Annotated in this window: 49 protein-coding genes (2 of these 49 only partly in view); 21 read left to right on the top strand and 28 right to left on the bottom strand. The window is 70.5% G+C overall.

Annotated features, from left to right (window positions below):
* Positions 1 to 576: the 3' portion of an alpha/beta hydrolase gene (locus tag ACQEUX_RS04915; protein WP_433041761.1), read on the top strand. Its footprint begins 411 nt before the window's first position; the window shows 576 of its 987 coding nt (coding positions 412-987); the start codon falls outside the window, past its left edge; it ends in the stop codon at positions 574 to 576.
* A gap of 67 nt (positions 577 to 643) precedes the next feature.
* Here the strand turns inward: ACQEUX_RS04915 and ACQEUX_RS04920 are convergent, their stop codons facing one another.
* The gene (locus ACQEUX_RS04920) at positions 644 to 1747 is read right to left on the bottom strand and encodes an aldo/keto reductase (protein WP_433041764.1); all 1104 of its coding nucleotides are present in this window, start codon (positions 1745 to 1747) and stop codon (positions 644 to 646) included.
* A 132-nt stretch (positions 1748 to 1879) separates the two neighbouring features.
* Between ACQEUX_RS04920 and ACQEUX_RS04925 the strand changes: the two genes are divergently transcribed.
* The gene (locus ACQEUX_RS04925) at positions 1880 to 2485 is read left to right on the top strand and encodes a TetR/AcrR family transcriptional regulator (protein WP_433041767.1); all 606 of its coding nucleotides are present in this window, start codon (positions 1880 to 1882) and stop codon (positions 2483 to 2485) included.
* A 56-nt stretch (positions 2486 to 2541) separates the two neighbouring features.
* On the opposite strand, the gene ACQEUX_RS04930 is transcribed toward ACQEUX_RS04925, so the two are convergent.
* Positions 2542 to 4134, bottom strand: a complete 1593-nt coding sequence (locus ACQEUX_RS04930; protein ID WP_433041770.1) for a tannase/feruloyl esterase family alpha/beta hydrolase — start codon at positions 4132 to 4134, stop codon at positions 2542 to 2544.
* Between the two features lie 160 nt (positions 4135 to 4294).
* Between ACQEUX_RS04930 and ACQEUX_RS04935 the strand changes: the two genes are divergently transcribed.
* The 3 genes from ACQEUX_RS04935 (at position 4295) to ACQEUX_RS04945 (ending at position 7903) form a co-directional block, all read left to right on the top strand.
* Entirely contained in the window at positions 4295 to 5023 is a 729-nt protein-coding gene (locus tag ACQEUX_RS04935; RefSeq protein ID WP_433041773.1) for a GNAT family N-acetyltransferase, read from the top strand.
* A gap of 396 nt (positions 5024 to 5419) precedes the next feature.
* On the top strand, positions 5420 to 7054 hold the full coding sequence (locus ACQEUX_RS04940) for an ABC-F family ATP-binding cassette domain-containing protein (protein ID WP_433041776.1): 1635 nt from the start codon (positions 5420 to 5422) through the stop codon (positions 7052 to 7054).
* 165 nt (positions 7055 to 7219) lie between these two features.
* The gene (locus ACQEUX_RS04945; RefSeq protein ID WP_433041779.1) at positions 7220 to 7903 is read left to right on the top strand and encodes an alpha/beta hydrolase; all 684 of its coding nucleotides are present in this window, start codon (positions 7220 to 7222) and stop codon (positions 7901 to 7903) included.
* Positions 7904 to 7978: 75 nt separating this feature from the next.
* On the opposite strand, the gene ACQEUX_RS04950 is transcribed toward ACQEUX_RS04945, so the two are convergent.
* The 3 genes from ACQEUX_RS04950 to ACQEUX_RS04960 all read right to left on the bottom strand — a co-directional run bounded on the left by ACQEUX_RS04950 (position 7979) and on the right by ACQEUX_RS04960 (position 10485).
* Entirely contained in the window at positions 7979 to 8614 is a 636-nt protein-coding gene (locus ACQEUX_RS04950) for a DUF305 domain-containing protein (RefSeq protein ID WP_433041782.1), read from the bottom strand.
* 71 nt (positions 8615 to 8685) lie between these two features.
* Positions 8686 to 9579 carry a DUF1996 domain-containing protein gene (locus ACQEUX_RS04955; protein WP_433041784.1) on the bottom strand — a complete coding sequence of 298 codons (894 nt, stop codon included), beginning with the start codon at positions 9577 to 9579 and terminating at the stop codon, positions 8686 to 8688.
* A 246-nt stretch (positions 9580 to 9825) separates the two neighbouring features.
* Positions 9826 to 10485, bottom strand: coding sequence for a C39 family peptidase (locus ACQEUX_RS04960; protein WP_433041787.1), 660 nt, complete (start codon positions 10483 to 10485; stop codon positions 9826 to 9828).
* A 454-nt stretch (positions 10486 to 10939) separates the two neighbouring features.
* Between ACQEUX_RS04960 and ACQEUX_RS04965 the strand changes: the two genes are divergently transcribed.
* A complete protein-coding gene (locus ACQEUX_RS04965; protein ID WP_433041790.1) occupies positions 10940 to 11872 on the top strand; it encodes a diacylglycerol/lipid kinase family protein in 933 nt (310 codons plus the stop codon).
* Between the two features lie 16 nt (positions 11873 to 11888).
* Here the strand turns inward: ACQEUX_RS04965 and ACQEUX_RS04970 are convergent, their stop codons facing one another.
* Both ACQEUX_RS04970 and ACQEUX_RS04975 read right to left on the bottom strand, forming a co-directional pair.
* On the bottom strand, positions 11889 to 12317 hold the full coding sequence (locus ACQEUX_RS04970) for a hypothetical protein (protein ID WP_433041793.1): 429 nt from the start codon (positions 12315 to 12317) through the stop codon (positions 11889 to 11891).
* A 202-nt stretch (positions 12318 to 12519) separates the two neighbouring features.
* Positions 12520 to 14403, bottom strand: coding sequence for a Xaa-Pro dipeptidyl-peptidase (locus tag ACQEUX_RS04975; RefSeq protein ID WP_433041796.1), 1884 nt, complete (start codon positions 14401 to 14403; stop codon positions 12520 to 12522).
* Positions 14404 to 14734: 331 nt separating this feature from the next.
* On the opposite strand from ACQEUX_RS04975, the gene ACQEUX_RS04980 reads away from it, so the two are divergent.
* From ACQEUX_RS04980 to tnpB, 4 genes are all read left to right on the top strand, one after another.
* Positions 14735 to 18088 (top strand): S8 family peptidase, encoded by a 3354-nt coding sequence (locus ACQEUX_RS04980; RefSeq protein ID WP_433041799.1) that lies wholly within the window; start codon positions 14735 to 14737, stop codon positions 18086 to 18088.
* Positions 18089 to 18240: 152 nt separating this feature from the next.
* Entirely contained in the window at positions 18241 to 18897 is a 657-nt protein-coding gene (locus tag ACQEUX_RS04985; RefSeq protein WP_433041802.1) for a DUF998 domain-containing protein, read from the top strand.
* Between the two features lie 41 nt (positions 18898 to 18938).
* A complete protein-coding gene (locus ACQEUX_RS04990) occupies positions 18939 to 19319 on the top strand; it encodes a DUF1801 domain-containing protein (RefSeq protein WP_433041805.1) in 381 nt (126 codons plus the stop codon).
* Positions 19316 to 20695, top strand: coding sequence for an IS607 family element RNA-guided endonuclease TnpB (gene tnpB, locus ACQEUX_RS04995; protein WP_433041808.1), 1380 nt, complete (start codon positions 19316 to 19318; stop codon positions 20693 to 20695). Before ACQEUX_RS04990 ends, tnpB begins: the two co-directional genes overlap by 4 nt.
* 129 nt (positions 20696 to 20824) lie before the next feature.
* Here tnpB and ACQEUX_RS05000 read toward each other — a convergent pair whose 3' ends face one another.
* The 7 genes from ACQEUX_RS05000 to ACQEUX_RS05030 all read right to left on the bottom strand — a co-directional run bounded on the left by ACQEUX_RS05000 (position 20825) and on the right by ACQEUX_RS05030 (position 29782).
* The gene (locus ACQEUX_RS05000) at positions 20825 to 21325 is read right to left on the bottom strand and encodes a DUF2231 domain-containing protein (RefSeq protein WP_433041811.1); all 501 of its coding nucleotides are present in this window, start codon (positions 21323 to 21325) and stop codon (positions 20825 to 20827) included.
* 151 nt (positions 21326 to 21476) lie between these two features.
* On the bottom strand, positions 21477 to 22718 hold the full coding sequence (locus tag ACQEUX_RS05005; protein WP_433041814.1) for an SGNH/GDSL hydrolase family protein: 1242 nt from the start codon (positions 22716 to 22718) through the stop codon (positions 21477 to 21479).
* A complete protein-coding gene (locus ACQEUX_RS05010) occupies positions 22718 to 25132 on the bottom strand; it encodes a glycosyl hydrolase family 95 catalytic domain-containing protein (protein ID WP_433041817.1) in 2415 nt (804 codons plus the stop codon). Before ACQEUX_RS05010 ends, ACQEUX_RS05005 begins: the two co-directional genes overlap by 1 nt.
* Before the next feature lie 80 nt (positions 25133 to 25212).
* A complete protein-coding gene (locus ACQEUX_RS05015; protein ID WP_433041820.1) occupies positions 25213 to 27060 on the bottom strand; it encodes an alpha-galactosidase D in 1848 nt (615 codons plus the stop codon).
* Between the two features lie 77 nt (positions 27061 to 27137).
* Positions 27138 to 28304 carry an ROK family protein gene (locus ACQEUX_RS05020; protein WP_433041823.1) on the bottom strand — a complete coding sequence of 389 codons (1167 nt, stop codon included), beginning with the start codon at positions 28302 to 28304 and terminating at the stop codon, positions 27138 to 27140.
* 93 nt (positions 28305 to 28397) lie between these two features.
* On the bottom strand, positions 28398 to 29033 hold the full coding sequence (locus ACQEUX_RS05025; protein ID WP_433041826.1) for a LysE family translocator: 636 nt from the start codon (positions 29031 to 29033) through the stop codon (positions 28398 to 28400).
* A gap of 2 nt (positions 29034 to 29035) precedes the next feature.
* Entirely contained in the window at positions 29036 to 29782 is a 747-nt protein-coding gene (locus ACQEUX_RS05030) for a metallophosphoesterase (protein WP_433041829.1), read from the bottom strand.
* A gap of 92 nt (positions 29783 to 29874) precedes the next feature.
* Here ACQEUX_RS05030 and ACQEUX_RS05035 point away from each other — a divergent pair, with 92 nt between their 5' ends.
* Positions 29875 to 30480, top strand: coding sequence for a CGNR zinc finger domain-containing protein (locus tag ACQEUX_RS05035; protein ID WP_433041832.1), 606 nt, complete (start codon positions 29875 to 29877; stop codon positions 30478 to 30480).
* 9 nt (positions 30481 to 30489) lie between these two features.
* On the opposite strand, the gene ACQEUX_RS05040 is transcribed toward ACQEUX_RS05035, so the two are convergent.
* Entirely contained in the window at positions 30490 to 31536 is a 1047-nt protein-coding gene (locus ACQEUX_RS05040) for an SEC-C metal-binding domain-containing protein (RefSeq protein ID WP_433041835.1), read from the bottom strand.
* Positions 31537 to 31714: 178 nt separating this feature from the next.
* Entirely contained in the window at positions 31715 to 33643 is a 1929-nt protein-coding gene (locus tag ACQEUX_RS05045; RefSeq protein WP_433041838.1) for a LamG-like jellyroll fold domain-containing protein, read from the bottom strand.
* A 193-nt stretch (positions 33644 to 33836) separates the two neighbouring features.
* On the opposite strand from ACQEUX_RS05045, the gene ACQEUX_RS05050 reads away from it, so the two are divergent.
* The 7 genes from ACQEUX_RS05050 to ACQEUX_RS05080 all read left to right on the top strand — a co-directional run bounded on the left by ACQEUX_RS05050 (position 33837) and on the right by ACQEUX_RS05080 (position 43670).
* Positions 33837 to 35921, top strand: a complete 2085-nt coding sequence (locus ACQEUX_RS05050; protein ID WP_433041841.1) for a phosphocholine-specific phospholipase C — start codon at positions 33837 to 33839, stop codon at positions 35919 to 35921.
* 694 nt (positions 35922 to 36615) lie between these two features.
* Entirely contained in the window at positions 36616 to 37629 is a 1014-nt protein-coding gene (locus ACQEUX_RS05055) for an ABC transporter permease (protein ID WP_433041844.1), read from the top strand.
* Positions 37630 to 37709: 80 nt separating this feature from the next.
* Complete coding sequence (locus ACQEUX_RS05060) at positions 37710 to 39449, top strand: ABC transporter substrate-binding protein (protein ID WP_433041847.1); 1740 nt, start codon at positions 37710 to 37712, stop codon at positions 39447 to 39449.
* Between the two features lie 124 nt (positions 39450 to 39573).
* On the top strand, positions 39574 to 40551 hold the full coding sequence (locus ACQEUX_RS05065; RefSeq protein ID WP_433041850.1) for an ABC transporter permease: 978 nt from the start codon (positions 39574 to 39576) through the stop codon (positions 40549 to 40551).
* Complete coding sequence (locus ACQEUX_RS05070; RefSeq protein WP_433041853.1) at positions 40548 to 41651, top strand: ABC transporter ATP-binding protein; 1104 nt, start codon at positions 40548 to 40550, stop codon at positions 41649 to 41651. The genes ACQEUX_RS05065 and ACQEUX_RS05070 overlap by 4 nt, the downstream gene beginning before the upstream one ends.
* A gap of 104 nt (positions 41652 to 41755) precedes the next feature.
* Positions 41756 to 42709, top strand: coding sequence for an ABC transporter ATP-binding protein (locus ACQEUX_RS05075; RefSeq protein WP_433049605.1), 954 nt, complete (start codon positions 41756 to 41758; stop codon positions 42707 to 42709).
* 142 nt (positions 42710 to 42851) lie between these two features.
* A complete protein-coding gene (locus ACQEUX_RS05080; protein ID WP_433041856.1) occupies positions 42852 to 43670 on the top strand; it encodes an alpha/beta fold hydrolase in 819 nt (272 codons plus the stop codon).
* A gap of 35 nt (positions 43671 to 43705) precedes the next feature.
* Here the strand turns inward: ACQEUX_RS05080 and ACQEUX_RS05085 are convergent, their stop codons facing one another.
* The 5 genes from ACQEUX_RS05085 to ACQEUX_RS05105 form a co-directional block, all read right to left on the bottom strand.
* Positions 43706 to 45010 (bottom strand): hypothetical protein, encoded by a 1305-nt coding sequence (locus tag ACQEUX_RS05085; RefSeq protein ID WP_433041859.1) that lies wholly within the window; start codon positions 45008 to 45010, stop codon positions 43706 to 43708.
* Positions 45011 to 45068: 58 nt separating this feature from the next.
* Positions 45069 to 45905, bottom strand: a complete 837-nt coding sequence (locus ACQEUX_RS05090; protein ID WP_433041862.1) for an aldo/keto reductase — start codon at positions 45903 to 45905, stop codon at positions 45069 to 45071.
* Between the two features lie 72 nt (positions 45906 to 45977).
* Positions 45978 to 47831: a DNA/RNA helicase domain-containing protein gene (locus tag ACQEUX_RS05095; RefSeq protein WP_433041865.1), complete on the bottom strand. Its 1854-nt coding sequence runs from the start codon at positions 47829 to 47831 to the stop codon at positions 45978 to 45980.
* Between the two features lie 194 nt (positions 47832 to 48025).
* Positions 48026 to 48361, bottom strand: a complete 336-nt coding sequence (locus ACQEUX_RS05100) for a nucleotide pyrophosphohydrolase (RefSeq protein WP_433041868.1) — start codon at positions 48359 to 48361, stop codon at positions 48026 to 48028.
* Between the two features lie 125 nt (positions 48362 to 48486).
* Entirely contained in the window at positions 48487 to 48903 is a 417-nt protein-coding gene (locus ACQEUX_RS05105; protein ID WP_433041871.1) for a MerR family transcriptional regulator, read from the bottom strand.
* A gap of 90 nt (positions 48904 to 48993) precedes the next feature.
* Here ACQEUX_RS05105 and ACQEUX_RS05110 point away from each other — a divergent pair, with 90 nt between their 5' ends.
* Positions 48994 to 49899, top strand: coding sequence for an MBL fold metallo-hydrolase (locus tag ACQEUX_RS05110; protein ID WP_433041874.1), 906 nt, complete (start codon positions 48994 to 48996; stop codon positions 49897 to 49899).
* Between the two features lie 38 nt (positions 49900 to 49937).
* Here ACQEUX_RS05110 and ACQEUX_RS05115 read toward each other — a convergent pair whose 3' ends face one another.
* Together ACQEUX_RS05115 and ACQEUX_RS05120 are read right to left on the bottom strand one after the other, a co-directional pair.
* The gene (locus ACQEUX_RS05115) at positions 49938 to 50141 is read right to left on the bottom strand and encodes a DUF397 domain-containing protein (RefSeq protein WP_433041877.1); all 204 of its coding nucleotides are present in this window, start codon (positions 50139 to 50141) and stop codon (positions 49938 to 49940) included.
* Entirely contained in the window at positions 50134 to 51021 is an 888-nt protein-coding gene (locus ACQEUX_RS05120) for a helix-turn-helix domain-containing protein (RefSeq protein ID WP_433041880.1), read from the bottom strand. The genes ACQEUX_RS05115 and ACQEUX_RS05120 overlap by 8 nt, the downstream gene beginning before the upstream one ends.
* A gap of 248 nt (positions 51022 to 51269) precedes the next feature.
* Between ACQEUX_RS05120 and ACQEUX_RS05125 the strand changes: the two genes are divergently transcribed.
* On the top strand, positions 51270 to 51572 hold the full coding sequence (locus ACQEUX_RS05125) for a DivIVA domain-containing protein (RefSeq protein WP_433041883.1): 303 nt from the start codon (positions 51270 to 51272) through the stop codon (positions 51570 to 51572).
* On the top strand, positions 51569 to 51820 hold the full coding sequence (locus tag ACQEUX_RS05130; protein ID WP_433041886.1) for a hypothetical protein: 252 nt from the start codon (positions 51569 to 51571) through the stop codon (positions 51818 to 51820). The genes ACQEUX_RS05125 and ACQEUX_RS05130 overlap by 4 nt, the downstream gene beginning before the upstream one ends.
* Before the next feature lie 85 nt (positions 51821 to 51905).
* Here ACQEUX_RS05130 and ACQEUX_RS05135 read toward each other — a convergent pair whose 3' ends face one another.
* The 5 genes from ACQEUX_RS05135 to ACQEUX_RS05155 all read right to left on the bottom strand — a co-directional run.
* Positions 51906 to 54254: a WD40/YVTN/BNR-like repeat-containing protein gene (locus tag ACQEUX_RS05135; RefSeq protein ID WP_433041889.1), complete on the bottom strand. Its 2349-nt coding sequence runs from the start codon at positions 54252 to 54254 to the stop codon at positions 51906 to 51908.
* A gap of 184 nt (positions 54255 to 54438) precedes the next feature.
* Positions 54439 to 54906, bottom strand: coding sequence for a hypothetical protein (locus ACQEUX_RS05140; RefSeq protein ID WP_433041892.1), 468 nt, complete (start codon positions 54904 to 54906; stop codon positions 54439 to 54441).
* Positions 54907 to 54924: 18 nt separating this feature from the next.
* Positions 54925 to 55806, bottom strand: a complete 882-nt coding sequence (locus ACQEUX_RS05145) for a carbohydrate ABC transporter permease (protein ID WP_433041895.1) — start codon at positions 55804 to 55806, stop codon at positions 54925 to 54927.
* Positions 55803 to 56813, bottom strand: coding sequence for an ABC transporter ATP-binding protein (locus ACQEUX_RS05150; protein ID WP_433041898.1), 1011 nt, complete (start codon positions 56811 to 56813; stop codon positions 55803 to 55805). The genes ACQEUX_RS05145 and ACQEUX_RS05150 overlap by 4 nt, the downstream gene beginning before the upstream one ends.
* Positions 56806 to 57239, bottom strand: partial view of an ABC transporter substrate-binding protein gene (locus ACQEUX_RS05155; RefSeq protein ID WP_433041901.1) — the final stretch only. It continues 868 nt past the right edge of the window; 434 of the gene's 1302 nt are visible here — the last part of the coding sequence; the start codon falls outside the window, past its right edge; its stop codon occupies positions 56806 to 56808. Before ACQEUX_RS05155 ends, ACQEUX_RS05150 begins: the two co-directional genes overlap by 8 nt.

A 57239-nucleotide genomic window follows, 5' to 3' on the forward strand; every position in this document is an offset into this window, starting at 1 on the left:
CAGGCGTTGGCCGTCGCGGCCGGCCTGGGAGACGAGGTGGGCGTCGTGGGCATCTCCGGCGGCGCGGTGCTGGCCGCGTGGCTGGCCCAGGTGCCGGGCGACGTCGTACGGCACCTGCTGTTGCTGTCGCCGTTCTTCGGCCCGGACCCTCGGCAGGCGCCGGCCTTCGCGGTCAAACCGCTCATCGTGCTGTACGGCCGCCGTATCCTGCCGGACCGCGTCAACTCCCGCGGCTACTCGTTCTCGGCTGTCACCCAGTACCTGACGATCGCGCGGAATCTGCCGAACCCGCCCCGGCGGACCGGCCTACGGACCGCGGCGGTCGCGATCAGCCCGCTCGACGGGGTGGTGGACCCCACTGCTGCGGTGACCGTGCCGCGCCGGATCGCCGACGCGAACGCCATCCCGCTCCAGGTCTGCACGCTGCCGGAGGCGTTGGGTGTCGGCCACAACGTCCTCGACCTCGCCGCGCTCGGCGCCGAGGGCTCCGAGCTGCGCCGGCTGTACGTCGCGCTCTACGAGGGTGAGACGGCGCCGACGTCCGGACTCGTCCGGACGACCACCACCGGCGAGTGACCGTCGACGGCGGCGTGGTGGCAGGAACGAACCAGGGAATCGTTGCTCTGTGCCATGTCAGGTTCCTCTACCTGGTGGGCTCGGCGGCGCCGTTGAACACCGGCGGGGCGTAGCCGGCCGGCTTGTCGCCGATGCCGAGGCCGGGGCTGACCACCCAGGACTGGTACTGCGGGGTGAACATGCCGTACGGCAACCCGAGGTTCGGGGCGCTGGCCTCATCGAGTCGGCGACGGGCATCGGCCGGGATCTCGAAGTCGAGCGCGCCGAAGTTGCTGGCGAGCTGCTCGGGGCTGCTCGCCCCGATGATCACCGACCCGACGGCGGGCTGGGTGGCCACCCAGTTGATCGCGACCTGTGCCATGCTGCGGCCCAGGTCGGCGGCCACGCTCTCCAGGGCCCCGATGACCTGCCAGTCGCTGGGGCTGATCGCCCGACCTGCGGCGTCGGGGTTGGTCAACCGGCCGGTCCCGCTCAGGCTCTCGCCGGTCCGTCGGTACTTGCCGCTGAGCAGGCCGCCGCCGATGGGGCTCCAGGCGGTGAGCCCCATGCCCAGGGTCTGGGACATCGACACGAACTCCGCCTCGATGTGCCGGCTGACCAGGGAGTACGGAAGCTGCACGTTGACCATCGGGGCCAACCCGTGTGCCTCGGCGTAGCTCTGCGCCCGGGCCGCGTACCAGGCCGGTACGTCGGAGAGCCCGGCGTATCGGATCTTGCCGGCGCGCACCAGGTCGTCGAGGGTGTGCACGACCTCCTCGACCGGGGTGATCCGGTCCCAGGTGTGCAGCAGGTACAGGTCGATGTAGTCGGTGCCGAGCCGGCTCAGCGACGCCTCCACAGCCCGCATGATGTGCTTGCGGCCGTTGCCGCTGGCGTTCGGGTCGGTCGGGTCGACGGTGTTGGTGAACTTGCTGGTGAGCACGAGCCGTTCGCGGACGCCCGCCCGGTCGATCAGGCGGCCGAGGATCTTCTCGCTCTCCCCGGCGGTGTAGAAGTCCGCCGTGTCGATGAAGTTCCCGCCCGCCTCCAGGTACTGACGGAAGATCGGCTCGGCCTCCTCCTCGGTCTTGCCGTACGCGGCGTGGAAACCGTCAACACCGAAGTTCATGGTGCCCAGCGCCAGCCGGCTCACCCGCAGACCGGACCGTCCGAGCAGGTAGTAGTGGTTCATCGTGGTGCCCTCCTGGTCGTGATGTCGGCCCGGAGCGGACCGCGCGTTCCAGACCTTTGCTCGCCAAAAATGGACCTGCAAGTCCAAAAGCCGAGGTAGGGTTGGACCCGCAGGTCCAGAGCAGGAGGTCTCATGACACGGGCGTTGACCCGCAAGGGTGAGGCGACCCGGGCGCGGATCGTCGCCGGCGCCGCCGCCGAGATCCGCGAGCGCGGCGTCGACGAGGTACGCCTCGAGGACGTGATGGCCCGCACCGGCACCAGCAAGGGCCAGCTCTTCCACTACTTCCCCGACGGCAAGGAGGAGTTGCTGCTCGCGGTGGCCCAGCACGAGGCCGACCAGGTGCTTCTCGACCAGGAGCCGATGCTCAGCAACCTGACGTCGTGGCCGGCCTGGCTGGCGTGGCGCGACCGGCTCATCGAGCGCTACCTGGCGCAGGGCGTGAAATGCCCGCTCAACGGTCTGCTCGGTCAGGCCGGCCGGCGTGCACCAGGCGCTCAGGCGGTCGTGACCGGGCTCATGTGGCGTTGGCAGGCGGCGATCACCGAGGGCATCCGGCACATGCAGTCGACCGGGGACATCGCCCCCGAGGTGGACGCCGACCGTGCCGCGGCGGCGCTGCTGGCCGGCATCCAGGGTGGCGTGCTGTTGTTGCTGTCCACCGGGAAGATCGATCACCTCGAGGCCGCCCTCGACCTCACCATCGACTCCCTCCGGGCAGGTGCCCGCACCGCCTGACGGCCCGGGCGGCGGCCCGGAGCGGATCACTCCGGGCCGCCGCCTCGGGTGCGCCCTCAGGCGGTGACGCAGCGGTAGTTCACGGCCGCCCTCGGGTCGCCGTGGCCGGTGTAGCGGGCCACCTGCGGGTACCGACAGGCGTTGCGGGTGACACTGCCGTCACTGCTCAAGGTGGCGAGGGTGGCCGGAGACTGTCCCTTCTCCACCCAGTTGACCAGTGCGTCCAGCTCACCGGTCGGCTGTGGGCCGGGGCCGCCGCCGCAGTGGGCCACCCCGGGCAGCAGGAAAAGCCGGTAGAAGTCGTCAACCCGGCGGTTGCCGCCGAACATCTGGTTGACCCGCTCGCGGTAGTCGACGGTGCCCTGGGTGGGCACCAGTTGATCGGCCTGACCGTGCCAACTGAGCAGCTTGCCGCCGGCCCTGGCGAACGCGGACAGGTCGGGATCGTCGGTGCCGATGACATCGTTGTACCGCTGCTGGGACTCGCGGAAGATCTGCGCGAACCGCTCGTAGGTCAGCTTCGTCGTGTCGAACGAGGGATCCCGCTGTACGAAGTACCTGACCCAGGTGTCGGCGACGGTGAAGGGCTCACCCGCCTTCGCCAGCCAGTCGAAGGTCGCGCCCTTGTTCGTGCCGTACCAGAGCTTCTTGTCGGTGGGGGAGACCGGTCCGGCCCAGATCTTGCGGACCGCGTCGGCGGTGGCGGCGGAGATCGTGATCTCCCTGCCCTCGCAGACGACCGTGGTGCCGATCAGCCGCCGGGCGTCCCAGTGGCAGTCCTGCGGGTTGTCGATGATGCCGTCGGCGACCCCGTCGAGATTGTCGCAGGCCTTGGTCGCCGCGGCGTTGAACGCCTCCAGCTCACACTGGGTGGGCTGGACCTTCTCCTCGTTGAACACGACCTGCGGCCACAGCGTGGCGACCGCGAACCGGTCCCAGTTGACCGCCGGAGCGTCGGCCAGGATGCCCTGGAAGTCGGTCGGGTGGTCCTGGGCTTCCAGGTAGCCCTGGCGGCCACCGGTCGAGCAGCCGTTCCAGTACGCGTAGCGCACCGGGGTGCGGTAGAACTTCTTGGCCACGTCCTTGCCGACGACAGCCATGTCGTGCAGTGAGCGGGAGGCGAAGTTCTTCAGCAGGGGCGTGTTGACCGTGCCGGCCGGAGTGAGCGCCCAGCCGCTGACGTCGACCGGGTTCTGGCCGACACCGGCGTCGGTGGCAGCGGCGACGTAGCCGTTCTTCACCGCGCTGATCAGCGGGGCGCCGAAGTCACCGGCGAGGTAGGCACTGCCGCCGGTGGCCTGGAACCGGCCGGTCCACTTCTGCGGGTCCTGCGGCAGCGAGACCTTGACCTGGACGTGGTCGTCGGCGCCGGGGTGGGTCAGGGTGACCGTGATGTCACACCAGGCTGGCACATCGGTGATCGGCGGCGGCGCGTCGAGCGGGGGTGTGGCGGGGAACGTGACCGTTCCGCCAGCATGCGCGACCGCCGTCACCGACTCGACGCTGGCGCCGACGGGCGGGGCGACGGACATGGCGGCACACGTCGTCGCGGCAACGGTTCCGCTGTCACGCGCATCGGCGGCCATGGGCAGCAGTACGGCCGAGAGCGGCACCGCAGCCGCCATCAGCATGATCAGTCGTCTTCTCATGCCGTCACCCTCGTCTGGGGTGAACGATCCTCACCCCAGGGAAACCCCCTGGGGCGCACCCTGGCCGTGTCCCCTCGGGCATGGAACCGCTCACACCAGCGACGGACTGCGGAGCCGTGCCGAGTAACTTGGGCCACGCCGTCTCAGCGAAGGGAACAACGTGACGACCCTTGACGTCGCCGTGCTGGACAACCCCGCGTGGACCTCGCTGACCGGCCCGCACGCGCGCTTCGCCGAGGTACGCGGGCAGGCTGCGCGGTATCCGTCCGAGGTGTCGCCGTTCCACGCGCTGGCCGATCCCGCCGACCGGTCGGCGTGGGCGGATCTGGCGGCACTGGTCGGGCCGGGCGCGTCGGTCATGATGCCGGGCGGCCCGGACACCGCGCCGCCCGGGTGGGAGATGACTGGCGTGATTCCCGGTGTCCAGCTCGTGGCCGCCGGCCTGCGCGCGGAACCGGACCCGGAGGCGCTGGTCCTGACCCGCGCGGACGTACCGGAGATGCTGGACCTCGTCCGCCGGACCGAGCCGGGGCCGTTCCTGACCCGCACCATCGAACTCGGCCCCTACCTGGGTATCCGGCGGGACGGTGCGCTCGTCGCCATGGCGGGGGAGCGCATGCATCCGCCGGGGTGGACCGAGATCAGCGCGGTCTGCACGGATCCGGCGTACCGGGGTCACGGCCTCGCGACCCGGCTGATCCGCGCCGTCGCAGTTGGTGTCCAGGCGCGCGGCGCGACACCCTTCCTCCACGCGGCCACGACCAACACGAGCGCGATCCGACTGTACGAGGCCATGGGCTTCACTCTCCGCCGCCACCTCACCTTCGGGTGGTACCGGGAGGGCGGGACCGGCGACAGTGGGATCCGGTACGGCGCGAGCTTGCGGTGATCGACCCGAGCCGGCAGCTCCTCGCCCTCGACCTGCCCGGTCGCGGCGACTCACCGCGGTCGTGGTGACCGTGCTGCCCCGGTAGCCACTTCCCGCACCTGGCCGAGCCGGCGACCGTCGCCCGGCTGCTGGCGACCAGCTGATCGCCGGCGGTCGAGCAGGTCGGCGGGAACAACGGCAGCGGAAGCTGAACCCCGGCCGGCGAGTTATTCTTGCGCTCGAGTTGCCGGAGATCGGAGCAGGCGTGGCAGGTGACGACGACATCTCCGGGTGAGTACCCGGACCAGCCGCCGACGGGCGCGTGATCGCGCCGTAGTCGCCGCGGCTCTGTCGTCATGCCCTGCTCCCGCCGGGCCACCTGTTGTGCGCCCGGATCTTCGTACTCCGAGGTTCCCCATGTCTGTTCGACCCGCGCTCATCGCGCATGACCTTCTCCGTATCCGGGGCGCGCGCCGGGTGCTCGACGGTGTCTCCCTGACCGCCGCGCCCGGCGACCGGATCGGCCTGATCGGTGAGAACGGCACCGGCAAGACGACCCTGCTGCGGGTCCTGGCCGGCGTCGACGAACCCGACTCCGGCACCGTCGCGCGTCCACCGGATCTCGGTTTCCTGCACCAGGAGATGCCCTACGCCGCGTCCGCGACGGTCGCCACGGTGCTGGACGACGCGCTGCGCGAGGCCCGGGCGGACCTCGCCGAGCTGGACCGGCTCGGCGCCGCGCTGGCCGACGCGCCGGAGGGCGCCGAGCGGCATGCCGAGCTGCTGGCGGCGTACGGCGAGGCCCTGGAGCGGGCGCAGGACCGGGACGCCTGGGACGCCGACCGGCGCGCCATGACCGTGCTCGCCGGCCTCGGCCTCGGCGGGATCGCGCACGATCGGCGGCTCGCCGAGCTGTCCGGCGGGCAGCGGGGCCGCCTCGCCCTCGCGGCGATGCTGATCCGCCGGCCGGACGCGCTGCTGCTCGACGAGCCCACCAACCATCTCGACGACGCGGCGGCGGCGTTCTGCGAGGAACAGCTCCGTGCGATGCCCGGGGTGGTCGTGGTGGCCAGCCATGACCGGGCCTTCCTGGACGCGGTGTGCACCGACGTCATCGACCTGGACCCGGCGGTCGACGGGCCGGTTCGCCACGGCGGCGGCTACACCGAGTACCTGGCGGCCAAGCGCGCCGAGGCCGACCGTTGGCGCCGGCGCTACGACGACGAGCAGGCGCTCCTCGCCGACCTGCGCGAGGCCGCCGCGGTGACCGGGCACCAGGTCGCCCACGGCCGTGGCCCCCGCGACAGCGAAAAGATGGGGTACGGGCACACCGCCGGCCGGGTGCAGAACCAGATCTCCCGTCGTGTCCGCGACGCCACCCGCCGACTGGAGACACTGGAGCGTCACCAGGTCGCCGCGCCGCCGGAGCCGTTGCGCTTCCGGGCACCCGTTCTCGCTACCGGCGCAGGCGATGACGCCGTCGCCACGATGCGCCAGGTGCGGATACCCGGCCGGCTGTGGATGGCGCACCTCGAGGTCACCGCCAGCGACCGGCTGTTGGTGAGCGGCCCGAACGGTGCGGGCAAGTCCACGCTGCTCGCCGTCCTCGCCGGCCGCGTCAGCGGCACCGGAGCCGTCTGGCGGCGGCCGGACCTGCGCGTCGGTCTGCTGACCCAGGACACCGCCTTCGAGGATCCACTGCGGACCGCTCGTGACGTCTACGGCAGCGCCATCGGTGCGGAGCGCGCCGGAGCGGTGCCGCTGTCGTCGCTCGGACTGCTCGCGCCCGCGGACCTCGACCGACCGGCGGCGGAGCTGTCGGTCGGCCAGCGCCGTCGGCTCGCCCTCGCGGTGCTCGTCGCCGACCCGCCGGACCTGCTCCTGCTGGATGAGCCGACCAACCATCTCTCGCCCCGGCTCTGCGACGAGCTGGAGGACGCCCTGGGTACCGGTCCAGGCGCCGTCATCGTCGCCAGCCACGACCGACGACTCCGCTCCCGGTGGCCGGGCCGCGAGATCACCCTCACCGTGGGGCCTGCGCCGGTTTCGTGAGATGGCGGCCGTTGTTCCCCGCGAGAGGTCAACAGTCCGGTGGCGATGATCACCAGTTCGGCGACATCGCCGTGCCCCCCGACAAGGCGTGGGCGTGGCAGATCCGGCTATCGTTGTCGCCGGACATTGTGTCCGACAATGCGTCCGGCCGAAGAGAGAGAAGACATGACCTCCACCCGCCCCACCCTGTTGCTCGTCCACGGCGCCTGGCACCGACCGGCCGTCTGGAACCGACTCCGGGCTGAACTGGACGTCCTCGGCTACCAGACCCGGGCCGTCGACCTGCCCACCTCGGGACCGGACGCCCGGGGCGGCATGCAGGACGACGCTGCCGCCATCCGCAAGGAGATCGCTGCGATCGGCAGCCCGGTCGTCGTGGTGGCCCACTCGTACGCCGGCATCCCGGTCAGCGAGGCCGCCACCGGCCTCTCTGAGGTCGAGCACCTCGTCTACCTGGCGGCATACCAGCTGGACCGTGGTGAGTCGATGTTCAGCTTCCACGGCGCGCCGGACCCGGCGGAGACCGAGGGGATGTTCCCGCTCATCGCGGACCCGCGGAACTCGCTCTACGCCGACCTGTCGGACGCCGACGCCGAAGCCGCCATCAGCCAGCTCGTCGACCAGCGCCTACAGTCGTTCGCGGACCGGGTGGCCGAGCCGGCCTGGCGTTCGATCCAGTCGACCTACATCATCTGCGCGAACGACCAGGCCATCCCGGTGCCGCTGCAGGAGAAGATGGCCGGCCGGGCCACCAGCGTCCGGCGCATCGAGTCCAGCCACTCGCCGTTCCTGTCCCGTCCGGCTGAGCTCGCCGCACTGCTCGACGAGATCGTCACCAACCAGGGCTGAGTGTTCGCGGTTCCCGCCCCGGCGCGGCTGGCTCACGTCACCTCGGCTCCGTCGAGCCGGCCGGCGGCGTTCACGTCACCGGCCGGGGATCGGTGGCCGGTCCATCCGTTCGAGCCGGGTGAGCTCCACGTTGCCCGCCCGGACCACCGCCCTGGCGAACGCGGTTGTCGCGGGGTGGAGCCCGGCTCGCTGCTCCGCGGTGCCGATCCGTACCGACTGTGCCAGGTGCGCGCGCAGGTGCTGGCCTGCCAGCCGGTGGAACGCGAGCCCGCTGGACGACCGCAGCACGGCCAGTTCCTCGTCAGTGACCATGCCCGGCATGTCGTGGCCCTCGTGCGGGTTGGTCGCCGGGGCACCGGACTCGGTGAGCAGCCGACGGGCCCGGCTCAGGTCCTCGCGGTGTGCCGCGCCGACCCGGGCGGCCAACCGTCGCCAGGCCGGGTCGGTGGTCCGGCTCGGCACCATGTCGAGCACCGGCAGCAGGCGTTCGGTCATCGCCACCGTCAGCTGAAGCCATGCGACGTCGGTGGCGCTGAACTGGTTGGTAGGGCCGGCCGTTCCGATAGCCGGGACCGGGCCGGGTGGTGCGGCTGCCGCAGGCGCGGCGGGCGGTGGCGTGGTTCGGGCGGGAACCGGCGATCCGGTGGCGCAGCCGGTGACGAGCGCCGCCACGAGGAGCAGGGGCATGGGTACGGTCACGGGGGCCCGCATCCGGCCTCCTTTCGCCCCGGACGGCGGGCCCGGCATGGCCGGACCCGCCTCCGCGGTGTGTACGTGTCGGCTCAGATCGGTCGACCGTCGTGACCGCACTTGATGACGGGGCGGATGCAGTCCTGGACCCGGCGAGCCATCTCCGCCACCGGCCAGGCGTTGAAGAAGTCGCCGTGCATGGTGTAGCCCGGACCGGAGGCCAGCCGGAACTGCGCCGGGTCCCCGGTGACCGGGTACCGCAGCACCTGCCGCAACTTCGGCACGTGCACCGGGTGGGTGCTCGGGCAGGCCTGGTTCACCGGGTAGGCCAGGTGGCTCTTGTGGTCCGGGGAGTCGAGGTCTCGGCCGTTCCAGCACTGGGGGAAGTCCAGGTATGACTCCAGCATCGTGCCGGCGGGGCAGTTGACGAAGTCCTTCGACGGCGGGACGTGCCCGGCGTGCAGGCACGACCAGCGGGCGATGCTGTCGTTCGGACCGGTGGCTCGCGCGTTGCCGGCGACGAGTCGCAGCCCCAGGGGGAACGGCTGGGTGTTCGCGACGACGTCGGCGCGCACCCCCTCGCCCAGGTAGTAGAACGTGGCGATGGCCGGCTCCACCGGCACGTTGTCCCGGTACAGGGTCGGCACCCAGTAGGACGAGACATCCACCCGCGGGTTGCAGGTGGTGGGGGAGTTGACCAGGTCGGGAAGGGTGGTGTGGGCGTTCGTCACCGTGCTGCCGAAGAAGCTGTGCATGTGCGAGGCCCCGGGCAGCCCGGGGAAGATGATCGGGTCGTCCGGCAGCCGGTGGCTGTAGGTGCAGTCGGCGGGGAACTCGGCGACCCGGATGGCGTTGATGCCCGGGGCGGCGTCGGCCCGGTTGGTGGTGGAAGCGATGTACGTGCCGAGTAGCACCAGCACGGCGCCGATCGCTGCGGCGAAGCGCAACCGGCGGTGGATGCCGGAGAGGGGTGCGGCCCTGTCCATCTCGTGACTCCTGTCGGGGGGACGGGTCAGGGAGAGCTCCGGCGCCGCCGCCGAAGACATCGGAGATTGCCCTGGCCAGACTGGTGGTGGTCTGTTGAGCCCGGGTGCGAGAGAGCGCTCTCACTGACCCCAGCCTCGCCCCGATGTCGAAACTTGTCAATACGTGCCGCAGTTGGTGGTAATGACGACGACGAAGGGCCGGGCCCCGTGGTGGGGTCCGGCCCTTCGGTGGTGTGGTGGTGCGGGTCAGCTGGTGGCGTAGCCGCGGGTGGCGATCCAGTCGGCGAGGTGTTCGACGGTGACCTCGTAGGAGGCGGTGTTCGGGTCGGCGGAGTCGGCGATCTTCACCACGTTCCCGTTGTCGCGGTACCCGACGACGCTGATGTAGTGCCCACCCTCGTAGGAGTGCACCCCACCGTCAACATCGGTGGTGGTGCCGGCGATGTTCGCGACCACGGCCCGACCGTCGTCGACGGTGCGCACGATGTCGCCGCGCAGGGTGTCGGTCTGCTTGTCGTCGGCGCTCGGGTTGCTGATCTCCACGCTGTGGTAGGCGTCGTTCTTACCGGTTTCCTTGTTCAGGACCGGGGTGATGTCGTTGATGGAGTTGGTGCCGGCTTCGGTGGTGCCCATTTCCTTGGCCATGGCGTCGACGCTGATGTCCTTGCCCTGTACGGACAGGGCGTTGCGGGCGGCGGCGGGGCCGCAGTAGTAGAAGTTCGGCTGGGCCTCGTAGCGCACACCGAGCTGACGCTCACCCGAGGGCTTGCGGTCGGTTTGGGTCTGGGTGGTCGGCTTGGCGTCCGACGCGGCGTACGCGGCGGTGACGGGGCCGGCGATGGCGCCGCCGGTGAAGGCGAGCCCGGCAGCGGTCAGGGCGGTCTTACGGATCAGATCGGTACGCATGATGGCGTGCTCCTCTGCGATGGGGGATACACACGACGCCACGGGGGACGGCGACCGTGCGGGGAAGTTCAGAAAAAGGGGGGATCTGCCCGGCGGCTCGGGGGGCCTGCTCGGGTGTCCGGGGGATGTAACCGTGCCGGCCCGGCCGGTGTTCCCGGCGGCTGGCGGTTACGGGGGATGTAACCGTGGCGGCCGGTCGGGTGTTCCCGGTTGGGGCGCCGCACGCCAGAGCCCGGGGGCTACGGCGGCATGCCAGGTATAACGACCCCGCCCGGGCCCCGATTCCGCCGTCAGGGTGGCCCCGCCCACTCGACATCCGGTGCGCCATCGGACACCACGCCCAGCACCGTTGTCCACCAACCGGACATTCGCCCCAGACCCACCCTGACTGGGGCACGCATCAGGTGAGTCACCGGGGCGTAGCGAATCCGCCGGTTGGGTAACAGCGGCGACCATGAGCCCGAGCATCGCCGCCCCCGCCACGCCCGTGACCGCCAACCGGCTGGGCACGGTCGCGGTGGTCGCTCACCGCCGCAAGAGTCTCGGTGGCGGCCTCGACGAGCTGCGGACGACCCTCGCCGGCGCTGGCGTCGACGACCCGCTCTGGTACGAGGTGCCGAAGAGCCGCAAGGCACCGAAGAAGGTCCGCAAGGCGCTGAAGAAGGGTGCCGGGTTGGTCTTCGTGTGGGGTGGGGACGGCATGGTGCAGCGCTGCGCGGACACGCTCTCCGGCTCGGGCACACCGATGGCCATCCTGCCCGCCGGCACCGCGAACCTCTTCGCCACCAATCTCGGCATTCCGGGGGACCTGGCGGAGGCGGTGCGCATCGGCCTGCACGGCCGGCGGCGCCAGCTGGACCTGGGCCGCCTCAACGGCGAGCACTTCGCGGTGATGGCCGGCGCCGGGTTCGACGGCGATCTGATCCGTGCGGCGGACCGGGACCTCAAGAGCCGGCTCGGTCGGCTGGCATACGTCTGGACGGGGCTGCGGCACGTTCGGGGGGAGCTGGTGCACACGCGGATCCGGGTGGACGGGGTCACCTGGTTCGACGGCGAGGCGAGCTGCGTGCTCTTCGGCAACGTCGGCACGATCACCGGTGGCATCCCGGCCTTCGACGACGCCCGTCCGGACGACGGCTTCCTGGAGGTGGGCGTGTCGACCGCGAGCGGGACAGTCGACTGGGCCCGCACCCTCGGCCGGATGGCCGCCGGCCGCTCGACGGACTCGCCCTTCGTCCGGATCACCCGGGGCCGCCGGGTGCGGGTCCGCTTCGCCACGCCCCGGATGTACGAGCTCGACGGTGGCGCGCGCACCGCGGTCAGGAAGCTCAAGGTGCGCTCGGTGCCGGGCGCGCTCACCGTCTGCTGCCCGGACCCGCCCGCCTGACCGACGGTGGGCGGTATCAGGACTTCCGGGCCGTACGCCGGTTGCCGAACGACTCCATCGTGGTCGCCTTCTTGGCGGGCGCCCTGGTGGCGGACGTGGTGCGGGCGCGGGTCGGCGTGGCCTTCTTCGCGGACGCCTTCTTGGCGGCAGCCCTCGTCGCCGGCGCCTTCTTCGGCGGAGCGTTCTTGGCGGCGGCCGCCTTCGCCGTCGGCCTGCGGGTGGGTGTGGCCGTGGTGGCGGAGGTGTCCTTCTTCCGCGCGACGCGGGGCGTGGTCGGCGTGGGCTTCTCGCCGGCCGCCTTGGCCGTGCTGGCACCGGTGGCCCGCTTCGTGGCGGTAGCGACCTTCTTCGCCGCGACCTTCCGGCTCGGCGGCATCTTCTTCGCCTCGGTGGCCTTGGCCGGCCCGGCTGACCTGCGCGCCGGGGTGATCGTCTTGCGTGTCATCCTCGCTCCTCCTCGGGTAACGCCGGCGTCGGCAGCACTGCCGGGCGACAGGTGTCGGCAGGCCACCCGGCCCGATCGGCGCGGTCTTCCCGCGCTCCAGCCCGCCAAACGCCGGACCGACGGGGGAAGTGCCGGTAGCGGCCGGAACGTACCGGTGGGGCGGCCCGAAACGTCGGACCGCCCCACCGTGGGGAGGAGTGGGTCAGAACCCGAGTACGGCCCGACCCCCGACCACCGGAAGCCGCAGCTCACTGTCGTTCGGCGCGACCCGCAGCTCGGTGCCGCCCAACGGCAGCAGGGTGTACTCCTGGTCGCTGGAGAAAACGACCACGCCGATCCGGTGGCCCGCCGGGAAGATGTAGTCCTTCGGCTCCATGGTCCACCGATAGTCGTACAGCTTGCCCTGCTTGACCGGCTCGGTGCGCGCGGCGCTCCTGCGGTTCTGCGGGTCCATCCAGCCGCGGGTCACCACGGTCGGCGCGGCGGTCGACCCGGCCGGGCCGTAGTCGACCAGGTACGCGGTGAGGTTCGCGTCCGGCTTGTTGTCGATCGCCATCCGCAGCCGCATCTCCGGACGGCCGGAGATGCGGACGGCCTGGGTCAGGACGGGGGAGCGGTAGGCGAGTCGGTTCGGGCTGGCCGTGTCAGGGTTGGCGACCAGGGTGTCCGGGTGGATGGTCCGGCCCTCGTCGACGAAGCTCTGCTCGACCTTGGCCTTCGGCGGCTTGCCCGTGGTGAGCGCGCCCGGGGCGGTGGTGTCGGTCGCGGCGAACCGCAGCCCGACCTCACGTGCGGCCGGGTCGGGCCAGTTGGCGTACGTGGTGTAGGCCCGGTCCTCGCGCTGAAGCACCGCCGTCGGCTCGTCCATGATGCCGTTGCGTACGTTCCACAGCCAGAAGTCGAACCAGCGGTTCTCGGTCTGCTTGTACGTCCACGTGCGACCGTCCGGCAGGGTCACCGACGCGCTGCTGCCCGGGCCGCCGTGCCCGCCCTGGTGCAGCCAGATCTTGCGCGGTACGTCGCGCTTGGTGAGCTGGTCCCACCAACCGGCGAAGTGCTCGGTCTTCACGTTCCAGTCGTTGAGGCCGTGGACGACGAAGACGCTCGCCTCGACGTCCCGGGCGTCGAGGTAGTCGCGATCCCGCCAGAACGCCGAGTAGTCGCCGGTGACCCGGTCCTGCTCCTCGGTGATCTTCGCGAGCTCGTCGGCGCAGGGCCCCTCGGCCCGTGCCTGCCCGGCGGTGTACTGGGCCAGGATGTCGAGGTCCTCGCCCTGGTAGGTGCCGGGTGCAACGACGAGACCGTTGGCCCGGTAGTAGTCGTACCAGCTGCTGATCGCGGAGACCGGCACGATGGTCTTGAGTCCCTTGACCCCCGTGGTGGCCACCTGGTTGGGCAGCGTCCCGTTGTAGGAGACACCGGTCATGCCGACCGCGCCGGTGGTCCAGCCGGCGGTGACCGGGGCGCCGTTCGCGTCGTACCCCTTCGCCCGGCCGTTCAGCCAGTCGATGACCGCCTTGGTGCCGAGCGTCTCGGCCTGGTCGCCGCTGGTCGGGCAGCCGTCCGAGTCGCCGGTGCCGACGCTCTGTCCGAGCACCACCGCGTACCCGCGCGGCACGTAGTAGTCGTCCAGCGAGCCGGGCAGGTTGGCCTTCGCCTGGGCCCGCTGGGCCTCCGCGTCGAGCGCCCGACGCCCGGAACGGTCGGTCAAACCGTTCTGCGGCAGGTCGTCGACCAGCACGCTCGGGTACGGCACGTCGCCCCAGGTGCCCTTGCGGTACGGGCTGTGCTCGAAGATGACCGGCACCTTGAAGCCCTGCGTGGCGGTCTCCCGGGGGCGGGAGATGTCGATCGCGACCCGGTCGGGTCGGCCGTCGTGGTCGGTGTCCACCGGGGTCTGGACGAACACCCGCTCCTCGATCGCGTCGGCGAGCGAGAACACCGGTTGGGTCATGCCGTCGCTGACCACGATGCCGGTGGGCGTGGTCGGCGACGGCGGGGCTGCCGTCGCTGTCGGGGCTGCGCTGAGCACCAGGGCGCCGGACACACCGACGCTCAGTAGTGCCAGATGGCGGGGTCGACGCATTCGCGTCCCTTCGGTCGGGCTGGTTGCCGGGGGGTCGGCAGAGACGAATCTCGAAGATCCAATCGTCGATATGCTAGGACCCGGGCCGGCGTCTCGTCGATCCCTTCGAGGGGGGATGCCTCCTTCGTCTCCACTGTGCTGTTACCGGGTCGGCGGGCGGAAATCGAAACGACATCGAACCGACCCCAGTGCCGAAACACTTCCGAAACCCACGCCGACCGAGTGGGAAAACCCCTGGTCGAAGATCTCCGGCGATCGCGCGCCTGTGCATATGATCTTGCAGGAACTCGCCCGAAGAGGGCACGTTCGTCCACATAAGACGAGGAGCACCATGCTCAGGAAAACGCGCTGGCTGTTGGCCGTCGCCGTCACGGCCACGGCGCTGACCGCCGTACCGGTCGGCTCGGCCACCGCCGGGCCAAGCGGCATCGGTCTGACCAGCACACCCGATGCCCCCACCGACGAGAAGACGCGCACCGTCACCCTGCTGACCGGGGACGTGGTGACCGTACGGAGCACCGGATCGGGATGCCCGCAGGCCACCGTGCGGCCGGCCGACCCGAACACCGTGATCCGCCAAACCTGCGGACCGGACGGCCACCTGCACGTCATTCCCGCCCGCGTCGCGTCCCAGATCGGATCGGTCCTCGACCCCGACCTCTTCGACGTCACCGCGCTGATCTCGGACGGGTACGACGACGAGAACACCTCGGAGTTGCCGGTCATCGTGCAGCCCGCCACCGCGTCCGCCCGGGTGGCCGCACTCGGCGACGTGCTGCCGCTGCCCAGCATCGGCGCGGTCGCCGGCCACGTACCCAAGAGGAGCCCGGCCACCGCGAAGCTGGCGACCAACTCGGTGCTCGCCGGTGCGAAGAAGGTCTGGCTCGACCGCAAGGTCCGCGCCACCGCGCTGACCGGCGGCGGCCAGCACGCCGACCTCGACCGTAACCTGGAGCAGATCGCCGCGCCCGACGCCTGGAAGGCCGGCTACACCGGCAAGGGGATCACCGTCGCGGTACTCGACTCCGGTGCCGACTTCACCCACCCGGACCTGGTCGGCCGGGTCGCCGACCGGGCCGACTTCACCGCCGAGGGCGGTGACGCCGTCGATCACAACGGCCACGGTACGCACGTCGCCTCGACCATCGCCGGCACCGGCGCGGCCGCAGACGGCCAGCGTCGCGGCGTGGCACCGGACGCCAAGCTGATGATCGGCAAGGTCCTCGACGACCACGGCTCCGGCGAGGACTCCGGGATCATCGCCGGCATGGAGTGGGCCGCCGCCCGGGCCGACGTCATCAACATGAGCCTCGGCGGCAGCGACCCGGACGACGGCAACGATCCGCTCTCGCTCGCCGTCGACGGTCTGAGCAAGCAGACCGGCGCCCTCTTCGTCATCGCCGCCGGCAACAGCGGCGGCGCGATCTCCTCGCCCGGCTCCGCCGCCAGTGCGCTGACCGTCGGCGCCGTCGACCGTGACGACGAACTCGCCCCCTTCTCCAGCCGGGGACCGCTGGTCACCAGCAACGTGGCGAAGCCGGAACTGGTCGCGCCCGGTGTCGACATCGTCGCCGCCCGCGCCGCCGGCACCAACCTGCAGGACCCGATCGACAAGCACTACGAGGCGATCAGCGGCACCTCGATGGCCAGCCCGCACGTGGCGGGCGCCGCCGCGCTACTCGCCCAGCGGCACCCGGGCTGGACCGGTGAGCAGCTCAAGGCCGCCCTCGTCGGTGCCGCCGACCCGCTGACCGGGGTCGACGCGTACGCCGTCGGAGCCGGCCGGCTCAACGCGGCCCGGGCCCTCGGCGGCCCGACCAGCGAACAGCCGGTGGTCAACCTCGGCACGTTCGCGTACCCGCAGTCCGGGACCAGCGAGGCGAAGCTGAGCTGGACCGGTGCGACAACCCCGGCGACGACGAACCTCGACCTCGACGTGTCGATCGTCAACCACGACGGCCAGCCGGTGTCGCGCTCGGCGGCGTCGCTCTCGACGAGCCGGCTGACGCTCAAGCGCGGTTCCACCGCCGGCGCGACCCTCCGGATCAACCGCGCGGCGCTGGCCGCCCGGCCGGGCTTCTACCTGGCCACCGTCACCGCCCGCGGCCCCGGCCGCAAGCTGGTCTCGACCACCCCGGTGAGCTTCTACGTCGAGCAGCCCAGCTACGACCTGACCATCCAGACGAAGCCGTTGCCGGGCCTGCAGGACGGCGCGGAAACCTGGCTCGACGTCCTGATCACCAACCTCGCCGATCCGGTGATCTACTACGGCGGCGTGGGGGGTGCGCCCGGAGACACCTTCACCACGCGGCTGCCGGCCGGCCGGTACGCGCTCCTCGGCTCCTCCGTCGCCTACTACGTCGACAGCGACGTGCTGGAGACGACGCTCGTCGGTGAGACCGACCTGAGCGTCACCGGCAACCGGAGCGTGACCCTCGACCCGGCGCGAGCCGAGCCGGTGACGGCCACGGTCGACGGAGTCGCCACCACGCCCACCCTGATCGAACTCACCAGCCTCCAGACCGCGCCGAACGGCCTGTCCTGGCGCAACCGGATCACCGGGTACGGCGCCGCGACGACCGTCCGCACCACGGCGCTGCCGAAGCCCGGCGTCGGATCCCGGCGCACTTGGGCGGCCGTCAACCTCAACTCGCCGGCCGGCACGGCCAAGACGTACCGCTACAACCTCATCCACGAGTACCCGAACGGCGTACCCGCCGATCCCGCGTACCGGGTGACCGCGGCCGAGCAGGCCAAGCTTGCCCGGATCGAGGAGCGGTTCCACCAGCCGGACTCGGAGGGGATGGTCACCCAGCTGATCCGCACCGGCCTCACCCCCGACGGGCTGGAGCTCACCCAGACCCACGAGGGGAACCTGCCCCCGGACCGCACCGACTACCTCTCGCCCGGGTTCCTCTGGGCGGACGAGGGTGTCTACGGTGGCCTGTCGGCCCAGGAGGCGCCCCGCACCTACCAGCCGGGCAGCCGGCAGACCAAGGTCTGGGCGCGGCAGCCGCTGCACTCAGGCTTCTACGACGACCCGGCCGGCGCCACGTGGAGTTGTGCCACCGCACCGTCGCGGACCCGGGGCAACCTGCACATCGACCTGGTGTCCCTGACGGACCAGCATCAGCGGGCCGACTGCCTCCAGGGCACTTCGATCGGCGTGAACCGCAAGCTGTCGCTGTACCGCAACGGCAAGCTGGTCGAGGAGCGGGACCGCCCGCTCGCCGACTTCACCGTCCCGCAACAGGTGGCGGACTACCGGTTGACCCTCGACGTCGACACGAGCCTGATCCTGCCGATCTCGACCAAGGTCAACACCTCGTGGACGTTCCGGTCCGCCGGGCCGGACGGGACCGAGAGCGTGCCGTTGCCGCTGCTCGCGGTGGACTACGCGCTGCCGATGGACACCAACAACCACGCCACCGGCGGTACGGCCGAGTTGGCCGTCCGGCAGGCGCATGGTGTCACGGCGCAGAAGGTGACGTCGTTCCAGGTCTGGACCTCGACCAACGACGGCGCCACCTGGACGTCGGCCCGGGTCACCGGGAGCGGCGACAGCTACCGGGTCGCGCTGCCGAAGGCCGCCTCCGGGCAGGCCGTCTCGCTGCGGGTGAAGGCCGCCGCGAACGGCGGTAGCGGCATCGACCAGACCATCATCCGGGCGTACCACGCCGGCTGATGGTCACCCCGCTGGTGCGGCCCGGCCCCCCGACCGGGCCGCACCAGCACCCCGCCGGTTCGTGGGCGCCCCCGATTTCCGAGCGGACGGTGTCGATCCGGCCCTGCCTCGTTCGTCGTGACGGCAGAAACGCCGACACGAGAGGTGCCCCCATGACGTCTTCGACGACTGTCCCCGAGACCCAGCTTCGCCGAACCCGGTTCCTGCTGGGCTGCGGCACGGTCGCCGGACTTCTCTTCCCCGCCCTGTCGTTCGGGCAGGCGTTCACCCGATCCGGGTTCGACCTGCGCCGGCACGCGCTGAGCTCACTCACCCTCGGTGACCTGGGCTGGTTGCAGGTCGGCGCGTTCGTGGGCACCGGCCTGTTGGCTGTCGCCTTCGCGGTGGGCCTGTGGCGGGCGCTGCGTCCGGGCCGGGCCGGCACGGCGGGGCCGGTGCTGGTCGGCGTCTACGGGGTGGCGATGGTCGGCGGCGGGATCTTCGTCCCCGATCCCGCGCTCGGCTGGCCGCCCGGCGCCCCGACAGGGCTTCCCGAGCAGCTCAGCACGGGCAGCGTCCTGCACACGGTGTGCGGCGCGGCGGCGTTCCTGTCGCTGATCGCGGCCGGCCTGCTAGTCGCCCGACGCTTCGCCGGCCAGGGCCATCGGGGTTGGGCGCTCTACAGCGCCGCCAGCGGCGTCGTCGCGTTCGTGCTCACCGCCCTGCCGTGGAGCGAGGAGAGCGCGAGCATCCGCTTCGCCGTCGGAGCGGTGCTCATCTCGGGCTGGCTCGTGGCCCTCTCGTGGCGAGCACGGGATGAGGTGGCCTGATCGCTGCGATTCTGGTCGTACGCATGTGCCAGTATCACGCCATGGCCACAGCGAAGCAGCCGGTGACCGTTCCGACCGCGATCAGCGTCGACGACTTCCTGGCCAGCAATCCCGACGAACGTAGGCGGGCCGACGCGGGGCGGCTCCGCGCGATCATGGGGGAGCTGACCGGAGAGCCGGCGGTGATGTGGGGCCCGAGCATCGTCGGCTTCGGCAGCTACCACTACACCTACGCGAGCGGCCGGACGGGCGACGCACCGCTGGTGGGGTTCTCGCCCCGCAAACAACACCTCGTCGTCTACCTGGTGCGCGACGTCACGGAGATCCTGATGGCGTTGTGCGTCCGCCTGTTCGGCAGCCGAGCCGCCGCGAACCGCGCCCGCCGCGCAGTCGAGGCCGTCACCGAGAGCAGTCCGGTGTGAAGACGATCCAGGCGTACCGGTACGCCCTCGACCTCACCCCGGCGCAGGACCGCGACGTGTACGCGCACGTCGGGGCCGCCCGCGTCGCCCACAACTGGGCGCTCGCCCAGGTCAAGGCGGTCATGGACCAACGCGCGGCCGAGCGTTCCTACGGCGTCGCGGACGAGTTGCTGACACCGTCGCTGTCGTGGTCCCTCGCAGGGCTGCGCAAGGCGTGGAACGCCGCGAAGCCCGAGGTGGCGCCGTGGTGGGCCGAGGTGTCCAAGGAGGCTTTCAACACCGGTCTCGACGCCTTGGCCCGTGGGTTGAAGAACTGGGCCGACTCCCGCAGTGGCAAGCGATCCGGGCGGCCGGTCGGGTTTCCCCGGTTCAAATCCCGCCGCCGTGCCACACCATCGGTGCGGTTCACCACCGGGGCGATCCGGGTCGAGCCGGACCGTAAGCATGTGGTGCTGCCGAGGCTGGGCCGCTTGAAGCTACACGAATCCGCCCGCAAACTCGCCCGCCGCCTCGACGACGGCGTTGCACGGATCCTCTCGGCGACAGTGCGCCGTGACGGCGGCCGTTGGTATGTCGCGTTCACCGTTGAGATCGAACGCACCGAGCGTGCCCCGGCCCGACCGAAGTCGGTGCTCGGCGTCGATGTCGGGATCAAGCACCTCGCGGTGCTGTCCACCGGCGAGCTGGTCGCCAACCCGCGCCACCTGGCTGGCGCGCAGCAGCGGATGCGGACGCTCGGCCGGTCGTTGTCGCGTAAGGCCGGCCCGGACCGGCGTACCGGCCAGCGTGCGTCGAAGCGTTGGGAACGGGCGGCAGCCCGGCTCGGCCGCGTTCACGTCCGGGTGGCGAACCTGCGCCGTGACGGCCTACACAAGCTCACCACTCGTCTCGCCGCGACGTACGGCACGGTCGTGGTGGAAGACCTCAACGTCACCGGCATGCTCGCCAACCGCAAGCTCGCCCGGCACATCGCCGACGCCGGTTTTGCGGAGATACGCCGCCAGTTGGCATACAAGACCGGATGGAACGGCGGCCGGTTACTCGTGGCCGACCGCTGGTATCCGTCCTCGAAAACCTGCTCGGGATGCGGCGCGGTGAGAACCAAGCTCGCCCTGTCCGAGCGCGAATACCAGTGCGAGGCGTGCGGTCTGATCATGGATCGCGACCGCAACGCCTCACTCAACCTGGCCGCACTCGCGGCTGAGTTGAATACCGCCGGGAGTGGCCCGGTGGCAGCACGTGGAGCCGACCGGAAGACCCGCGTTCGCGGGCGGGTGGCGTTGAAGCGTGAACCCGGCACGGCATCCGCCGGTCAGACCGGGACCGTCCCACCGCAAGGCGGGACTGCCGATCATGTGCTAACTCAAGCGCACTGAGAGGTAACGGATGCCTCTACCTCAAGCGGTTGGAGGACGTCGACGAGAGCGCGCTGCGGGAGCTGATCGACCGCACGGCCCGTGTGCACAGGGGCGTCGAACGGGCCAGCCGACGCTGAGCTGCGGGCCTCACTGGCCCGTCCAGACCGCCTTCGCGCCGGAGTCGCCGGTGCGGACCACGTAGTACACGGCGATGCTGGCGGCCACCAGCGACAACACCTGCAACGCCAGGGTCAGCGCCCGACCGCGCCGCCCACCGTCGGTGGCGCTCGCCTCGGCCGCTCTCGGCGGGACGAACCAGACCAGTGCCAGCGCCACGATCGCCAGCCCGATGGTGGCGTAGAGCGTCATGTTGCCGAACCCCTGGTGCGTCTCCAGCGTCGGGATGAACTCGGGGGTGACCCGGTTCGCGGAGCGCATGCGCTCGAAGAACGCGTCACCGGAGAGCTTCGCCAGCAGGGCAGAGGCCGGCGCGCCCAGGGCGAGCAGCCCCAGCACCCAACGGGTGTGCGGCCGGATCGGCGCGACGAGCGCGTAGCCGATCGTCAGGAGGGCCAGCAGGGGCACGAACACGACCGCGGCGTGCAGCACCAGAGGATGGGCGGGGATGCCCATGAACTCCTCGAACATCGGCGTCTCCTCCGGTGGTGTCGGGTGGACCTCGATCGTCCAGGGATGGACGTTATCGGTACGGAAGAGACATGTCAGCCCCCACGATTGCCGGCCCCGCCCATCCGGTCGGCCACCGTGCTGACCGGCCGGATGGACGTGGGCTGACCGCTCAGCGGTCGCAGCGCAGTGCGTTCAGGTCGACGGCATCCGCCATCGCCTGCATGCCCTTGTCGTTCGGGTGGAGGTGATCTCCGCCGTCGAAGACCGGCAGGAGCGCCTGCGGGTCGTACGGACTGCGGGTGATCTTGTCGAAGTCGACCACGGCGTCGAACACGCCGCTGTGCCTGATCCAGTCGTTGACGCCCTGGCGCACGGCCTCACCGGCGGCGTCGTACTCGTACCAGCCCTTGTACGCCATGACCGTGGCCCCGACGACGCACTTGCCCGCCGCGTGCGCCCGGTCGACCAGTTGTCGATAACCCGCGGTCAGGTCGTCCACGGTGACGCCGGTGTGGGCCTTGATGTCGTTGATGCCTTCGAACACGAACACCGTGCTGACCCCCGGGTGGGCGAGCACGTCGCGATCGAACCGGTGCAGCGCGGCCTCTCCGGCGCCGTCGGCGAGCACCTTGTTGCCCGAGATGCCCTCGTTGGCCACGCCCTTCACCGGGCTGTCGGTCGCGGCCTGGAGCCGCCGGGACAGGTAGTCCGGCCAGCGGCGGTTCCGGTCCGTGCTGGACGCCCACCCGTCGGTGATCGAGTCGCCGAGGAGCACCACCGAGCTGATCGCCGTGGACGTCTGCACGCTGACGGCGTCCAGCCAGTACCAGGAACTCATCGCGTCGGTCCAACTGGTCGCCGCCTCCTCGGCGGCGTGGTCACCCGCCGCCGCGTACGACGTCTGCATGGCCATGCCGTGCCCGCTCGTCGGGCCCTGGGCGCCGGTGACGTAGAGGCTCACGACGAGATCGCTCTGGGCGGCCACCGTCCCGGGCAGCGGGTCGCTGAGGATCGTCTCCCCGGCCGGGACGGTGACCGACGGTTGCCCGCCGAACGTCAGCCGCCGGTTGCTGCCCGGGACCAGCTCCGCACCCTGCAGCCGCAACCCGGCGTAGGCGCTGGCGAAGGTGACCGGGTGCTCGCCGAAGGCGTTGGTCAGGCGGATCCGCAGGGCGTTCCCACCGACGCTGGTGCGCACGACCAGCCGGTAGCTGCGCTCGGCGGGCCCGGCGCCCTGCCGTTCGGCACTGGCGCCCCAGGTGAGAGCGAAGTGCCGGTCCCCGCCGGCCGCCGACACCGGGTCCTGCTGAACCCGCACCTGCGCCACCACGGTGCCCAGCGTCACGCATACCGCCGTGACCAGCGCGGCGACGACGACCGGCGCCAGGCGACGCGGATGCCCGGCACGCATCAGAGGTTCCTCAGGGTGACGGACTCGCCGGGCTTGAGGGTGATCCGGCGCGGTGTGCCGCCAGCGACCACGGTCGTGCTGCGGCCACCGACGCTCGTCAACGTCGCCTGGGTGACCCTGCCGTTGCGCCAACTGACGTCGGCGACGAAACCGCCGCGTACGCCCACACCGGCCACCGAACCGGCCGGCGCCCAGGCGGCGGGCAGCGCGGGCAGCAACTCGACGTGGCCGGGCCGGGAGTAGACCAGCATCTCGACGATCGCCGCGGGTGTGCCGAGGTTGGCGTCGATCTGGAAGATGCCGCGCCCGGGGTTCGTCTCGTAGATGTCGAAGAGGTTCATCGCGCTGCCGTTGCTGCCGTTCGTCGACGGCCTCAGGTTGTTGACGATGAGCTGGTAGGCCTTCTCCGCGTCCTTCAGCCGAGCCCAGCACAGGCTGCGCCACGCGTTGGCCCAGCCGAAGCTGTTCATACCGCGTGCGGTGAGCAGGGCGGTCGCGCCGGCGACGATCTCCGTCGGGGTGGAGCCGTCCGGGCGGATCCGGTCGCCGGGGAAGAGGCCGATCAGCGGGGAGAGGTGCCGGTGGGTGGTCTCACCGAGGTTGTCGGGTGACATCCACTCCTGTAGCCAGCCCGAGGTGGGGCTGACCTCGGGCAGGTAGAGGCGCTTGCGGAGGCCGTCGATGGTCCGGCCGTGGTCGGTGTCCCGGCCGAGCACCTGGGTGGCGGTGTGGTAGTTCTCGAAGAGGTTCCACACCAGTTCCTGAGAATAGGTGTTGCCCCTGGTGTCCTGCGGCCCGTGTTCGGCCGACCAGTCCCGGTCGGCGACCAGGACCTCGCGTGCGGCACCGGACGCGTCGGTGACGGTCATGCTGACGAGTCGGGTCTCCCAGAACTCCACGGCACCCTTGATGACCGGGTAGACCTTCGCCAGGTAGGCGCGGTCCTGGGTGTACTCGTAGTGCTCGAACAGGTTCTGGCAGAGCCACGCGTTGCCGCTCGGGTGCCACCACCAACCGCTTCCGCCGTACGGGTTGGTGGAGTAGGCGACCGCCCATCCGGCGACGGTGCCGCTGGAGTTGCGGAACCTGTTGGTCGAGGTGTTGAACAACCGCTGGGTCACCTCCGTCCAGACTGGCAACTGCGCGACACAGTAGTCCGCGTAGGCGTCGAAGGTGTCGGTGGCGCCCGCCCGGTCGGCGAGCCAGTAGCTCATCTGGATGTTGACGTCGCTGTGGTAGTCGCCCATCCAGTCCGGGTCGTTGCCGTCGAGCCACGGGCCCTGCAGGCCGATCGGCAGGCTGCCCCGCGATCCCGAGATCATCAGGTAGCGGCCGAACTGGAGGTACGCGGCCTCAAGTTCCGGGTCGGGCACGTTGTCCCGCCAGCGCGCCTGCACGCGCTCCCAGGTGTCCAGTTCGCGCTGGGTGGCGGACGACGTGCCGAGGTCGATGGCGAACCGCTCGAACGCCGGGCGGAAGTCGGCGACGTGGGTGTGCAGCAGATCGCGCACGGACTCACGTGCCGCCGCGAGAACCTTGTCCCGGGCGAGCCGTTCCGGCTCCACGGACGGGTCGCGGAACCCGGCGGCGGCGTCGGGGGCGTAGTTGGTGCCCCCGCTGACGACGACGGTGAGTTCCCGGCAACCGGTGAAGGAGATGGACGTGCCGGTCACCGTGACACGTCCGGTGCCGCTGTACGCGGTGACGGCGGCGCCGTAGCGCAGTCCGTTGGCGAAGGATGCGCCGAACGACGCGTACCGGCCCATGCGGTCGGCGGTGGTCGACTCACCGTGGGTGCCGGCCAGGGCGATCGTGCCGGTGTACGTGCCAGGGCCCTGCTGGGAGAAGTGCAGGACGACGACGTCGTCCGGGCGGCTGGCGAAGATCTCTCGCCGGTAGCCGACCCCGCCGATGTCGTACGCGGCGCTGACCACGCCCTGCGCCAGGTCGAGGGTGCGGCGGTAGTTGTCGACGGTGCCGAGGTCGTGCCCGGGGATGTCGACGGTGAGCGTGGCCAGCATGGTCAGCGAGCCGAAGTCGTCGCGGCCGTAGGGGAACTGGCCATCGCTGTCGAGCGTGTCGTTGCGACCACCGGTCCACAGCGTGGCATCGGTGATCATCAGGAGTTCCCGGGACGGATCGTTGCTCGCGAGCGCCCCGAGACGGCCGTTCCCGACCGGAAGGCCCTGCTCGATCATCGAGGTGGCGGAGCCGGGCGCCTGCCACCAGAGCTGGTTCTTCGCCGCGATGTCCGAAGCGAGCATCGGCGACTCGGTGGGACGCCGGGGGGCCGCCGTCGCGGCGAAGGCGGGCAGGCCACCGAGAGCGGTGGCCGCACCGGTGGCGGCGGCCAGCGCGAGGAAGCCGCGGCGGCTGGGGTGGTTGTCGCGCGGTTCGGTGTTGCGGATGTCCATGTCGGGTCCTCCAACCGGGGCGTTCAACGGATGCGTGCGGCGGCGCGACCCGGCTGCTGCGCCGGGCCGCGCCGGTCACGTCAGAGGGTCTGGGGTACGGCGATCCGGTCGATGTCGGGGGAGTACCAGGTGCCGCTGTCGAACGTGATGGTGTTGGTGCCCGCCTTCAGCGCCAGTTGGACGCTGACGGCCTCGACCGTGCCCCAGTCGCCCGTGGAGGGGAACTTCAGGTAGGTGCCGTTGCCGGTGTTGGAGGAGACGTTGACCGAGCGCGCGTCACCGCTGACGTAGGAGACGGTGACGGTGTAGATCCCGTCCTTCTTCACGGTGACGTCGTTGAACCGCACCTTGCCGCCGACGTAGAGATTGCCGACCTTCTGACCACCGGAGCAGGCGTCGCAGCCGGCGACAGTGGCGTTGCCGCTCAGGGTGTTGGCCGCGGACTCGGCCTCGTAGCTGGTCGAGGCGAGGGCGGTGCCGGGCCGGACGGTGAACAGCCGCGAGCCGTGCGCGGGCAACGCCGCGGTGATCCTGTTCTTCTGCGTCCCGAGGTCCCGGCGGTTCCACACGTCCCGCACCGAGGCGTTACCGGTGAACCCGAAGGACGCCCAGTGCGCGGTGACGGACGCGGGGGCGTCGGCGAGGTTGAACAGCGCGACGGTGTAGCTGCCGTCGGGGTTCTTCGCACCCCAGACCTGCTGGTCGCCGACGGGGGTGACCGGACGGGCGGGCGCGCCGCCGTTCTGGTCGATGGCGATGACCTCGCGGTTGGTCAGCAGGGACAGCCCGTAGTCGTCGAGGCGGGTGAGGTCGTCCCCGGTGTACAGCGGTGACTTCGAGATCGCCCACAGTGTCGCGTACGACTGCCGCTCGGCCTGGGTGAGGCCGTCCATCTCGCCGTTGCCCACGTTGAGCGAGTCGAGGTCGTTCCAGCCGCCGGGCCCGGCCTTGCGGCTCCAGGCCGGCGCGTCGTCGAACCGGTCGTCGACCGAGTTCTCCCAGCTCACCAGGGTGTTGCAGTAGCACTCGACGTCGGTGTCGATCCGCCAGCCGTTGGAGTACCGCTTCCAGTCGGCGGCGTGGTTGATGTCGAGCGACCAGGACAGTTCGAGGTGGATCGGGCGACCGGCGGTGGCGATGGCCTTCTGCCAGGCCGCCACGTCGGCCACGTTGTTGTAGTTGTCACCGGACTTGAACGAGCCCGGGCCGACCCCGTCGAGCTTGAGGAAGTCGTATCCCCAGTCGGCGAACAGCTGCGCCTGGGAGTCGATGTACTTCTGGGCGCACGGGTTGTCGAAGTTCAGCTTGTAGGCGCTGTCCCAGCCGTTGGTGGTGCGCAGGTCCGGGTAGACGATGTCGGCGGTGGTGCAGCCGGGGGCGTTCCAGATCGGCACCGTGCCGTTGACGTACGCCTCCTTCTCCAGCCCGACGGGCAGGTAGATACCCGGCTTCAGGCCCTTGCCGTGGATGTGGTCGGCGACGGCCTTCATGCCGCGCGGGAAGCGCACCGGGTCGGGTGTCTGTCGGGCGTACTGGTCGAACTTCGGCACCCAGCCGTTGTCCCGCCACCAGCCGGCGTCGATGTTGACGTACTCGTAGCCGTACGGCTTCAGCTTGGCGGCGAGGGCGTCCGCCTGCTTCAGCACGTTCGCCTCGGTGAGGTAGCTGTAGTCGCCGTCGGGGTTCAGGCCCGGGTACTTGGAGGACTGCATGGTCCAGCTGGTCCACCCCATGAAGGGGAGCTGGGCGAGGCCAGCGGCAGCCTCCGCCGGGGCGGCCGGGGCCGCGGCTTGCGCCGGGGCGGCCTGCGCCGGGACGGCGCCCGCGCCGAGGAGCGCGGCCAGCGCCGCTGCGACGAGGGGTACGCCGGCTCTCCGTCGGCTGGGCGCGGGGCGGGGCTGTCTGCGGGGGATCGTCGGTGACGGCATAGTCAACCTCCTGGTGGCACGGTGGGTCGAGTCGAGCGCGTTATGGACGGCCGGTGGGGCCGCATTGATGCCGTGGGTCAGGGGACAACGAGCGACTGGATGCTGACCGCGGCCGCTCCGCGGGCCCATTCCTCGAAGGGCGACGGTCGGATGGAGAGGGGGCACCGGGCGGCAGCGCCGAAGGCCTGTCGCTCGAAGCTCGTGCGGATGTGGCTGTCGAACAGGTCGTACGCGGCCAGCCCCTCACCGGACACGACGATGCGGGTGGGGCCGACCAGGTTCGCGACGGCGGCGATGCCGCAGCCGATCGCGCTGCCGGCCCGGGCGAAGATCTCCCGTACCTGCTCGTGGCCGCCGCGTGCCAGGGTCACGGCCTCGGCGATGGTGAGATCGGGGCGGCCGGTGCGGTCGCGGGCCTGCGCCACGATGGCGTCCGTGCCGGCGATCGACTCGACGCAGCCGCGTCCACCGCAGTGGCAGTCCGGGCCGGTGGCGTCGACGGTGAGATGACCGATCTCGCCGGCCACCCCGTACGAGCCGGAGACCAGGCGGCCGTTGACGACGAGGCCGCAGCCGACGCCGGTGCCCACGGTGACCAGGGCGAACGACTCGGCGCCCACCCCCTCGCCGAACCAGTGCTCGGCGGCGGTGAGCGCCTTGACGTCGTTCTCCACGGTGACGGTGAGGCCGGTGCGCTGGGCGGCGAGCCGACCCAGCGGCACGTCACGCCAGTGCAGGAACGGTGAGTAGCGCACCAGGCCGGTGGTGCGGTCGATGTCGCCGGAGAGGGCCAGCCCGAGTCGGTGGACGCGGGCCCGGTCGCCGGGGAACGCGGCGAGCAGGTCCTCGGTGAGCTGGCTGACCTCGGTGAGGACGGCGTCGACGACGGGGTCGGCCAACGGACGCCGGGCGGTGGTCCGCACCTGCGCACGGAGGTCACAGACCACGCCGATCAGCTCGTCGGCGGTGATCTTCACGCCGACGAAGAACTCGCGGTCGGCGCGTACGGCCAGGGGGCTGGCGGGGCGTCCGGCGCCCGGTCCGGAGCGTTCGGTGGCGGCCAGTTCGTGCAGGTAACCCAGGTCGATGAGGGGCCGCGCGGCCTTCGTGACGGCGGCGGAGGAGAGCCCGAGCCGGCGCGCGAGCGCGACCCGGCTGACCGGTCCCTCGGTCAGCACCGTGGTGAACACCGCCGTCGCCGCCGGTGGTCCGGCGAGCGCACCGGCGTCGATCCCAGGAAACATGGACGAAATCTAAGGCGAATATTTAACTTCTTCAAGTATTGATTTGCCTCAGTGCTCAGTCCTAGAGTCGGCGGCGCCGCAGCCACTTCGGACTCAGGTCACCGCCGCACGGACACCGAGGCCGAGCAGGATCGCACCGGTCAGTCGATCGAGCAGGCGTCGCACCGTTGCGGTGCGGAGCAGCCGGGCGGCCGCGCCGGAAACGACGGTCCAGCCGGCGAGCCAGCAGGTGTGCAGCGCGGCGTGTGCCGTGGCGAGAAGCAGCATCGGCACCAGTACCGGCCGACCCGGTTCGAGGAACTGCGGTGCCAGGGTGAGGTAGATGGCGGCGGCCTTGGGGTTCAGGACGTTGCCGAGCAGTCCCTGCAGGTATGGATGGTGAACCCGCCAGGGCAGCCTCCGGGTGGGAACCGTCGGTCGCCGGTCCGCACCCGTGGGCCGGCGGGACGCGGACCAGAGCAGCCAGAGCCCGAGCCCCACCAGGTAGGCGGCGCCGACCAGCTTGACGACCCAGAACGCCTGCGACGAGCGGAGCACCAGCGCGGCCAGGCCGACAGCGGCCAGCGTGGCGTGCACGTAGAGCCCGGTCACCGTACCCAGGATCACCCACCAGCCCTGCCGCCGCCCGCCGGTGGCGACCCGCGAGACGACCAGGGTCAGGCTCGCGCCCGGCGTGGTGGTGATCGGCGCGACGGCGAGAAGGAAACCGAGCACCGCGACGCCGCGCATGCTCAGACCACCACCCGGTAGTGGGTGGTGAGCAGGCCGGTGTCGTCGTACACGTGGAATGCGACGCCGGGCGGCTGCGTCTGGGTGGTCAATGGGCCCTCGCCCTCCCACGGCATCCGGAGGGTGGAGACCACGCCCGGCGCGATCCGCAGTGGACGGCCGGCGAAGGTGCTCGCGGCGGCGGTGTGGAAATGCCCGGTCAGCACGGCGACGACCTGCGGGTGGGCGGTGACGAGTTCGGCCAGGGGGTCGGCCGGCAGGAGCCGCATCGGGTCGATGACCGGGTGGTGCAGCACCACCGGTGGATGGTGGAAGGCGATGAACGTCGGCGTCTCGGCCGGCACCGAACCCAGTTCGTCGGCGAGCCACGCCATCGTCTCCTCGTCCAGGTGACCGTCGTCCTCGCCCGGCACCGAGGAGTCGGCGAGGAGGAAGACCGCACCGGCAACGTCGTGGCGGGCGTTGATCGGGCCGGTGCCGCCGCGGTCGTCACCGAGCAGACCCTTGCGGTACGCGTCGCGTACGTCGTGGTTGCCGGGGCAGATCATGACCGGCAGCGGGGAGTCGAAAAGCTTCGCGGCCGTCTCGTACTCGGCCACCTCGCCGTGGTCGGCGATGTCCCCGGTGATCAGGATCGCGTCGACCGGTCGGGGAAGGGCGTGCAGGTAGTCCATGACCCGGGCGGTCCGCTCGGCCGATCGGGGATGGCTGTCGAGGTGGGTGTCACTGAGATGCGCGATGACCAGCACGAGAGCTCTCCTAATGGCTATTAACGCCACATGCGTTAGGGAAGCTACTCTGGGGCAGGTCGGCCGCACAAGTCGGAACGGAAGGGGAGACCATGTCAGCGCAGCTCGCGCTCGCCCTGGCCAGCACGATCCGGCACGACGGCAGTGGCGGGGTCGCCGACGACCTCGGCGACGTCGCGGGCTTGACCCACTGGCTCCGTGAGCAGGCCGAGCCACTGCGCGAGTACGTCGGTGGGCGCGACGTCCTCGCCAGTGCGGCCGACGAGCGGACCCGGCTCGACGTGGTGGCGGTCCGGCGCGCGGCCCGCACCCTCTTCGCGGTGGCGGTCCGGCCGGGGCCGCCGAGCCGAGCCGACTCCTCCTCGCTGCTCACCCCTCCGGAGGCGGTCGACCAGCTCAACCAGGCCGCCGCGGCGCTTCCGGTCCGGCCGGCGCTGAGCTGGCCGGAGGATGGCGTGCCGACGCTCCGCTGGCAGGGCGAGGAAGCTGAGGCGCGGCTGAGGCTCACCGCCGGGCTGGCGCGCGCCGCTATCGAGTTCCTCGCCAGTCCCGCCCGCGACCTCTTGCGCGCCTGCCCCGCGCCACGCTGCGTACGCTATTTCGTCAAGGACCACGCACGGCAGGAGTGGTGCAAGCCCTCCTGCGGCAACCGTGCCCGCGTCGCGCGGCACTACCAGCGCCACACCGCCGCTCGATAGCAGCCGCGTTCAGCTCCGGGAGCGCGGCAGACAGTCCTTCTTGTACTTGAGGCCCGAACCGCACCAGCAGGCGTCGTTGCGCTCCGGTGGCCAGGGGATCCGTGCGCTGGGCCGCGCCGACACCTCGGCCGCGTAGCCCGCCCGGATCGCGGCGTCGGTCGGGTCGCCGTCGCCTCGACCGGCGAACGCGTTCAGCCCGGCCACGGTGGCGCTGAACACACCCAGCCCGCTCTGCCCGGCACCCGTCAGCCGTACCAGCTCCTTCTCCAGCCGGGCCCGGTGCGCGTCCCAGTCCGGCCCGTACACCTCGGCGAGCCCTGGGTGCTCGGAGAGCAGCCGATCGAACTCGGCCCGAGGCCAGAAGAGGAGATCCGACCCGGCACCCCTGCGCTCCCCGGCCCGGCGGACGAGCTGGTTCTCCAGCCGGTCCGCCAGATCGTCCTGCCGGTCGTGCGGCAGGTTGAGATTCCGGCGTACCCGGTGCCGCTGTTGCAGCAGGAAGAAGAGGACGCCGGGCGCGTCCGGCGGACCGAGCTCCACCACGGGGTCGGTCGCGGTGATGGCCTGCGCGCCCGCCCCGGCGGCGGCGCGCTCGCCGAGCAGGGTGTCGGCGGCCTCGCTCAGCCACGTCTCGGCGGTCGTCGAACGACCACCGGCGTCCAGCGCCGCACTCACGTAGGCGGGGGCGTCGGGCTGCACGAGCAGCAACGGGCGCAGCGCGGTCAGCTCCGCCATCGCCTCGTCGTCCCGACCGCCGGCCCGGAACAGGGTCCGGGCCCGCAGCGCCCGGGCGAACCCGGCCCGCGGATCGTCCTCGGACGGGTACGCCGCCAGAGCCTGTTCCGCGTACCGCAGGGCGGCATCCGGTCTTGCCCGGATCTCGGCGATCTCGGCGGCCAGGGTCAGGGCGTCCCCGGCGTCGTCGGGATCCTCCAACCGGCCCTGCTCCGCGGCCTCGGCGAGATCGGCGGCGACGCCGAGCGGGTTGGCCGTTCCGAGCGCCGAGCGGCGAAGTTCAGCGAGGTCGGCCTTGGTGAGTACGTCTTTCGTCGACACGATCTCACGGTACGTCGGACGGCTCCCGGCCTGCCGGCAGATCACCTGTAACGCTGCTCGCAGATTGGCCGGACCGCCGGGCCGGGCGGGGTGCCCGGATCAACCCGAGCCCGGCCGGTGTGGGGAAGCAGGGAACCGGTGGTGGCTACCGGCGAGGCGGTAGCCACCACCGGGTCGGTCAGGCGTACGGGGTCAGGAAGTCCTTCGGGCGCAGTGCCTTGCCGGTGACCCGGACATCCCCGATCCACCCGTAGAAGCCCTGCCCGTACTTGAGGTCGAACGACGTCGCGCCGATCACGAACGGGAGCCCGAGGGTGGCGATCCCGGTCGACGGCTGAGTGGGGTTCCGCGCAATCTTCGATCCGTCGATGTAGACCACGGTCCGCTGACCGTCGTTCACCACCGCGATGTGGGTCCAGCGCCCGGTCGGCAGGGCATGGCTCCACGAGGTCGGATCGGCGTCCTGCTTGTCGGCGTAGACGACGTACTGGAGGAACCGCTCGGAGGAGACGTTGAGGCTGCAGGTGGACTCCAGTGGAGACCAGCCGGTCGTCTTGCCGGCGTCGCCGCTGCGCCCCTCCCAGCTCAGAATCCCCATCCAGGCATGGTCGCCCTCGAACGGGTCGGGGAGTTTGATGAAGGCCTCGATCGTGTACCCATCGGTGAACTTCATGCTGTTGATCGGGGCGTCGCGGCCGGCCCGGAGGATGGCGCCGCGGTCCGGGCCCTTCCCGCCGTCGAAACGGAGGCTGGCGTGTGCCGGCTGACCGGGGTGGTGCTCGGTCGAGTAGGTCAGCGCCTCGGATGCCCCGGCCCCGATCCGCTGCACGGTCAGGTTGTTGCCGTTGCCGCTCAGGTCCCGTACGACCGTGCCGTCGGGGACCGGCTTACCGGCCGTACCCGACGGCAACCCGTAGGAGTCGAACCGCCAGTATCCGACCGTGCCGCGCGGCAGCACCGCGACCGGGGGACGGGGAGCGGGCGGCGTCACCGGCGCGAATCCGCGGAACCGGGCGGCGAAGTCGATCTCCATGCTGAAGCGGTCGACCGGCCCGGTCAGCTCGATCGTCTCGGCCTCCAGCGGCGTGCGCTTCTCCGGGTCCCGGGCAAGGAACCAGGGCGAGAACGTCTCGACGTCGATGACGTTGCGCGCCAGGTCGAAGTGGTAGAGACGGATCATCGCCGCGCCACCGTAGTAGCGGTCCTGGTAGTTGGTGATATGCACCTGCACGTCGTTGCCAGCGGCGTTCGTGAGGGTGGTACGGCCAGGCGGCCAGTAGTGACCGTTGAGGGTGAGGAAGATCTGGTCGTTGTCCCGGATCAGCCGTTCCCAGAGCCGCTGGCCGTTGTCCGAGAGTTGAGCGGCGCCCGCGTCGTCTGCCCAGGCCAGGTCATGAGTGGTGAGGATGACCGGCAGAGTGCGATGCTCGTTGATCACCCCCTGGGCCCAGGCCAGGCCCTTGTCCGAGATCCGCCAGTCCAGCGCGAGCACCAGCCAGTCGCGTTCCCCGGCGCGCAGCACGTGGTAACTGTTGTAACCGTCCGGCGAGGCACCGCCGAAGGTCGGCATCTTGGCGAACCGCTGGGGCCCGAAGGCGCGCAGGTAGACGCTGTCGCCGCGCTGGTCGTCGCCGCCGCGGATGTCGTGGTTGCCGGCCAGCACGCTGTACGGCAGCTTGCCGTCGAGGGTGCGGAACGTCTCGCCGGCCAGCGCGATCTCATGTTCACTCCCGTGCTCGGTCACGTCACCGAGATGGGTCATGAAGACGATGTTCGCGTCCTTGCGCTCCTGATTGAGGTAGCGGAAGGTCGCCTTCAACGGTTCCGGGTCGGAACTGTCCTCGTCGAAGAGATACTGCGTGTCCGGCAGCACCGCGAGCGCGAAGCGCGGGCTCTGCGCGTCGAACGATCCCGTCGCTGCCGCCGCTGCGGGGGTGGCGGGGGTGCCGAGCAGCGCTGCGGCGGCCCCGGCCGCAGGCGCGGCCAGCATCGCCTGTAGCAGGCTTCGCCGCTCCACGTGTGGTTGATCGCCGCTGCTGGCCATCTTGTCTCCCGGGTAGGTGAGGACGATTGAACGCCGAGCACTGTCCCGAGGAGCGATGAGCATCCTCCGACGCCTGACTGAACGGCACCTGGCAGGCAGCCGAAGATCATTCGGGCGCGTCGCGCTGCTCAGGGTACTTGCCGTCGCCGGTCGTCGAGTGGTCGCAAAACCAACCAACCAAGGTCATCTGCCGTCAACCCGTCGTCGGTAGCGTCCGGTCGCCAGTTTCTCGACCAGATCGCACAAAGGCGGAGTTATGGGCACGGTGGATCGGCGCACATTCCTCAAGGCGATGGGAGTCCCCGCGATCGGCGCGGCTCTCCCGCTGGACCTCAGCAAGGCGCTCGCCATCCCGGCGAACAACCGGACCGGCACGATCAAGGACGTCGAGCACGTCATCATCCTGATGCAGGAGAACCGCTCCTTCGACCACTACTTCGGCACCATGCGCGGGGTACGAGGGTTCGGTGACCCCCATCCGGCGACACTGCCGTCCGGAAAGGACGTGTGGCACCAGCCAACCGACACCGGCGAGCTGCTGCCCTTCCGCCCCGAGGTGAAGGATCTCGGCCAGACCTTCCTGCCGGACCCGCCGCACGGCTGGAACGACGGGCACGCCGCCTGGAACGACGGCCGGTTCGACAAGTGGGTGCCCAACAAGGGCGTCACGGCGATGACCTACCACACCCGCCAGGACCTGCCGTACCACTACGCGCTGGCCGATGCTTTCACCGTCTGCGACAGCTACCACTGCTCCCTGATGGGGCCGACCGACCCGAACCGCTACCACATGTGGAGCGGCTGGGTCGGCAACGACGGCAAGGGCGGCGGCCCGGTCATCACCAACGCGGAGGCCGGCTACGACTGGTCGACCTACCCGGAGCGGCTGGAGCGCAACGGCATCTCCTGGAAGATCTACCAGGACGTCGGCACCGGCCTCAACGCCGCCGGCTCCTGGGGATGGACGAACGACCCGTACATCGGCAACTACGGCGACAACTCGCTGCTCTACTTCCACCAGTACCAGAACGCGCAGCCCGGAACGCCGCTGGCCGATAAGGCCAAGACCGGCACCGAGATCAGGACCCAGGGCCGCGACCCCGAGGCGCTGCTGGCCGACTTCCGGGCCGACGTCGAGGCGGGACGCCTGCCGGAGGTATCCTGGATCACCGCGCCCGAGGCGTACACCGAGCACCCGAACTGGGAGCCGGCGTACGGCTCCTGGTACATCTCGCAGGTCATCGACATCCTCGCGTCGAACCCTGAGGTGTGGAGCAAGATGGCGCTCTTCGTCACGTACGACGAGGAGGGCGGCTTCTTCGACCACGTGGTCCCGCCGACGCCCCCGCAGATGCGCGAGCACGGGCAGTCGACCGTGCCGACCACGAACGAGATCTTCCCCGGCGACGCCAGCCACCCGGCCGGGCCGTACGGCCTCGGGATCCGGGTGCCCATGATCATCGTCTCGCCGTGGACGCGGGGCGGCTACGTCAACTCGCAGGTCTTCGACCACACCTCGCTGATCAAGTTCCTGGAGGCGCGGTTCGGGCACGGCCGGCCGGACCTGATCGAGGAGAACATCACCCCGTGGCGGCGCGCTGTCGTCGGCGACCTCACCACGGCCTTCGACTTCCGGCACCCGAACCGGACGCAGCATCCCACCCTGCCGGACACCGACGACTTCAAGCCCGAGGACCTGGTCCGGCACCCCGACGAGGTGCCGGTCCCGCCGGCGGACCAGCGGCTGCCGAAGCAGGAGCGGGGCGTACGCCCGGCGCGAGCCATTCCGTACACCCTGCACGCCGACGGGCACGTCAGCCACGACTCGTTCCGCATCGATCTCCGCAACTCCGGTGCGGCCACCGCCGTCTTCCAGGTCCGCCAGGCCGGCAGCGCGGACGCCCCGCGCAGCTACACGGTGGAGCCGGGCAAGCACCTGTCGGACACCTGGAAGGTCGAGTCCGGGTACGACCTGTCGGTGCACGGGCCGAACGGGTTCTTCCGCCGGTTCTCCGCCGGCGAGTCGAGCCGGCACGCGACGGACCTCGACATCACCCCCTCCTATGAGGAGCGGGACTTCAAGGTCGTCCTCACGCTCAAGAACCGTGGGTCGAAGCGGGCCGAGGTGACCGTTCGGGACCGGTACAACTCCCGTCCGGTCAAGCTGTCGGTGCGGCCCGGCGAGACGGAGCGGGCGCAGTGGGCTCTCTCCCGTACCCACGGTTGGTACGACCTGACCGTCGGCGTCACGGGTGACGCCGCCTTCGAGTACCGCTACGCGGGCCACGTCGAGAACGGCAAGGACAGCATCAGCGACCCGTCCCTCGGCGGGCTCGTCTAGAGCGGTGTCGCGTCACCCGGGCCGGCGACGGCCCGGGTGACGCGACGGGAGAGCCCCGCGCATGGGGCGGATGTGCCGGTGAGCGTGATGACTCACCGGCATATCCATACCTCGGAGTCATCACGTTCGTCGCGGTGTCCGCTCGTGGGGCCGGAGCGCCGTCCAGGTGCCGACTTTTCCCTGGCGTTCGCATACCGGCAGAGCGTCGCTGTTCATTAAGCATCGACAACGATCAAATCAATTTAGCCCAACGGCATTTCTGGGTTCTGGGTTTGGGCGTAGCTTCAGGCGGATTTCGACTAGCGGTTTCCGGCAGTGCCGTTCCATCGAGCGCCGTTACCATCGGTGATGACGACTGTTGCTCGCGCCGGTGCTGCGGTCAGGGCGACTGCCGCATCGACGTATTGAACTGCGGTTACATTGATCGCTGGCCACCCGGGTCGATGGAGGCAGGGCGCCCCGATCACCCTCCGTGATTGTCGACGTGCGGCGCTGCACTCGGTGGCGGGAATCGATAACGGCCGTCCGAAAGGCCGAATGAACCGTCGTTCAGGACATGAGCCTGTTACATAACCGACTCACAATGAAATCATTTGCCTAGCTAACGTTCTGCACGAGAGCCGCCATCCGGACAGCCGTCCGGGTGGCGGTGTCATGTGTCAGCACGATGAGGAGGTCGTCCCGCGTGGAGCCGATGGTCACGGAGCCCCAGGTGCTCCGCGCCGGAGAGCCGGACGACGGACGGGTGCAGAGCGCGTCGTCGCTCGCCGCTCCGGTCCGGACGGTCAGCAAGTCGCCGACCCGGATCGCCCTGGCCCGGCTACGCCGCGACCGGATCGCGATGATCTGCGCCGCGATCTGCGTGGCCTACGTCCTGATCGCGATCTTGGCGCCGCTGCTCGCCGGGCTGGAGGGGCAGAACGCCACCGACCTGCACCAGGATCTGATCGACGAGTTCGGCTTCCCGATGATCGGCCCGACCGGCGAGCACTGGTTCGGGGTGGAGCCCCGCCTGGGCCGCGACCTCTTCGCCCGCTGGGTGTACGGCGCCCGCCCGTCGCTCATCGTCGCTGTCGCGGTCACCACGATCACCACGATCATCGGCGTGGTCGTGGGCTTGGTCGCCGGCTTCTCCGGCGGCTGGGTCGACCGGGTGCTCTCCTGGCTGATCGACCTGGTGCTCAGCCTGCCGTACCTGCTCTTCGCGATCGCGAGCTCCGCCGTCCTGGTCGCGATCTTCGGCGGCGCCGACGGAGCCGGGGCTGAGGACGTCGCCCAGATCCGCTTCATCTCGCTGATCTGCGTGCTGTCGTTCTTCGGCTGGGCCAGCCTCGCCCGCCTGGTCCGGGGGCAGGTGCTCTCGCTGCGTGAGCGCGAGTTCGTCGCGGCGGCCAAGGTGCTCGGCATCCCGACCCGGCAGGTGCTCTTCAAGGAGCTGCTGCCGAACCTGGTGGCACCGATCGTCGTCTCCGTGTCGCTGGCTCTGCCCGGCTACGTGGTGGCGGAGGCCGGGCTGACCGTGCTCGGGGCCGGGCTGATCGAACCCACCCCGTCCTGGGGCCTGACGATCTCCGCGGCCACCACGTACTACCGGGCCGACCCGCTCTACCTGTGGCTGCCCGTCCTCGGCATCACGATCCTGGTGCTCGCCCTGAGCCTGCTCGGCGACGCCGTGCGCGACGCCTTCGATCCCCGGACCCGTCGATGAGGACGCCCCGGGCTGGAGGAGAACCACGGACCTCGCACGTCGGAGGTCCGCTGACTGAAAGAAAAGACAGGAGTACGTCTGTGCGGCAACTCAAGGTTGGTCTCGCCGCCGCGCTGGCCGCCACCATGGCGGTGGCCGGCTGCGGCAGCCCTTCGTCGAACAACGGCAGCAGCGGCGGGGGTGACGCCAAGGGCATCGAGACCCAGCAGAGCGCGTTCGACCCGACCGCCAAGGGCCCGGCGGCCGAGGTGCCCGGCGCCAAGAAGGGCGGCGTCATCACGGTCTACTCCCAGCTGACCCCGAACACCTTCGACCCGACCGACACCTACTACGCCGACGCGCTGGCGATCGAGAAGCTGATCTTCCGCAACCCGACCCAGTTCGCGATCCGCAACGGCAAGCCGGTGCTCGTGCCGGACCTGACCGACCTCGGCACCGTCTCGTCGGACAAGCTGACCTGGACGTTCAAGATGCAGTCGGGCATCAAGTACGCCGACGGCAGCGAGGTCAAGGTCGAGGACCTGGCGTACGCGATCAAGCGTTCGTTCGCCCACGACGTCTTCGCCAACGGCCCGACGTACCAGCTGACCACCTTCAAGGGCGGCGACATGTACAAGGGCCCCTACGCCAGCGGCGACAGCTTCGCGGGCGTGGAGACCCCGGACCCGACCACGCTGGTCATCCACCTGGCCCGGCCGTTCACGGACCTGCCCCTCTACCTGACCTTCCCGGTATTCACGCCGATCCCGAAGGCCAAGGACACCAAGGAAAACTACAAGAACAACCCCCTCGCCACCGGGCCGTACCAGTTCGACACCTACACCCCCGGCACCGAGCTGAAGCTGAAGAAGAACCCGAACTGGGACCCGAACACCGACGCGGTGCGGCACCAGTACCCGGACGGCTTCGACTTCAAGTGGGGCGGCGAGGACCCGAAGACCCAGCAGCAGGTGCTCAACAGCGCCGGCGAGGACGCCAACGCCCTCAACTACGGCGCCGTCGACGCCTCGCTGATCCCGCAGCTGACCGGGGACAAGAAGGCCCAGCTGATCCAGGGTGAACAGCCCTGCACCTACTCGGTGCAGCTGGACACCCGCAAGATCCCGCTCGAGGTGCGCAAGGCGATCGCCAAGGCGTACCCGTACGACCAGGTCAACAAGGCCGCCGGCCTGAACAGCTTCAACTCCGCGCCGGCCAGCACCGTCCTGCCGCCGAGCGTGCCGGGTTACACCAAGTACGAGCCGCTGCCGGGCCTGAGCGGTGTCGGCCAGGGCGACCCGGCCGCGGCCAAGGCCGACCTGGAGGCGGCCGGTAAGACCGGCTTCGAGCTCAGCTGGTACTACGACAACACCAAGCCGATCCCGCAGCAGAGCAACCAGATCCGGGTCGACGCGTTCAAGGCGGCCGGCTTCACCGTCAAGCCGATCGGTGTCACCACCGCGGAGCTGCGCTCCAAGATCGCTGACTACGACGCCCCGGTCAACATGGGCCAGCAGCCGCAGGGTTGGTGCTCGGACTGGCCGAGCGGCGGCAGCTGGTTCCCGGTGCTCTTCCAGTCGCACAGCATCAGCGACGGCACCAGCTGGGGCGAGCTCAGCGACAAGGCGCTGGACGCCAAGATCGACGAGATCGGCAACCTCCCGGCCGACCAGGCCGTCGCCAAGTGGGGTGAGCTGGACAAGGAGATCCTGGGCAGGTACGTGGCCCTGCCGCGCTACTACGGCAAGCTCGCCTTCGCCGTCGGCACGAACATCGGTGGCGCCGAGGGCGACGCCTCCGCGGGTGAGCCGTTCTACGTGAACATGTTCCTGAAGAACTGACCTTCCGCACCCCCCAGTCGTGGACGTCGGCCGGCCTCCGGCACTATGCCGGCCGGCGTCCACCCCTCTCCCCGTTCCGGCTTGGGCTCTCAGCCCCGGCCCGCTGCCACCAGGAGCCTCGGCGGTGCTCATCTACATCCTGCGACGGATCGCCAGCGCGGTCTCCGTCGTCATCGTGACGCTGGTCGCCAGCTTCGGGCTGTTCTTCATTGCCCCCACCGACCCGGCCGGGACGATCTGCGGCCAGCGCTGCACCCCGGAGCGCTACGCCGACATCAGCGCCAGCCTCAACCTCGACGAGCCCGTCGCACAGCAGGTCGGCGGCTATCTCAAAGGGCTGGCGGTCGGGCGGACGTACCACTCCGGTGGGCTCACCATCGACTGCGACGCACCCTGCCTCGGCTACTCGTACACCCTCGGCCAGCCGGTGACCAAGCTGATCGGGCAGGCGTTGCCGGTCACCGTCTCGATCGTCCTCGGCGGCGCGGTGGTCTACCTGATCGCCGGCATCCTCGCCGGCATCGTCGCGGCCCGAAGACGAGGCACCTACCTGGACCGACTCATGGTCGGCACCTCGCTCGGCATCAACGCCGTGCCGTACTTCGTGGTGGCGCTGCTCGTCTCGCTGTACGCGACGTTCCTGCCGCACGCCGGCTACCACCCGCTGCTGGAAAACCCGTTCACCTGGGCGACCGGGCTGCTGGCCGCCTGGCTGACGCTCGGCCTGGCCAACGCCGCCTCGTACACCCGCTACGCCCGAGCGTCCATGATCGAGACGCTGGGCGAGGACTACATCCGCACCGCCCGCGCGAAGGGCATCAGCGAGCGCCGGGTGGTCTACCGCCACGGCCTGCGCGCCGCGATCACCCCGATCGCCACCATCTTCGGCGTCGACCTGGCAATCCAGTTGACCGGGGCGATCTTCACCGAGGCGATGTTCGGGCTGCCCGGCCTCGGCGTGCTGACCCTGCGCGCGTTCAACCAGTACGACCTGCCGGTGCTGATGGCCGGCGTGCTGGTCGGCTCGGTGGTGCTGGTCGTGATGAACCTGCTCGTCGACATCCTCTACACGATCCTCGACCCGCGAGTGAGGCTGGGATGACCGAACCGCAGCTGCTGTCGACCCCGGGCCGACAGCCCGAGACGGTCTCCCGCGCCCGCCGCGTCGCCGGCGACCGCGCCGAAGGGCAGTCCTACCTGGAGGTCACCGACCTCACCGTCACCTTCCCGACCGCCGACGGGCTCGTCCAGGCGGTCCAGGGGCTCAGCTACTCCCTGCCGCTGGGCCGCACCCTCGCGGTGGTCGGCGAATCCGGCTCCGGCAAGAGCGTGTCCAGCATGGCCATCATGGGCCTGCACGACCCGCGCAGCACCCGGATGACCGGCTCGATCACGGTCGGCGGCGAGGAGATCGTCGGCATGCCGCCCGCCGAACTCCGCAAGCGGCGAGGCGCCAACGCCGCGATGATCTTCCAGGACCCCCAGTCGTCGCTGCACCCGTACTTCACCGTCGGTGACCAGATCATCGAGTCGTACCGGGCGCACCACCGCGTGTCCAAGCGGGTGGCCCGGGACCGGGCGGTCGACATGCTCGGCCGGGTCGGCATCCCCAACCCGCGCCGCCGCCTGGACGACTACCCGCACCAGTTCTCCGGCGGCATGCGGCAACGCGCCATGATCGCGATGGCCCTGGTCAACGACCCCAAGCTGCTGATCGCCGACGAGCCCACCACCGCGCTCGACGTCACCGTGCAGGCGCAGATCCTCGACCTGATCATGGAGTTGCAGCAGGACTTCGGCTCGGCGGTCCTCTTCATCACCCACGATCTCGGTGTCGTCGCCGAGATCGCCGACGACGTGCTGGTCATGTACGGCGGACGCGGCGTCGAGTACGGCACGGCCGCGTCGATCCTCGGCCGGCCACTGCACCCGTACACCTGGGGTCTGCTGGAGAGCATCCCGGCGGTCTCCGGCGAACCGACCCGGCTGCACCCCATTCCCGGCACACCGCCCAGCCTGCTCGCGCTGCCCACCGGGTGCTCGTTCCACCCGCGGTGCGAGTTCGCCGGCCGGGTGCAGGGCTGCGCCGTCGACCTTCCCGAACTGGTCTCCCGCACGGCGGACACCACCCGGGCCTCCCGCTGCCACCTGCCCGACCCGGCCGGGACCTTCGAGACCGACATCCTGCCCCGGCTGCCCTGAAGGAGCACGAGTTGACCACCACCACCGACACCGCGACCCGTCCGGCGCCCGCCGAGCAGCCCGGCGGACCGGGGACGCCGCTGCTGGAGCTGCGGGATCTGAAGATGCACTTCACCGCCCGGGGCGACGGATGGTTCGGCCGCAACGACCACCGGATCCGGGCCGTCGACGGGGTGTCGCTGCAACTGCGCGCGGGCGAGACGCTCGGCCTGGTCGGTGAATCCGGATGCGGCAAGACCACCACCGGGCGTCTGATCACCCGGCTGCTCGAGCCGACCGGCGGGCAGGTCCTCTACCAGGGCACCGACATCACCCACCTGAAGGAGAAGGACCTGCGGCCGTACCGGCGGGAGCTGCAGCTGATCTTCCAGGACCCGTACTCGTCGCTCAACCCGCGGCACACGGTGGGCAGCATCATCGGCGCACCCCTGCGGGTGCACAACCTTGTGCCGAAGGGCAGGGAACTGGACCGGGTTCGGGAGTTGCTGGAGCTGGTGGGGCTCAACCCCGAGCACTACAACCGGTACCCGCACGAGTTCTCCGGTGGCCAACGGCAGCGCATCGGCATCGCCCGCGCGCTGGCCGTACAGCCCAAGGTGATCGTCGCCGACGAACCGGTCAGCGCCCTCGACGTGTCGATCCAGGCGCAGGTGATGAACCTCCTCGAGGACCTGCGCAAGGAGCTCAACATCGCGTTCGTCTTCATCGCGCACGACCTGGGCGTGGTGCGACACTTCTGCGACCGGGTGGCGGTCATGTACCTCGGTCGGGTCGCGGAGATCGCCGACCGTGACGCGCTCTACGGCACGCCGCAGCACCCGTACACCCAGGCGTTGCTCTCCGCCGTGCCGGACCTCGGTGTGGTCCGCGGCGGCGCGCCGAAGATCCGGATCCGGCTCGCCGGCGACGCGCCCAGCCCCCAGGAGGCGCAGACCGGCTGCCCGTTCCGCAGCCGCTGCTGGAAGGCCGAGGAGATCTGCGCGACCACCACCCCGCCGCTGGTGCAGGTGGGCGACGGGCAGGCCGCCGCGTGCCACTTCGCCGAGCCGGCCGAGTAGACCGAGCGCCACGCGGGCGGGCTGAGGTGCGGTGCCGCTGTACGCACCGTCACCGCAGGCGTGGGTACGCTGAGGCCGTGTCCATGATCCGCACCGCGAACTCGCACCCACCGGGTTACACGACATGGAGGGGGAGAGGGGCATGAACGACGGGCAGGGCGGGAACGACGCGCCGCCGCGGAGCATCGGCGGGCTGGCCACCGACAGCTACGGCCGCGACGACGACCGGGCGCCGCTGGTGCTGGTGCACGGTCTCACCTACGACCGCCGGCAGTGGGACCCGGTCCTGCGCGAGCTGGCGGCGCTCGACCCGGACCGGCGGGTGCTCCGGATGGACCTGCCCGGGCACGGCGGCTCGCCGGGGCGTGACTCCTACGACATCGCAGAGGTCGCCGGCGTGATCCACGAGGCGGTCACCGCCGTCGGACTGGAGGCGCCGGTGCTGGTGGGGCACTCCCTGGGCGGCGTCATCGCCACCGTGTACGCCGCTCGGTACCCGGCGCGGGGCGTGGTCAACGTGGACCAGCCGCTGCTGGTCGGCGGCTTCGGCGACCTGTTGCGCCGCGTTGAACCGGTGCTGCGCGGCCCCGACTGGCAGCAGGTGTGGGACGGGATGACCGCCCGGATGGGCATCGACCAGCTGCCCCCGGACGCGCGAGAGATGGTCCGTACCCAGACCACCTTCCGGCAGGAGCTGCTCCTCGGCTACTGGAACGAGGTCCTGGTGCAGTCGGCCGAGGAGATCGGCCAGCAACGGACGCGGGACCTCGATGCCATCCGCGACCGTGGCATCGGATACGACTACGTGACCGGAAGTGACCCGAATCCGGCCTACCGGAGCTGGCTGGAATCGGCGCTGCCGCACGTGCGGATCACCGTGCTGGCCGGTGCCGGGCACTTCCCGCACCTGGCCCATCCAGCAGACGTCGCCCGCATCCTGACCGGAAGCGGCCAAAGCTGACCGACGCCTCGATCACGGCTCCCGTGCGCGGGCGGCTACGGCAGGCGCGCGAGGTACGCGAGCATCGCCGCGCGGCTGTCCGGCAGGCCGTACTCCTCGACGAGCTCGGCGACGTTGCCGAACTCCTGCCCGTCGATCAGCCACGGCTCGGTTGACCGTCCCAGCACCTCGGCGAGCCGCCGCTGCCGGGGTGCCAACGCCGCGACCGGCGTCCCCGTCGGTGCGGGGCCGTCCGGGAAGGCGAGACGCAGCGCCATACCCAGCACCGTCAACGACCGGTCGCCGCTGACGGTGGGCAGCCGGTCGAGCAGCGCGTCGAAGGCGCGGTCGGTGTGCTGCGGGCCGAGCTGCCGCAGGGCCAGGCCCGCGTAGCCGCCGAGGTCGCCGTCGAGGAACGGCACCCACCCGTCGTCCACCGGCGCGTGCGCTGCGTCCCTGGTCGGATCGGCCGCGCGGTCGCGGCAGGCGCTGCCGTCGGCGGGTGGGAGCACCGCGCCATCGGACGGGGCCGCCGCCCAGCTCAGCAGCTCCTCGACGGTCGCCTGGTCGGCCACCGCGCCGAGGACGCGGGCCCGACCGATCGCGGCGGCCCACCGAACAACCGGGCGCGGGTCGGTCAACCAGCGGACGTCCGGCGCAGCACCGAGCAGCCCCGAGGCCACCAGCATGGTCGCCACCTCGCCGGGCGTCGACCCAACGCCGGGATCCTGCGCGGCGTCGATCGCGCCGGCCAGCGCGGACACGCTGCCGTCGGCCTCCTCCGGAAACCAGGCCAGGGTGTACGCCGCCCCCGTCCGCACGCCCGGATCGAGGTGCCCCAGCAGGGTGCGGAACAGCGGCACCCCGGCGCGCACCGCGTCGTAGGCCGCCAGTTCGATGTACGCCCACAACCGGCGCTGCTCGGTCGCGGTCAGGGACTCGACGTAGGCGTACTCGACGTACTCCTTCTTCGACTCGTCCGCGCCGGCCCACGGTGGCGGCTTCGCGGCGAGCAGCTCACGCCCGCCCTCGGCGGCCCGGCGGTGTTCGGCCACCGGGAAGCCGTCGGGGAGGACACCCTCGTCGAAGCCGACCGCCAGGGCGACCAGCAGCCCGAGCACCGCCGCCGGATCCGGAGTGGCCGGATCGGCGAGCAGCTCCAGCAGGAAGGGCACCGCGTACGCGCTCGCCTCGAACCGGCCGCCCTGGTGGAAGACGTTGGTGTAGAGGTCGCCCAGGGCCTCGTCCCGGGTGGCCGGATCGGACGAGAGCAGGGCGCGGAGCTGGCCAGGCACGTCGTCGGCTGCCCCGTAGGCGTGACCGAGCCGCGCCCAGTCGATGTCGTCAAGTCCGTCGAGCACACCCTCATGCTCTCCCAACCCGGTGACTGTTCGCGGCCCGGGGCGCCCTCCGGGTCGGTCAGAACTCCTCGTACACCGCCGGGTCCTGGTCCGCGAGCCGCCCGTCTGGGCGGCCCAGCGCGGTGATCGCCTCGACCTCCGCGTCGGTGAGCTTGACCCCGAAGACGTCCAGGTTCTCGAGCTGCCGCTGCGGGGAGGCGGCCTTGGGCAGCGGGATCACCTGGCGGGTCACGTGCCAGGCGAGGATGGTCTGCGCCGGGCTGACGCCATGGGCGGTCGCGATCTCCGCGACGACGGGGTGCTGTTGCAGGTCGTTGCCACGGCCGAGCGGGCTCCAGGCCTGCACGAGGATGCCGTGCTCCCGGTGGTAGTCGATCGCCTCCTGCTGCGGGAAGTACGGATGCACCTCGATCTGGTTGACCATCGGGGCGACCCCGGTCTCGGCCACCAGCCGGTCGATGTGCTCGGGCAGGAAGTTGGACAGACCGATGTGCCTGACCAGGCCCCGCTCGCGGGCCTCGATCAGCGCCTGCCACGCCTGCACGTACAGGTCGACAGTCGGGTTCGGCCAGTGGATCAGGTACAGGTCGACCCGGTCGAGACCGGTGCGGAACACACTCTCCTCGATGGTGGTCAGCGCCTCGTCGTAGCGGTGGTGCCGTCCCGGCAACTTCGAGGTGACGACCAGCTCGTCCCGGACGTCGCCGGCCGAACGGGCGGCCCGGCCCACCGCGCCCTCGTTCTCGTAGTTGACCGCCGAGTCGAGCAACCGGTAACCCGCCCGGATCGCCTGACCGATCGCGTCGACACCCGCCGAGCCGTTCAGCTTGTAGGTGCCGAGCCCGATCGCCGGCAACGTGGTGCCGTCGGCGGCCGTCAGGTGGGGAATTGCCATGGTTGATCTGCCTTTCGTTGACCGTGACTGGACCCTACCCGCACGCGCCGGGTGCTGAGTCCGACCGGTCGATTAGCCGAGGTCGCCTCCGTCGGCCGTCTCGTAGACGGTCTCGACCGGCCGGATCACCTTGACCAGCGACGCGAGGTACTCCCGCGTCTCGGGATCGGTGGAGCACACGATGGTGCCCTTCATCCCGCGGGTCAACAGGACCTTGTAGGTGTTGCGGATCAGCAGATCCGCTTCGGCGTCGCTGAGCGACTTGCGACTGCGAAACGCCGGGTCCTTCGACTCCTCGCGTCGCGTCACCAGACGGCCGTCCCGGGCTACCAGGTCCGGCCCCATGATGACGCCCGACCAGTCGTACTCGAAGCCCTGCGCCGTGTAGACGCAGCCCACCTGGCCGAATCCGTTCGGGTCGGTCGCCCAGAACGCGCTGCCCGGTGCCTCGCCGACGCTGCGTTCGCTCTTGACGTTCCAGGGCCGGGACCAGCCGCCGACCCGCACGTCCGACACGAGGCTGTCGTCTGGACGCGGGTCGCTCCAGGGCCAGCAGTACCCGGCAGACATTCGGGCGGTCACGCCCGGTGCCTGTTTCCTGGCGAGAAAGGCTTCCAACTCCTCCGGCGACTCCGCGAGACGTAGGTCGACCCTCCCGTCACCGGTCCAGACCGATGGCTCGTCGCCGTCGAGACCGAGCAGGTCAACGACCCATTGCTCGTACGCCGCGCTGCCGCCGCAACGGAACTGGCTGTGCAGCGACACCACCTCGACATCGAGGTTGAGTTGCTTCGCGTACGACGAGATGACCTCGACGTTGCCCAACTCGCCCGGCTTCACCACCTGGTGCTCGTCGAGCAGGAAGACCGGCACCCGGGCAGCGGCGATCAGCTCGTCGATCTGCTGACGCGCTTTGTCCCGCTTGGCCTTTGGCGTGAACCGGTTGACGGAGGTCTCCCGGATGCGGTGCGCCTCGTCGCAGATCAGCACGTCCAGACCGTTGCGCTCGGCGGACATGAAGCTGTTGAAGTAGCCGAACAGGTTCTTCAACCGGGTCGAGCCCCTGCCGGCGTACCGGCGCAACGTCAGGGTGAACGACCGTGAGCCCGTGGCGTGCATGACGGCACGGTTCTGGCGCGCCAGTTCGCCGAGAACCGACAGCGCGATCACGCTCTTGCCGCTGCCCGGTCCGCCGGACACGACGACGACCGACTTGCGATCCGCCGATCGGGCCCGCTCCACGGCGTGCAACACCAACTCGTACGCCACCCGCTGCTGATCCAGCAGTGTGAAGTGCGATCGATCCTTCAGCTCCTGAGCGGCGTACCTCAGCAGGTGGCGGCTGGGCCGAACCGAGCTGGCGAGGAAGCGGTCCGCGGCGTCAGCGCCCGACGTCGGGGCGAGATGGGTGCGTAGGTAATCGAGGAACTGGCCCCGCCGCTGCTTGGTGAAGATCCGGCTCTGCTCGGTGGCCTGACGATCGAACAGGTCGCTGATGTCGCGGTCGACCGCGTTGTGCAGGTACGCCGCCCCACGCACCGGATTCCGGTGCCCGGCGAGGATGCCGAGAAAGTCTGTCAGGTACTCGCAGTACTGCTCGACCTGGACGCCGGGATGCAGCCGCGGGCCACGCGCGTGCTCCACTGCTACGAGGGTGTCAGAACCCTCGTAGGACTCGGCGTAGGACCACTGCTTCAGCTCCACGACCACGTAGGAGTCGTCGGACGTCCTTGGGTCCAGCCCGGCGAGCACCACGTCGACCCGCTTGCTGGTCAGCGGCAGTTGGTATTCGACCAGCATCTCGACCTGACCCAGGCCCGCATCGGCGAGATCCTGCCCCAGCACCTCAAGGCTGCGCGACCAGGATCGACGTTCCGCCGGGCTCACGTTGCGACCGATCTGCTCCACGATCCGGTCTGCGAGCATGCCGCCGCCAGCCAGGCGCAGCAAACCATCGGCGGACGTACGGAACGCTGACAACACTTGCCCCCGGGCAGCACGAAGTGATCGTGCGCATGGGGGGCATGTCCGGCAGTCGCCGGAAGCCCGTCGTGACGCGCTCCTACGTCATGGACTGTAGCGAAGAGATCAACTCAGCGCCACGCTGACGTTGCCCGGGACTATCGCTTTACCGCCGAGCCGCGGGCCTGGTCCACGGGGTAGCGGCGGGCTGAATCCTCCAGCTTGGTCAGAGCTGCCTCCACGAGGTCGACACCGAGTACGTCGGCGAGTCGGGTCAGGTAGATCATCACGTCGCCGATCTCGGCCTTTACCCGGTCACCGGCGTCCCGGTCGGCCATGACCGCTGTGGACTGCTCGGGTGTGAGCCACTGGAATTCGGCGATCAGTTCGCCGACCTCACCAGCGAGGGCCATGGCGAGGTTCTTGGGCGTGTGGAACTGCTGCCAGTCCCGCTCCTCCGCGAACGCCCGCACGCGGCTCGTCAAGTCATCCATGACCTGGAGCATCGCAGGTGCCCCGTGTCGGCGAGCCACGACCCATAGCCGACGGAAGCAGCAGAACGGACCGTCGGAGCGTCACGACGGTGGCTGGCCCGGCATCCGGCCCGCAACCGCCCTTATCAATGATGGGCGGCCGGTTCTGACTGGCGTGCGTCTGATGCCGACCTGGTAGCGAAGCTGTTGCACTCCGGGCAAGTCGACACCACCGGGTGCGTGCAGGCGAGTACGTGATCAAGGAAGTCCTGCGCGGCGTGCAATCGGCGGATCTGGTCGATGATCCGGTCCCGCCGGTCCCGCACCAGCGCGGCGCGGCGCTGACCGTCGCCGCGATACAGGTCTGCGATTTCGGTCAGTGACATGCCAGCGCGCTGGCAGAGCCGGATCAGACGCGCCCGCGTGATCGTCTCGTCGTCGTAGACCCGGTGTCCGTTGGCAAGCCGGGCCGGTTCGAGCGCCCCGACCTCCTCCCAATGCCGCAGCACATGCGTCGGGACGCTGACCAGCGCCGCCGCGTCTCCGATTCGCCACGTCGTCACGCAGGCTCCTTAGGAATTGACTTCAGGTCAACCTGAACTTCTACGGTGCTCCCCCTGGCGCGCGATGCGCCAGGGTAGGGGGACAAGCGCATGATCCACGCGATCCGTCAGGCTGCGGTGGCGGCCGGTGCGTTGGCTGCGGTGCCGTACCGCCTGATTCGGCCGCGTCCGATCGACCGGCGCTTCCTGGCCGGGCTGTCCGACGCCGGTATCCCGCGCGGGGATGTCGAAGTCGAGCTGATCACATTGGACCAGACGGTGCGGTCGGTGCCGACGCCACTGATTGCCGAGGCCGTCCGGAAACCGCGCCGGGTCGGCAACGCCCTGACCACGTACGTGATCCGGCATCCGGAGGTCACCGTGCTGCTCGACCCGTCGGTCTGTGCCGACGTCGGAGATCGGGTGATCGGCGAGCTGCCGTGGACGTTGCGGCCGGTGGTGCAGCCGCGCTATCAGGTGCTGCCGACCACGACGGCGCTGGAACGGGCCGGCATTCCGGCCGACACGATCGACTTCGCACTACCCACCCATCTGCACTGGGACCACGTCTGCGGATTGCTCGACCTTCCCGGCCTGCCGGTTACGGTGCGGGAGCGGGAACGGGACTGGATGATGTCCGGCGACGCTGCACCAGCAGGCGGCGTCCGAGCTGCGCTGCAGGGCCGCCGGCTGGACAGCTACGAGTTGGAGGGGCCGCCGGTGCTCACCTTCGAGCGCAGTCACGACCTGCTCGGCGACGGGTCAGTCATCATGGTCGAGCTGGCCGGGCACACGCCGGGGAGTGTGGGCGTCCTGCTCCGTACCCCCGACGGGCCGGTGTTGGTCGCCGGTGACGCAGCCTGGCACGGGCTGCAGATCGAACATGTCCGGCAGAAGGCGCCGTACCCGGGGTGGCTCGTCGACGACGATCGCGACGGAGCCTTCCGTACGCTGCACCGGCTGCACGCCGTTCGGAACCAGGTCCGCATCATCCCGACCCACGACCCGAGCGCCTGATCCCTGATCCGAGACCTGACGCGTCGCCGCCGGCTGTCTCAGCGGTGTTGTTCGCTGTTCGTCAGCGCCGTAAGAAAGGTGGACCATCCGGGGCGGCTGAACTGAAGGCGAGGTCCGGCGGGGTCCTTGGAGTCACGGACGGCGACGACGTCGGCGAGGTTGGTGGCGACCTCGACGCAGTTGCCGCCGTTGTCGCCGCTGCGGGTGCTCTTGCGCCAGACGGCGCCGGTCAGGTCAGTCATGCCGCATCTCCCCGATGAGCCTCTTGATCATGTCTCTTGATTCTGCCTCGCCAAGCGCGAGGGCCACCAGCCCTCTCCATGTGTCCTCGTAGGCCCTGAGCTCATCCGGTTTGTCTAGGTAGAGCGCCCCGGTAAGCGACTCGCTGTAAACCACCGAGGGTTCGGGTGCAGTCCGACCCCCGTTGGTTGTCGGAAAGTCGAGGACCACGAACGAGCCGGCGACTGCTCCAGGGTGCGGCCCGGCAGCGAGCGGCACCACTTGCACTGAGACGTTCGGTTGCTCGGAGACTTCGAGCAGATGGTTGAGCTGGTCGGACATTACGCCCTGGCTGCCGACCACTCGGCGGAGTACCGCCTCGGAGAGCACTGCGTCCAAGCGTGGGGGCCGTGGTAGACGACGTCTCAGCAACGCCTGTCGTTGCAGCCGCACCTCGACTGCTTGCTCACGCTCCTCCGGGCTCAGCCGACTCCCAGGCTGAAAGAGTCCAAGGGCGTAGGGGCGGGTCTGCAGCAACCCGGGAATCAGTGTCTCGCCGTACTCCCGTAGTCGAGCTGCAGCGGACTCCAAGCCGACGTAGAGCTCGAACCAGTTCGGCACTGCGTCCCCGTAGGCGTGCCACCAGCCCTTCGACTTCGTCTCGGCGGCGAGCCCGCGCATCGCCTCGGTCATCTCGGGCGACACCCCGTACAGCTCGCACATCGCCTTGACGTCGAGTACCCGGACGGAGCCCATGCCGCATTCGAGGCGCCAGATCTTCTGCCGGCTGTATTCGAGGGCCTCGGCGGCGGCGTCGAGCGTCACCCCGGCCTCGTTGCGGAACTGTCGCAGCAGCCGGCCGAGTTGCCGGCGCGGCACGGTCGATCCGATGTCTTCGGGCATCCGCACACTCCCTGGTTCCATCACGCAACACTGCGTGACCCGCTTCCGCAACTCCTACGGGTTTCCACAAAGAAAGTCAATGCACAACGGCGAAAACGCGGTTTAGAACGTTGCGTTTCCACTGCGGACTGTCGCAGGCTGATCACAGCGCGGCGGCCGGCCGGTCCCCCCGAACGGCCGCCGTGCTTCCCCGAGCATCGGGATGAACGGGCAGGCCCGCCCATCCACGACCAGGAAGGCGGACGGACATGAACGCTCGTAACCAGCTACCAACCCCGGTTGGCGGTGGCGCGACCTACCGCTCCACCGCGTACACCAGTCTGCTGCCGTGGCAGATCCGCGAGCGCCGCTTCGCGCCGACCGGGCTCGGACGTCGCGGTCTCAACCCCGACGACGTGTACGCCTTCCTCGACCGCGTCGCCGTCGACATGGCCGTCGTCTACGCCGCTCTCGCCGAGAGCCGCCGCGAGACCGCCCGGATCAAGGCCGGGCTGCGTCGTTGGCAGACCGACCAGGCCCGCGCCCGCAACGAGCGGGGCCAGCTTCAATGAGCCAGCGGTACGTCATCCACCTGCCCGTCGTCGCCACCGATCTGCCCGCCGCGCAGCGCCTGGCCCGGGTCATCGGCCGGTGGATGGCGGTGCTGCCGATGGCGGACCCGGGGGAGACCACCGTCTCCGAAGAGGACCAACAGTTCCTCCGCCACCGGGTCTTCTGTGACCTGCGGCTGCCCGGCGGGCGGCGCTGCCTGCTCCGGGACGACCACGACGGCCCCTGCGCCCGCCGGCTGCGCAGATGACCGTCGCGTGTCAAAGGGGCAGGCCACCTCCCGGGTTCGGGAGGTGGCCTGCGAGCCGCATCAGATGCGATGAGCTACCGGTTGATCAGCCCGCTCGGCAGGAGGCGAGCACGCCGATCACGCCGACACCGGTCCGCTTGAGCGGCAGTTTGGTCGACGCTGCCGGGCAGCGGGGCACGGCGAGGTCGTAGACGCCCCGCCCGAAGGTCGCCGCGGTGAGCTGCCGGCTCGGCTCGTGGTAACGCAGGTACATCACGGCCGCCTGCGGCAGGTTGGTGCCCAGCGCCGCCCACTCACCACCGTTCCACGCCGACATGAACACCCCGACGTCGGTGCCGACCAGCAGCAGGCCGTCGGCGGTCGGGACGACGAAGTTCACCGGCGCGTCCGGCAGGCCCTGGCCGATGTTGCTCCAGGTACGACCGCCGTCGCGGGTCATCATCACGTGCGACCGGTCGCTACCGGACCGGAAGGCGGAGAAGGTGGCGTAGGCGATGTTCTTGTCGGCGGGGTTCACCGCCACCCGGGTGACCCAGGTGCCGGGCAGCTGCCCCGGGTCGACCTGCTGCCAGTTCTGCCCGAGGTCGTCGGTCCACCACAACCGCCCGTCGTCGGTGCCGACGTAGAGCTTGTTGCCGTCGGTGGGCGCGGCGGCGACGGTGGTGATCGTGCCCCACGGGTAGCCGTTCGGGTCGTTGGGGCCGCCGCCGGTGAGGTCCGGGCTGATCGGCGTCCAGGTGCGGCCGTTGTCCGTCGAGCGGTTGACGATGTTCCCGGCGTAGTACATGACGTTCGGGTCGCTCGGGTCGAACTGCAGCGGGGTCAGCCAGTTGCGCCGCTCCGAGGTCGTCTGGCCGGTGCCGATGTTCTGGCGAGGAGTGCCGCCGGAGTTCTCCGACCGGTAGCAGGAGCCGTACTGGCTGCACCCGAAGACGATGTTCGGGAACTCCGGGTGGATGACCACCTGGAGGCCGTCACCGCAGCCGATGGCGTTCCACGGGCCACCGACGCCGTTGTAGCCGCGATTGCAGCCGTTGTCCTGCGCGCCACCGACCTTCAACGCCGGATCGGTCTGCGCCACGTCCACCGTGTAGAACTGGGTGTAGGGCTCGTAGGTCGCCTTGACCCAGCCGCTCGCGCCGTTCGCCTCGGATCGGTAGAGGCCGCCGTCGTTGCCCAGGTAGACCCGCCCGGGCACCTTCGGGTCCCAGCGCATCGCGTGCTGGTCGGCGTGCACGCCGCTCACCGACGAGAAGCTCTGCGCGCCGTTGGTCGAGCGCATCAGGTTGACCCCGGTGAGGAAGACGTGATCGGAGTTGCCGGGGTCGACGAAGAGCTTGCCGAACCACCAGCTGAACGTGGACTGGGCTGCCTGACCGGCGGTGACCGGGGTCTGCGTCCAGCTGTCGCCGCCGTCGTCGGAGCGGTAGAAGGCGCGGAACGGGCCGAGTGCGGTGCCGACGTACGCGTACAGCCGCTGCGGGTTGTCCGGGGCGACCGCGATGCCCCAGCGGCCCTGGTCGGCGTCGGTGGGCAGGCCGTTGGTCATCCGCGACCAGGTGCGGCCGGCGTCGTCGGAGCGCCAGAGGCTGGAGCCGAGCCCGCCGTAGGTGCGCTGGTGGGGTTCGCGCAGGTGGTCCCACATCGCCGCGTACATGCGGCGCGGGTTGCTCGGGTCGATGACGACCTCGGTGGCGCCGGTGGTGGCGTTCGGCGGCGCGAGCACCTGCTTCCAGCTGTTCCCACCGTTCTCCGAGAGGTAGACGCCGCGCTCACCACCCGGGACGAAGAGGTTGCCGCTGGCGGCGGCGAAGATCCGGTCCTCGTTGCTCGGGTCGATGGCGAAGCGGCCGATGGCGTGGCTGTCCTTCAGGCCGACGTGCCGCCAGGTCTTGCCTCGGTCCTTCGAACGGTAGACGCCGTCGCCGCCGAAGGTGATCGAGCCGCCACCCGGCTGGGCCTCGCCGGTGCCGGCGAAGAGGACGCCGTCGCTGGTCATCGCGACCGCGCCCATGCTCTGCGTCCAGTCGTCCGGCCAGGCCGTCTCGAACGTGGCGCCGGCGTCGTCGGACCTCCAGACGCCACCGGACGCGGCGGCGATGAAGATCTGGTCGGAGACCTGCGGGTCGACGGCGATGTCCACGACCCGGCCGCCGATGTTGCTGGGCCCGAAGAAGTTCCACTTACGCTGCGCCAGGTCGCGGTAGAGGAGGCGGGTGCGCAGGTTGAGATCGTGGGCCTCGCCGCGAGCCTTCGCGTACTTGGTCACCGAGAGGTCCCGGCTGCCGTCGCTCATCCGCTGGGCGGTCATCCACTCGTCGGGGATCTCCATCGGACCGGTGGGCGAGTTGGTGGCCAGCGACTCCTGGACCGGCCGGGGTGCGGCCGAGGCGGTCAGCGCGAGCGCGACGACCAGCCCCAGACTCGCTGTCATCGCGAGGCCGCGGTACCTTCGGACGAGCGTGCGTCTCATGCAGTCTCCCTGTCCACGCGCCATGGCGACCGGAAAGTGGTCTTCAGTGCGCACGCTAGACAGTGGAGTGACCGACGTCACCGAGCATCTGTCGCGATTCGACCTGTCTGATTAGGACACCTGTCGAGAACGCTCGATTCGATGGTCAGTTGCTCTGGAACTCGGGTAGGCCGGCCTCTTCCGAGTCCGGCCCGACCACCGCGGTCAGCGTCGTTCCGTCCGCGCAGAGCGCGGTGGCCCGCAGGTACGTCCGTCGCTCCTGCGCCCGCATCAGCACCTCGGCCTCGAACACCTCGTCCTCGGCGCGCAGCAGGTCGATGTCACCACGGGTCTCGTAGTGGGCGCGGACGTCCAGCGGGGTCATCCGGATGGTGGCCGCGACCGTGGTCAGAGCGCCCTGCTCGACCACCGAGGTGACCCGCGCGCCGTCGGGCAGCAGCAGGCCGGTGACCCGGGTGTCGACCTCGGCGTCGGCGTCCAGCGGCACCCGGTCGCAGCTGGGCAGGTTGGCGAGCATCCCCGCTCCCCGGTCGGTCGGCTGCCCGGCGTCCGTGCCGCCGCAGGCGACGAGCAGCGGAACCGTGACGACGAGGGCGAGCATCCGGAGTCTCACCGCAGCAGGATGCCACGCTCAGCGAAGGACCCGCCAGCGTCGCACCATCAGCAGCAGCACGGTGATGATGACCCCGGTGACCACCATGAGGACGCTGGTGATCAGCGCGCCGTAGGCGAAGCCGGAGAACTCGAAGACCTGGTCGAAGATGTAGACCGGCAGGTAGAGGGTGGCGTTCGCCGGTCGGCCGTCGGTCAGGACGTACGCCGGCACGAAGTTGACCTGCAGGGTGAGGATCGTGTCGCGCACGGCGAGCAGCACCAGCACCGGGGCGAGCAGCGGCAACGTCAGCCGGCGCAGCTGCCCGAACGGTCCGCAGCCCTCCAGCGTCGCGGCCTCGTACAGCCGACCGTCGAGCATCCGCCGGGCGGCGAGGACGACGATGAAACCCTCACCGATCGGAAACACGAGCATCAGCGCCACCGCCACCCTCGCGGTGCCCGGTTCGGCGAGCCAGGTGAAGCCGGGGTGGCCGAAGAGCCCGAGCAGTTGGTTGAGCGGGCCGTAGAGCGGGTTGAGGACCCAGAGGAAGAGCACCGCCAGGGCCACGTCGGGAACGACGGTCGGCAGGTACACCGCGACCCGGAACCAGCGGCCGCCGGGGCGGGGCGCGGCCAGCAGCAGCCCGAGGCCGATGGCGGCCAGCAACCGCAGCGGTACGGCCAGCGCCAGGTGGATCGCGGAGGCTCGGACGCTGTCGAGGAGGAAGCCGTCGGCGAGCAGGCGGCGGACGTTGGCCAGGCCGGTGAAGCGGGGGTCCCGGGTCAGCCCGGTGTGGTCGGTGAACGCGTAGCCGAGGTTGAGCAGGGCGGGCAGCGCGATCAGCAGCGCGACCGCCACGGCGTACGGCGCCAGGAACGCCCACGCGGTCAGCGGCCGGCTGACCCGGCCGGTGCTCACCGGCGACGCCCGGTGTCGGCGTCGAAGCGGTGGATGCGGCCCGGGTCGGCCCGCAGTCGCACCTCGTCGCCCGGCCACACACCGGGCCGTGGGCCGGTGCGCACGGTCAGCCGGGTGCCGTCGCCGCAGCGGGTCAGCAGGACGGCCTCGCTGCCGAGCGCCTCGACCGCCTCCACGGTCACGGTCACCGGCCCGTCAGGGTCGAGCCGCAGATCCTCCGGGCGTACGCCGAGGGTCAGGTCGGTGGCGCCGCCCAGCACGCCGCCGCCCGGCACCAGATTCATCGGCGGGCTGCCCAGAAAGCCGGCCACGAAGGTGTCCGCGGGCTCGTCGTAGACCTGCTGCGGCGGGCCGACCTGGCGGACCCGCCCCCGATTCAGCACGACGACCCGGTCGCCGAGCGTCATCGCCTCCGCCTGATCGTGGGTGACGTGGATGGTGGTGGTGCGCAGCTCCCGGTGCAGGGTGAGCAGGTCGGCGCGGGTGGCGAAGCGCAGCGGTGCGTCCAGGCTGGCCAGCGGCTCGTCGAGTAGGTAGACGGTCGGCTCGCGCAGCAGCGCACGGGCCAGTGCGATCCGCTGGCGCTGCCCGCCGGAGGTCTCGTCGGGGTAGCGGTCGAGCAGGTCCGCGATGCCGAGCCGGTCGGCCGCCGCCCGGGCCCGCTCTTCGGCCTCCGCGCGCCGGACGCGGCGGACCCGCAGCCCGAACAGCAGGTTGCCGCGGACGGTGAGGTGGGGGTAGAGCGCGTAGTCCTGGAAGACCATCGCCACCGCGCGGCGATGCGGTGGCACCTCGGCCACGTCCTGCCCGTCGACGACGACCCGGCCACGGTCCGGCCGGTCCAGCCCCGCGATCAGCCGCAGGATCGTCGACTTGCCGGAGCCGGACGGGCCGACCAGGGTCACCATCTCGCCGGCGCGCACCGCCAGGTCGACGCCGTCGAGGGCGACGACCTTCCCGTACGACTTGGTCAGCGATTCGAGTCGGATCACGCCCTGCTCAGCCACCGGCGCCTGCCGGGAGGGCGAAGAGCGGCCGGAGCTTCTCCTCCAGTTGTCGCAGCCCCTCCTCGCGTCCGACCCGGCCGTAGAAGACCTCCTCGAGCAGGCCGCCGGCCTCGCGTTCCACCCGCGACCACGTGCCGGTGCGCGGGGTGGCGCGCAGATGCGGCTCGGCGTCGAGGTAGACCCGCGACGACCGCGGCGGCTGCTGCGGGTTGAGGAATTCGGGGGAGTTGGCCACGTCGAGCCGGGACGGCACGGTACGGCCGGAGCCGGCGAGGATCCGCTGGCCCTGCCCACCCATCGCGAACTCGATGAACCGCCAGGCCTGGTCGTGGTCGGGCAGGCCGGCGCTCATGCAGTAGGCGTCGCTGTGCAGGATCGACGCCGGCACGCCGCCCGGCGCGATCGGCAGCGGCGCCGCGTCCCAGG

It is taken from the genome of Micromonospora sp. CA-259024 (assembly GCF_050936255.1).
GTDB lineage: Bacteria > Actinomycetota > Actinomycetes > Mycobacteriales > Micromonosporaceae > Micromonospora.

Bases quoted from the DNA above. Each gene is read 5' to 3' on its own strand.
- ACQEUX_RS04920 (WP_433041764.1), bottom strand. From the start codon at position 1,747: ATGAACCACTACTACCTGCTCGGACGGTCCGGTCTGCGGGTGAGCCGG.
- ACQEUX_RS04925 (WP_433041767.1), top strand. From the start codon at position 1,880: ATGACACGGGCGTTGACCCGCAAGGGTGAGGCGACCCGGGCGCGGATC.
- ACQEUX_RS04930 (WP_433041770.1), bottom strand. From the start codon at position 4,134: ATGAGAAGACGACTGATCATGCTGATGGCGGCTGCGGTGCCGCTCTCG.
- ACQEUX_RS04940 (WP_433041776.1), top strand. From the start codon at position 5,420: ATGTCTGTTCGACCCGCGCTCATCGCGCATGACCTTCTCCGTATCCGG.
- ACQEUX_RS04945 (WP_433041779.1), top strand. From the start codon at position 7,220: ATGACCTCCACCCGCCCCACCCTGTTGCTCGTCCACGGCGCCTGGCAC.
- ACQEUX_RS04950 (WP_433041782.1), bottom strand. From the start codon at position 8,614: ATGCGGGCCCCCGTGACCGTACCCATGCCCCTGCTCCTCGTGGCGGCG.
- ACQEUX_RS04955 (WP_433041784.1), bottom strand. From the start codon at position 9,579: ATGGACAGGGCCGCACCCCTCTCCGGCATCCACCGCCGGTTGCGCTTC.
- ACQEUX_RS04960 (WP_433041787.1), bottom strand. From the start codon at position 10,485: ATGCGTACCGATCTGATCCGTAAGACCGCCCTGACCGCTGCCGGGCTC.
- ACQEUX_RS04965 (WP_433041790.1), top strand. From the start codon at position 10,940: ATGAGCCCGAGCATCGCCGCCCCCGCCACGCCCGTGACCGCCAACCGG.
- ACQEUX_RS04970 (WP_433041793.1), bottom strand. From the start codon at position 12,317: ATGACACGCAAGACGATCACCCCGGCGCGCAGGTCAGCCGGGCCGGCC.
- ACQEUX_RS04975 (WP_433041796.1), bottom strand. From the start codon at position 14,403: ATGCGTCGACCCCGCCATCTGGCACTACTGAGCGTCGGTGTGTCCGGC.
- ACQEUX_RS04980 (WP_433041799.1), top strand. From the start codon at position 14,735: ATGCTCAGGAAAACGCGCTGGCTGTTGGCCGTCGCCGTCACGGCCACG.
- ACQEUX_RS04985 (WP_433041802.1), top strand. From the start codon at position 18,241: ATGACGTCTTCGACGACTGTCCCCGAGACCCAGCTTCGCCGAACCCGG.
- ACQEUX_RS04990 (WP_433041805.1), top strand. From the start codon at position 18,939: ATGGCCACAGCGAAGCAGCCGGTGACCGTTCCGACCGCGATCAGCGTC.
- ACQEUX_RS05000 (WP_433041811.1), bottom strand. From the start codon at position 21,325: ATGTTCGAGGAGTTCATGGGCATCCCCGCCCATCCTCTGGTGCTGCAC.
- ACQEUX_RS05005 (WP_433041814.1), bottom strand. From the start codon at position 22,718: ATGCGTGCCGGGCATCCGCGTCGCCTGGCGCCGGTCGTCGTCGCCGCG.
- ACQEUX_RS05010 (WP_433041817.1), bottom strand. From the start codon at position 25,132: ATGGACATCCGCAACACCGAACCGCGCGACAACCACCCCAGCCGCCGC.
- ACQEUX_RS05015 (WP_433041820.1), bottom strand. From the start codon at position 27,060: ATGCCGTCACCGACGATCCCCCGCAGACAGCCCCGCCCCGCGCCCAGC.
- ACQEUX_RS05020 (WP_433041823.1), bottom strand. From the start codon at position 28,304: ATGTTTCCTGGGATCGACGCCGGTGCGCTCGCCGGACCACCGGCGGCG.
- ACQEUX_RS05025 (WP_433041826.1), bottom strand. From the start codon at position 29,033: ATGCGCGGCGTCGCGGTGCTCGGTTTCCTTCTCGCCGTCGCGCCGATC.
- ACQEUX_RS05035 (WP_433041832.1), top strand. From the start codon at position 29,875: ATGTCAGCGCAGCTCGCGCTCGCCCTGGCCAGCACGATCCGGCACGAC.
- ACQEUX_RS05045 (WP_433041838.1), bottom strand. From the start codon at position 33,643: ATGCTCATCGCTCCTCGGGACAGTGCTCGGCGTTCAATCGTCCTCACC.
- ACQEUX_RS05050 (WP_433041841.1), top strand. From the start codon at position 33,837: ATGGGCACGGTGGATCGGCGCACATTCCTCAAGGCGATGGGAGTCCCC.
- ACQEUX_RS05055 (WP_433041844.1), top strand. From the start codon at position 36,616: ATGGTCACGGAGCCCCAGGTGCTCCGCGCCGGAGAGCCGGACGACGGA.
- ACQEUX_RS05070 (WP_433041853.1), top strand. From the start codon at position 40,548: ATGACCGAACCGCAGCTGCTGTCGACCCCGGGCCGACAGCCCGAGACG.
- ACQEUX_RS05075 (WP_433049605.1), top strand. From the start codon at position 41,756: ATGCACTTCACCGCCCGGGGCGACGGATGGTTCGGCCGCAACGACCAC.
- ACQEUX_RS05080 (WP_433041856.1), top strand. From the start codon at position 42,852: ATGAACGACGGGCAGGGCGGGAACGACGCGCCGCCGCGGAGCATCGGC.
- ACQEUX_RS05090 (WP_433041862.1), bottom strand. From the start codon at position 45,905: ATGGCAATTCCCCACCTGACGGCCGCCGACGGCACCACGTTGCCGGCG.
- ACQEUX_RS05095 (WP_433041865.1), bottom strand. From the start codon at position 47,831: ATGCTCGCAGACCGGATCGTGGAGCAGATCGGTCGCAACGTGAGCCCG.
- ACQEUX_RS05100 (WP_433041868.1), bottom strand. From the start codon at position 48,361: ATGGATGACTTGACGAGCCGCGTGCGGGCGTTCGCGGAGGAGCGGGAC.
- ACQEUX_RS05110 (WP_433041874.1), top strand. From the start codon at position 48,994: ATGATCCACGCGATCCGTCAGGCTGCGGTGGCGGCCGGTGCGTTGGCT.
- ACQEUX_RS05115 (WP_433041877.1), bottom strand. From the start codon at position 50,141: ATGACTGACCTGACCGGCGCCGTCTGGCGCAAGAGCACCCGCAGCGGC.
- ACQEUX_RS05120 (WP_433041880.1), bottom strand. From the start codon at position 51,021: ATGCCCGAAGACATCGGATCGACCGTGCCGCGCCGGCAACTCGGCCGG.
- ACQEUX_RS05125 (WP_433041883.1), top strand. From the start codon at position 51,270: ATGAACGCTCGTAACCAGCTACCAACCCCGGTTGGCGGTGGCGCGACC.
- ACQEUX_RS05130 (WP_433041886.1), top strand. From the start codon at position 51,569: ATGAGCCAGCGGTACGTCATCCACCTGCCCGTCGTCGCCACCGATCTG.
- ACQEUX_RS05135 (WP_433041889.1), bottom strand. From the start codon at position 54,254: ATGACAGCGAGTCTGGGGCTGGTCGTCGCGCTCGCGCTGACCGCCTCG.